Below are 57,128 nucleotides of genomic sequence, written 5' to 3'. Positions count from 1 at the left end.
TCGAGGCCCCTGCCCCGCACGCCCCCCACACGCCGCACGCCCCGTACGCCGCGCAGGCCCCCGGGATGCCCGGAGCGCCGGGCGGGCGGGCCGCCACCCGGCGCGGCGCGGCCGACGACGGCGGCGGTGGCCGCGGTGGAGGGAGCCGCTCGCGCGTCCCGCTGATCGCGGCCGTCGGGATCGGCATCGTCGTGCTCGGTATCGGGGCCGGCGCCATGCTCAGCGGCGGAGGCGGCGACAGCGGCAAGGACGACAGCAGCAAGAACGTGTCGGCGACGGCCGGGGCCACGGACGGCTCGTCGTCGTCCGCGGCCGACCCGGCCAAGGCGCAGGCCGTCGCGCTGGACAAGCTCCTCGCGGACAGCAACAACAGCCGCGACTCGGTGATCAAGGCCGTGGAGAACGTGAAGGTGTGCAACAACCTGGACCAGGCGGCCAGTGATCTGCGCGACGCGGCCAAGCAGCGGTCCGAACTGGTGACCAGGCTCGGCGGTCTCTCGGTCGACAAGCTTCCGAACAACGCCCAGCTGACCGCCGCGCTGAACAGTGCCTGGCAGGCCTCCGCGTCGGCCGACAACCACTACGCGGCCTGGGCCGACCAGGTCAAGGACAAGAAGGGCTGCAAGAAGGGCCACGCCCGCAGCACCGGCCAGAGGGCGGCGGGCGACCAGGCCAGCGGCACCGCGAGCGCGCAGAAGGCGAAGGCCGCCAGGCTGTGGAACTCGATCGCCTCGACGTACGGACTGACGCGGCGCACGACGACCCAGCTGTGACCGCGCGGCGGTCGGCCGCCGCCCGGTCCGGGCCCGCGTCTCAGTTCGAGTCCGCGGTCTCCAGCGTCTTCGACACGTCGATGAACCCGTTGCGCTCGGAGGCCAGCTGGCCCTTGCGTACGACCTGGAAGGTGACGTGGGCGTTGACCAGGCGCGGGAAGTCGACGGCCGCGATCAGGTCCTCGTAACGCCAGCTGAGGGTCGGGGTGAGCCGGCCGGTGGTCACCTTGAGGCCGTTGTCGAGGGCGTGCCGGATCGCGAGCGAGGTGATCGGGCTGTCGCCCAGTGACTCGACGACCGACCTGAGCACGTTGTACGCGATCCAGGTGGTCTGCACGCCGGCGTCCGCGGGGTCGATCCGGTTGTCGCCGAAGGCCTGCTCCTTGATCACCTTGCGCATCGGGTCCCAGCGCTTGTCGCTCGCCACCGGGTACCAGCCGGTGACGTGCGCGCCCTCGTACGGGCTCGACGGGCCGCCGGTGGAATCGATCAGGGACTGGTCGAGGCTGCCCAGCACCGTGCCCGTGCCGACCTTCGGATAGTCCTGGCGGTCGCGCCGGAACGAGTCCATGAAGGTCTCCGTACGGTCCCCGAGCGCGGACACCACACAGCCCTGCTTCAGCGGGTCCGAGCTCGCGCGGCCGAGCGCGAGCTCGGTCTGCTTCGAGTACTCGGTCGCGTCCTCGGCGGCCCGCTGGTCGGTGCCGGCCGCGTGACCTTCCGCCTTCAGGCCGGCGTTGAGCAGCACCGGGAGCTGGTCGCCCGCGACGGTGTCGGGGCGGACGAGCGCCACCGGGCCGCACGCCTTGCCGAGCTGCTCCCCGAGGCCGGCCAGCAGGGCGGGCTCGCCGCCGTTGATCGGATAGGAGAGCGGGCTCGAGAACTCGTCGTCGGTGACGCCGTAGCCGCCGATGTACGGGATGCCGGCGGCCTCCAGCGGGGCCAGGAAGGAGCGGCCGTGCTGGCTGTAGGAGCCGACGACCGCGACCACGTTCTCGTCGGCCGCGCGCCGGGCGCACTTCGCCGCGTACACGGTGTCGTTGTGGTCGTTGCAGGTCAAGACCTTGAGCTTGTGGCCGTTGATGCCACCGTTCGCGTTGACCCAGCGCGCGTAGGCCTCGGCCATGGCGGGCATGCCGGGCTTGTTGGTCGCGGGAGTGTCCTGCGGCGCCCAGGTCATGACGGTGATGGGGTCGTCCCCGGAACCCCCCGTGATACCGGGGACGACCCCGCACCCGACAGCGATCGACGCACACGCCACCACCGCGCCCGCGAAGAGGGCTCTGGTCTTGACCTTCTTCGAGATTTTGGACCCGGTCCGCTGGGAGCGGACGGGTGGGGTGGTGCTGGTGCGTCGCCTACCGGTCATAGACACGCACGATTCCGTCACATCACTAACCTGCGTGTGACCAGCGGTCAACGTGAGGTGACGCAGAGGTGAATTGCGGGGGCCGATGATCGCATTTTTGCGGGGAACGTACGATCGACGACTGTGCAAGGTTCGGAGAACTCTTCCCGTCGCGGCCGTCGCTCCTCCACCATGGGCGGCATGCCACTGAACGACATGCCCTGGTGGCGCTGGCGCAGCAATGTGCGCTCCGCGCTGCACATGCTCTCCGACCCCACCTTCCAACGAGACGTCTGGCTCGCCGGGATCGACGGGTACGGGGACGTCACCGACGCCGTGTACCGCTTGGTCGAGGACACCTGGCTGGACAGCTGGTCCGCCGAGAAGTACGTCGGCACGATCTTCCGGGACTCCCAGGAGGCGGCCCTCGTCGACACCGCCGTGCTCCGCGTCCTGCGGATCATGCACCAGGTCGGGCCCGACGCCCCCGTCTCCGCCTACCTCGACCACCAGGGGTGGCCGGATGCACTGCGGGCGGCGCGCGACGCCCACGTACGTCTCGCGGTGAGCGACGGCGAGGACCCCGACGCTCCGCCGCGGACGCTGGAGGTCCTGCGGATCCTGACGCGGTCGGCGTAGCGTCCACGCGGCGGGACGCTCGCTGCCGCGTCCGCGTGGCGGGACGGTTCGTCCGGCGCGGTGTCTCGTATGGGACCCTGTCCCGCATGAACGATCAGTCCACCGGCGCCGCCGCGCCCGCCGAACAGTACGTCCTGACCCTCTCCTGCCCGGACAAGCAGGGAATCGTGCACGCCGTGTCGAGCTACCTCTTCATGACCGGCTGCAACATCGAGGACAGCCAGCAGTTCGGCGACCACGACACGGGACTGTTCTTCATGCGCGTCCACTTCTCGGCGGAGGCGCCGGTGACCGTGGACAAGCTGCGCGCGAGCTTCGCGGCGATCGGTGACTCCTTCCACATGGACTGGCAGCTCAACCGGGCCGAGGACAAGATGCGGGTCGTGCTGATGGTCAGCAAGTTCGGCCACTGCCTGAACGACCTGCTCTTCCGCGCGCGGACCGGCGCGCTGCGCGTCGACATCGCGGCCGTGGTCTCCAACCACACGGACTTCGCCGAGCTCGTGGCCTCGTACGACGTCCCCTTCCACCACATTCCGGTGACGAGGGACACGAAGGCGCAGGCCGAGGCGCAGCTGCTCGAACTGGTCCGCTCCGAAGGCGTCGAACTGGTCGTGCTGGCCCGCTACATGCAGGTGCTCTCGGACGACCTGTGCAAGCAGCTCAGCGGCCGGATCATCAACATCCACCACTCCTTCCTGCCGAGCTTCAAGGGCGCGAAGCCGTACCACCAGGCGCATGCGCGCGGTGTGAAGCTGATCGGCGCGACGGCGCACTACGTCACCGCCGACCTCGACGAGGGGCCGATCATCGAGCAGGAGGTCGAGCGCGTCGGCCACGACGTGACGCCCGACGGACTGGTCGCCATCGGGCGGGACGTGGAGTGCCAGGCGCTGGCGCGCGCGGTGAAGTGGCACGCCGAGCGCCGGATCCTTCTGAACGGCCGCCGCACGGTGGTATTCGCGTAGGGCACGCGGAGGCTTCGCCCCCGCCCCCGGAGATCGTTTCGGCCGCGGAGGGGGGCGGCCGGCCTACATCCGGCTCAGGGACGCGGCGGCGAAGAGTACGTCTCTGATGGCCTCGCGGTCGCCCACCTGACCCGCCGCCGCTTCCTCTGGCGACACATGCCCCGCCGCCAGCCGACAGAACTCCACCCCGTCCAGCGCGACATGCGCGACCTCGTGCTCGGCGGAGGCGACGCTCGCCGGGGAGTCGAGCGGGATCAGCCACTCGCCCCCACCGGAGCCCTCGATCTCCAGACGCAGACTGCGCCCGGGCGCCCCGGCGGCGACGAGCCGGCGGGGCGCCGGAGCCGACAGCCCCGTCCGCCGCCGCTCGGCGAGCGACACGGGCAGCATCCGCGCCGCCAGGTCGATCATCCGGTGCAGATGACGTGGCGCGGGCGGCTCGTACGGATAGTCCACGGCGTCCGCGATGTCCCCCGCGTGCACCCAGCACTCGAAGGCGCGATCCAGCATCGAGTCGCTGAGCGGCAGTGCGAAACCGCCGTACGACACGGCGAGCCGCCCGGAGCCTCCGCCCGCGAACGACACCGTACGCACGATGTGGTGGCTCTGCTCCCGCCAGGGCGCGCGCACCGCCCGGGTGGGCGGGAAGTGCGAGGCACGCCAGTACGCCTCGGTGCGCTGCGAAGGGGTCGGGGCGCCCGCAGCCGCACCCTCCGCCTCGGTCTTCTCGGCCGTCGCGCCGCCGAGCGGGTCCTCCAGGCCCAGCGCGACCCCCACCAGCCCGTCCACGGAGAGCAGATGCGCGATGACCCCGGCCACGGTCGTACGCCGGCTCACGGGCCCGTCGCCCTCGAACCAGCGCAGCCGCACCGGCGCGTGCCACTCCGCGTCTCCTATGTCCTGCAACAGCGCGTCGAGCCGCGCGGCCTCCGCGTCGTAGGGCGTCGCCCACTCGGGCACCGGGATACGTGCAGGACGCCGGTCCAGGCAGCCCTCCAGGACCCGGGTGCGCAGCGTCGGGTCGAGATCGAGGCTCTCCGGCGGGTGCAGCAGCCCGACCGCCCCGCGCAGCCGGAGCGCCTCGTCCGCGCACGAACCGCACTCCCCGAGGTGCTCCTCGACCGCCGCCGTCTCCTGCGCCGAGCAGGCGGCCAGCGCCCACGCGCCGAGCAGCGACTTCAGCACCCGGTGTTCCAGGACGAGCGGCGCGGGTTCCGGCAGCGGCAGTCCGGTGTCCTCGACGGAGGAACGCGGCAGGGGGATGCGCGGCGGCTGCCCCGACCCTGCGGGGCCGACGGGACCGGTGAACCCACCGCCGCCCCCATCACCCCCGCCTCCGGCAGGGGCGTCACCATGACTGCCGTCGACTTCGTGGGGCCCGCCGGAACTCCGGTCGGCCGCCTCCTGCGCGCGCCCGCCTCCGTCCTCGCCGTCCCCCTCACCGCCCTGCTCTTTCGCCTCGTGCTCCTCGTGCTGCTCGTGCTCCTTGTGCTTCTCGTGTTCGTCGAGAGGCCTGTCGAAAGGCTCGTCGACGGGCTCGTCGAAGGGCTCGAACCGGTCCACTCCTCCGCTCACCGCGCACCTCCGTATTCGGGCGGCGTGCCGGAGAGCCCGGCGTCGTGGGCGGTGGACAGCAGTTGCAGGCCGAGGCGGAGCCGGCGGCGGGCCTCGTCCTCGGTGACGCCGAGGTCGGCGGCGGCCTGGCGGTAGTCGCGGCGCTGGAAGTACGCCAGCTCCAGGGCGGCCCGCAGTGGGGTCGGCATGGACGTGACGATGTAGTCCGCGCGGGCTGCGACGGAGGCGCTGCGCACCTTGCGTTCCAACTCCTCGGTAGTGCCGCCGCCGTCCAGGGCGAGCGCGGCGGTCTCGGTGGCGCGCAGTCGCTGCACGGCGAGCCGGTGAGTCAGCGTGGCGATCCAGGAACGCAGGGGACCCTGCTTGGGGTCGTACGACTCGGGACTCTGCCAGACGTGGGCGAACACCTCGCGGGTGATGGTGTCGGCGGCCCGTTCGTCGCCGAGTACGCGGTGCGCGAGGCCGTGCACGAGCGAGGCGAACCGGTCGTAGAGCTCACCGAGCGCGGCCGCCTCCCCGCGTGCGAGCCGCTGCTGCATCTTGCGGTCCCAGCGGGGCGGTGCGTCCTTCGTCGCCATGCGGCCCCCTCACTCTGCTCCTGCCCGGCGCCTGTCCCTGCGTCCCTGTCCGTACTTGTCGGCGGCCGGCGTCCCCGTCCAGCCTGTGTGCATCGCTGTCTCGAATGTAGTCGGCACGTCCGACAGCGCACGCCCCTTTACGTCAATGTGCGCCCCTGGAGGGGGTGCGGATGGTAGAAGCCCATCGCTTCCCCCTTGGATCCGATCGAACTAGACCGTATGTGACCACTGAACGACCGAAACAGCTCGGTCGTCCAGCGTTTTCGACCGTAGACCGACGTTTCATCGATCGCGTACCGGTGTTTCATGGAACGACGGTGGGGCAGCCGCGCTGAAAGGAAGCGTAAGAAGTGCTTCCGTTTTTCGGCGGGCGAGGCGAGCGGGAGGCGTTGTGGTGACGCTCAAGGTGACCGACGACGAGTGGGGCGAGTGGGGTGAGTGGGCCGTGCTCCGGGTGTCGGGCGAGATGGATCTCGTGACGTCTCCGGTGCTGCGCCGACGGGTGCACGAGGCGGTGGCGGAGGGTCGCCACAGTCTGGTCCTGGACCTCTCCGAGGTCCTCTTCTGCGACTCCAGCGGCGTCGGCGTCCTCATCGCGACGCGCCGCCTGGTCCGCTCCTGCCAGGGGCGCCTGCGGCTGATCCTGCCGGCCCGGGGCGCGTCCGACGTCTCCCACGTCAACCGCGTTCTCGGGGCCCTCGGCGTGCGCCGCCTCTTCGACGTCTATCCGGACGTCGTCTCGGCCGTCGACGAGGAGTCGAGCCCGCTGTCGGCGTGAGCCCGCGCCACACAGTTGTCCGGGAATTCCCTCGGTCTTGGCACAACCGTCGTTTTCCCGCACCCCCGGTTGCCCGGGCGTCGTACGCTCCGTGCCAGATGAAACCGCAGTCCGGCTGAGAGTCCGGCTGAGTTGTTAGGCGGTCCGAGAAGACCATGGTCAGTACCGAGTACGAGCGCAGGATTGCCGCCCGCTTCGCCGGCTTCGACCAGGACGGCAACGGCTACATCGACCGGGAGGACTTCAACGCCGCGGCGAAGGCGGTTCTCGCCGAGTTCGATACGGCGGCACGGTCGGACAAGGGTCAGGCCCTGTACGTCGGCGCGGAGGCGTTCTGGCAGGGCATGGCGGGGATAGCGGATCGTGACGGCGATCAGCGCATCACCCGGGAAGAGTTCGTGAACGGCGCCGTGAAGCGGCTGCGCGACAATCCCGACCGCTTCGGGGAGATCGCCCGTCCCTTCCTGCACGCGGCCCTCGCCGTCGCGGACACGGACGGGGACGGCGCGGCCACGGTCGAGGAGGCCGCCCGCGTACTCAGGGCCCTGGGCGTGCCCGACGGCGTCGCAGCCGCGGCGGCCGCCACGCTCGACACGGACGCCGACGGCCGGATCGGCGAAACGGAGGTCGTCACCTCGTTCGCCCGCTACTTCACAGTTCCGGAGTAGACCTGCTCCACAGTTGTCTTCACGGTGCCGGGTCCGGCCCTACAGCCCCGGCACCTCCGGCACGCCCCGAAAACCGCTCCCGGAGCTTGTACTTGAGTACCTTCCGGAGTGTCTCGTTGCGGGGGAGGGCGTCCACCACCTCCAACTGCTCGGGGAGTTTGTGGACGGAGAGTCCCTCCTCGCGCAGGTAGGAGACCACGACGGCGAGCGTCAGTTCGTCGGCGCCCGGTGGCTGTTCGACCACGGCGCAGACCCGCTCGCCGCGGTCGGCGTCCGGGAGGCCGATCACCGCGACGTCGCCGACGGCCGGGTGCCGGTGCAGCAGGTCCTCGATCTCCTTCGCCGAGATGTTCTCGCCCTTGCGGATGATGACGTCCTTCAGGCGCCCGGTGAGGACGAGGTGCCCGCTCTCCGTCAGACGACCGACATCACCGGTGATCAGGAACCCGTCCTCGTCGAAGGCCTCGGCGGTCTGCGCCGGGTCCAGGTACCCCTGGCAGACGGCCTCCCCACGCAGCCGTACCTCGCCGTCCACGATCCGTATCTCCATGCCCGCCGGCGGCCTGCCCTCCGTCGTCGCGAGGTTCTCGGCCGTGTCGTCCGGCGCCCCCATCGTGATCATCGGGACCTCGGTCATCCCGTACCCGTGGGTGAGCTGCACGCCCATCTCCCGGACGACGGAGTGGTACACCTCCGGCGGCTTCGGCGCGCCCCCGCCCGCCAGCAGCCGCAGCGTGGGGACGACCGGCTCGGAGGGCCGCTTGCGCTGCTCGGCGAGGAACATCGAGTAGAACGCCGTCGAACCGCCCGCCACCGTCACCCCGTGCCGCCGGTACTCCGCCAGCGCCTCCGGCAGCGCGAAGTGCTCGAACATCACCGCGGGGAAGCCGTACAGCAGCAGCATCACCGTGTAGTCGGGCCCGGCGATGTGTGCGTACGGGAAGGCCATCGAGCCCACGTCGGCGGCCGACAGCCGCAGCGCGTGGGCGAGACACGACCCGCCCGCGATCAGCGAACGGTCCGTGTGGAGGACCCCCTTGGGGTCGGACGTCGTGCCCGAGGTCCAGTAGATCCAGCGGACCGAGGTGCCCTCGGCGGGCGGCGCGGGCAGCACGGCGGGATCGCCGTCCGGCAGCACGTCGTACGCCTCGAACACACCCTTCGCGCCGAGCCGCCGCGCCATCGCCGTGTGGTCGAACCCGCGCCACTCGCCCGGTACGGCGAAGTACTCGGCCTTGGACTCCCTGAGCGCGAAGCCGACCTCGCGGTCGCGGTAGAAGGGGATCACCGGGGACTGCACGGCGCCGAGGCGGGCCAGGGCGAAGGACAGCAGGGCGGTCTCGATACGGGTGGGCAGCTGCCAGGCGACCACCGTGCCGGGGCGTACGCCCAGGTCGTACAGGCCCGCCGCCACCCGTTCGGCGCGGTCGCGCAACTCGCCGAAGCTCAGGGTGCGGTCGCCCTGGAGGAGGACCGGGCGGTCGGGGGTGAGGTCGGCCCGGCGGGCGACCAGTTCCCAGAGGGTGCGGGATGCGCTCAGTGCGTGGGCGGTGTCGTTCACGGCGGCGGCCCCCTGTGACCGTGATGGAGCTGACGGACAGTCAGATCGTGGCAGAGCGTAGGGCTCGGCGCCTTGTCGGTCCAGGGGTGCGGGACTAGCCTGCTGAGGAAGTGAGAATCTGACGGCCCATCAGATATGTACGCCAGGCGGAGGGGAATCATGACCGAACTGCCCCGCATCATCAGCGTCGACGACCATGTGATCGAGCCCGCGCACCTCTTCGAGACCTGGCTGCCGAAGAAGTACCAGGACCGGGGACCCAAGCCCCTCACGGCCGGCATCGGTGAACTCGCCTACGTCGGCGGCAAGTACCAGATCACCATGGACCCGGACGGCCCGCCCGCCGACTGGTGGATTTACGAGGACCTCAAGTTCCCGTACAAGCGCAACATCGCCGCCGTCGGCTTCGACCGCGACGAGATGACCCTGGAGGGCATCACGCGCGCGGAGATGCGGCGCGGCTGCTGGGACCCCGTCGAGCGGCTCAAGGACATGGACCTCAACCACGTCGAGGGAAGCCTCTGCTTCCCCACCTTCCCCCGCTTCTGCGGGCAGACGTTCGCCGAGGCGCACGACAAGGAAGTGGCCCTGGCCTGCGTGCGCGCGTACAACGACTGGATGGTCGAGGAGTGGTGCGGCGACAGCGGCGGCCGGCTGATCCCGCTGTGCCTCATCCCGCTGTGGGACATCGAACTGGCGGTCGCGGAGATCCGGCGCAACGCCGCGCGCGGAGTGAAGGCGGTGACCTTCTCCGAGATCCCCACCCACCTCGGCCTGCCCTCCATCCATTCCGGCTACTGGGACCCGTTCTTCGCGGTCTGCCAGGAGACGGGGACGGTCGTGAACATGCACATCGGTTCCTCGTCGCAGATGCCCGCCGCGTCCCCGGACGCGCCGCCCGCCGTACAGGCCTCGCTGTCCTTCAACAACGCGATGGCCTCGATGATGGACTTCCTCTTCAGCGGGGTGCTGGTGAAGTTCCCACGCCTCAAACTCGCCTACTCGGAAGGGCAGATGGGCTGGATCCCGTACGCCCTGGAGCGCGCCGACGACGTCTGGCAGGAGCACCGCGCCTGGGGCGGCGTCCGGGACCTCATCCCGGAGCCGCCCTCGACGTACTACTACCGGCAGATCTTCTGCTGCTTCTTCCGCGACAAGCACGGCGTCGCCTCGCTGGACGTCGTGGGACGGGACAACGCGACCTTCGAGACCGACTACCCGCACGTCGACTCGACCTTCCCGCACACCAAGGAGGTCGCCCTCGACCATGTGAAGGGCCTCGACGACGAGACCATCCACAAGCTGATGCGCGGGAACGCCATCCGCATGCTCGACCTGGATCTCGACAAGTAGCGGGCCCATGGACCTCACGTACACCCCCGAGGAGGAGGAGTTCCGCGCGCGGCTGCGGGAGTGGCTCGCCGAGGTGCTCCCGTCGCTGCCCCCGAAACCGTCCCCGGACGATTGGCCCGGCCGACGGGCGTACGACCTCGGGTGGCAGCGGATGCTGTACGACGCCGGGTACGCGGGGCTGCACTGGCCCGTCGACGCCGGGGGCCGGGGCGCCACGCCGACCCAGCACCTCATCTACCTGGAGGAGACGGAAAAGGCGGGCGCCCCCTACGTAGGGGCCAATTTCGTCGGACTGCTGCACGCCGGGCCGACCATCGCCTCCGAAGGGACCCCCGCACAGCGGGCGCGCTGGCTGCCGCCCGTGCTGCGCGGCGAGGAGGTCTGGTGCCAGGGGTTCAGCGAACCGGACGCCGGCTCGGACCTCGCGGCACTGCGCACCCGCGCGTGGCGGGACGGCGACGACTACGTAGTGAGCGGGTCCAAGATCTGGACCTCCCACGCCGAGGTCGCCGACTGGTGCGAGCTGCTGGTCAGGACCGACCCGGCGGCCCCGAAACACCGAGGGATCTCGTGGCTCGCGATGCCGATGGACGCGCCCGGGATCACCGTCCGGCCATTGCGCACCCTCGCGGGCTCGACCGAGTTCGCGGAGGTCTTCCTCGACGAGGTGCGGGTGCCCGTCTCCCACCGGCTCGGCGCCGAGAACGACGGCTGGCGCGTGACCATGGTGACCCTGTCGTACGAGCGCGGCACCGCCTTCGTGGGCGAGGTCGTGGCCTGCCGACGGGTGCTGGGGGAGGTCGCGCGCGAGGCCCGGAAGAACGGCCGCTGGGACGATCCGGCACTCCGGCGGCGGCTGGGCGGGCTCAACGCCGAGTTCCGCGCGCTGTGGCGCCTCACGCAGTGGAACGTGAGCGAGGCACAGCGGAACGGGGGAGTGCCGGGGGTCGGCGGTTCGGTTTTCAAACTGAGGTACTCACACGCGCGGCAGGAGCTGTACGACGCCGCCGCCGAGGTTCTCGGGCCCGAGGCGCTGGACCTGGGCAGACAGTGGACCCTCGACCGGCTCAGCTCCCTGTCGTACACCATCGCGGCCGGCACCTCGCAGATCCAGCACAACATCGTGGCCGAGCGGATCCTGGGCCTGCCGAAGGGACGGTGAGTACTTCCCCGTGGACTTCCAACTCACGGACGACCAGCGAGCCTTGAAGGCGGGCGTGCGCGAACTGCTCGCGGGGCGGTTCGGCCGGGAACGGCTGCGCGCCGCCGTGGACGAGGGGCCGCGCCTCGACCGGGCCCTGTGGCGCGAGCTCGGCGAGGCCGGGTTCTTCGCGCTGCGCCTGCCCGAGGCGGACGGCGGCGTCGGACTCGGCCTCCCGGAGGCGGTGCTCGCCTTCGAGGAGGCGGGGCGGGTCCTGCTGCCCGGCCCGCTGATCGCCACACACCTCGCGGCGGGCGTGGTGGACGGGGCCGCCACCGGAGAGACCGTGGTGACGGCCGTCGACGGCGGCGGCCTGGTGGAGTGGCTGGCCGAGGCCGACGTCGTACGCGGGGACGCGACCGGCGCCGAGCCGCTGCGGCCGGTGGACCCCCTGACGCCGCTGCACCGGGTACCCGTATCCGGCGGAGCCGGTCTCACCGACGTGCGCCCCGTGGGTTCCACCGGCGCACTCCCCACGGCTCCCCTCACTTCGCTCTTCACGGCGGCCGAACAGCTCGGCACCGCCGCCCGCGCCTGCGAGACGGCCGTGCAACACGCCCGGACCCGCGAGCAGTTCGGGCAGCCGATCGGGGCCTTCCAGGCGGTCAAGCACCTGTGCGCGCAGATGCTGGTGCGGGTGGAACTGGCGCGCGCCGCGGTCTACGCCGCCGCCGTCACGGCCGACCCCGTGGACATCGCGGCGGCCCGGCTGCTCGCCGACGAGGCCGCCGTGCGCGGCGCCCGCGACTGCCTCCAGGTGCACGGCGGCATGGGCTTCACCTGGGAGTCCGACGTCCACCTGTGTCTGAAGCGGGCCTGGACTCGGACTCAACGTGCGGGAACAGCTACGGAGAGTGAGGAGTTGTTGGCGGCCGACCTGGTGTCCGGAGTGGGCCGATAGGGCTCTGTGCAGGCACGGTCCGGAAAGGGGCGCGATGAATGTCGCGGATCGTGGCATACCGGAATTACGGAGCGTTGATATCGGGTTGTGTCCTACGCGTGACTTGTCACGGCCTGGAGTCGGCGGCGCGCTCGGGTACCTTGTGTGAGATGCGAGTGGTTCCGAGATCGAGCGATCCCGGTGTTGCCTCTGAGGCCGCGCCGGATCCGGCGATGCTCGCCGCTCGCAAGGCGGTGCGGACCCCCGTGACTGCCTGTTCGACTCCCCGTGGCGAGCGTCGCACAGTATGCCGCACGCGTACTCCTTCGCGCTGGAATATGCCCGAAGCGCTTGTTGGGGTGACTGTACGTCAACCATGCTGTCTCTCAAGGGAATCACGTTCCGTGATCCTGGTTCTGGTCATGCAGGTCATGGCCACGATCGTGGCCCTCGTGAGGCGCGAGGCGATGTGTCCGCCGGTTCGGATGGTGTGAGCGGTGCAGGTGCTTCAAGTGCAGCTGGAGATCCGGCCCGACCCCGCGGAGGTGGGGCGAGCTCGGAGGTGGGCCCGTTCGAGGCTCGCCGGGTCCGGGATAGGGGTCGATGAACCGCTCGCCGAGACGCTGATCCTGCTCGTCTCCGAACTCGTCACCAACGCCGTGGTGCACACCGGCTGTCCGGCCGTGCTGCGGCTGTCCCTGCCGGGCGTCCTCGGTGAGCCCATCGGCACCGTCCGCCTGGAGGTGGCCGACTCCAGCGCCCGCCCCCCGGTACCCCGGCACGCCGAGGGTGACGAGACCAACGGCCGCGGCCTGGAGTTGGTCGACGGCCTGGCGGACCGCTGGGGCTGGAACCCCGAGGGCGCAGGCAAGAGCATCTGGTGCGAGATCGACCGCTGTACGCAGGGCGCCCGGGCGGGGGGTGCGTACGCGGCCTCCCCCTACGAGGACTTCGCGTACGAGGCGTACGAGGCGGTCTAGTCCGCGGCCGAGTCCGCGGCCGAGTCCGCGTCCGAGTCCGCGTCCGCACCCGCTCCCGTACCTCTGGTGCCTCATGGTGCGGGAGCACGGTTCGTGCATCTGTGCACGCGTTCCGTTTCCGCGGCCCGGGTCAGGGCCGAGTGCGCCGGGATGTGCTTCCGTGCGCGCCTTCGCAAAGGGTGCGTAAGTGATAATTCCCCGAACGGGTGTTGACGTGACGTGTCCGTTTGATCACGCTTGTGTTCAGCGATTCGCCGCGAGGGGACGACGAGGGCTTCGGTGACGGGAGCCCTCGGCGAGTGCGGGTCGTGATTCGGCGTCGGCTCCTACAGGGCCAGAGGGAGCGGGGCGGGTACGCCGGAACCGGATGGCGGCGCGCGATGCCGTGCTCGGGGCGCGCAGTGGCGCGCCGCCAGCCGACCCATTTCCCCGGGGGCTCCAGGGGGTGATCCAGGACCTCAGAGGATGGCCACCGGTGCCACGGGGGTCCCCGTGCCGCCCACGAAGGGTTCCGGCATCGCTGTCAGGAGGAAGGCGTAGCGATTCTCTTGTCCACAGGCTGTGGACAACTCTTCGAGATTCCAGTTCTGGCCCTGCAGCATCCCCATCTCGACCAGGTCGAGCGCGTGCACGGGCAGCCACAGGTCCTCGATTTCGGGAGGAAAGATCTCAAAAGTGAGAGTGTCGTTCGCGACGGCCGCGACATCGCGCGCGTGGAACCACTCGGGCGTACGGATCGACAGCCCGGGCGACGGATACCCGTACGCGTGCTTGTCGCCGGCCAGGTAGACCTGGATCTGCCCGGTTCGTACGAGCACGATGTCCCCGGACCGCACCCGTGCGCCCGCCAACTCCTCCGCCGCGTCGAGGTCTTCGGGCGTCACGGCGTGCCCGCCGTCGAGGCGATCGACGCCCCGCGCGCGCGGGATGTCGAGCAGGACGCCCCGCGAGACGATGTGCCGGGGCTTGTCGATGCCGCTGAACTCGGCGCCGCCGTGCGGGGTGATCGTGCCGGCCGGACGGCCGTTGTAGAGCTTCCCGGAGTGTGAGACATGGGTGAGCGCGTCCCAGTGGGTCGCCGCCTGGAGCCCCAGGGTCACGGTGTCGTCGCTGCACGCGACCGTTCCCGGACCGAAGATCTCCTGGTTGATCTGCACCATGACATGCAGCGGATTGACCCGCCCGGGGATCATCCCGGTCTGCACCCCGTCCTGCTGGAGCGGGAGCGCGAGCGGAACACGCCGCCCCGTGCGGACGCAGGCGACGCCCTCCCGCACCACCTCGTCGGTGATCAGGTTCAGGGTCCCGATCTCGTCGTCGGCGCCCCAACGCCCCCAGTTGTTCACGCGCTTGGCGATGTCGTGGAACTCGACCGGAAGTGACATGAGTCCTCCGCGGGGCTTGTCTCCGGGTATCTGACGGGTCGTAGAATCCGAGGAGACCGAATCTAACGGACCGTCAGAAACTGCGGGAAGGGGCCGGACATGGGGAACTTCTTGGCAGGAAAGGTCGTCGCCGTGACGGGGGCGGGCCGCGGGATCGGCCGCGCCGTCGCGCTCGCCGCGGCCGCCGAGGGCGCACGGGTCGTCGTCAACGACTACGGGGTGTCCATCGAGGGCGCCGAGCCGACGAGTTCGATCGCCGACGCCGTGGTCAAGGAGATCGAGGCGGCGGGCGGGGAAGCGGTCGCGGTGGCCGACGACATCTCCACGATGGCCGGCGGCGGGCGGGTCGTCGACGCGGCGCTGACCTCGTACGGACGTATCGACGGAGTGGTGTGCGTGGCCGGCATCCTGCGTGAACGGATGCTCTTCAACATGTCCGAGGAGGAGTGGGACCCCGTCGTCGCCACCCATCTGAAGGGCACGTTCACGGTCTTCCGTGCGGCCTCGGCGGTCATGCGCAAACAGGGCGCGGGCACGCTGATCGGCTTCACCAGCGGCAACCACCAGGGCTCGGTCGCGCAGGCCAACTACAGCGCGGCGAAGGGCGGGATCATCTCGCTGGTGCGCAGCGCGGCACTGGGCCTGCACAAGTACGGGGTGACGGCGAACGCGGTGGCACCGGTCGCCCGTACCCGCATGTCGGCCAATGTCCCCATGGAGCTGAAGGAGATCGGCGAACCGGAGGACGTGGCCGCGCTGGTGGTCTACCTCCTCTCCGACCGTGCCCGCGAGGAACGCATCACCGGGCAGGTCTACACGATCGCCGGCCCGAAGATCGCGGTGTGGGCACAGCCGCGGGAGCTGCGCGCCGGGTACGCGGAGGGCGGCCCCTGGACTCCCGAGCGGATCGCGGACTTCCTGCCGGGGACCGTGGGCGTGGACCCCATGCCCCTGCTGGAACAGGTGGAGGCGATGGCGCGGGCGGCGGCGCGCAAGGCGCGGCCGAACGCGTGAAGTGCCGTTGTTCTGTTGGGGCCGTGGGCGAGGGGGACACATGGAGTTCGGATTCGACGCCGAGGACGAGGCCTTCCGGCGCACGGCACGGGACTGGCTGACCGCGCACCCGGTCGGTGAGCCGGTCGTCCGCCAGGACTGGGAACGGGAACTGGGTCGGGGCGGCTGGATCGGCCTCGGCTGGGCGGAGGACGGCTACGGCAACCGGCGGGCGAGCCTGACCCAACAGGTCGTCTGGGCCGAGGAGTACGCCCGTTCCAATGCCCCGGCCCGCTCGGGCCACATCGGCGAGAAGCTCCTCGCCCCCACCCTCATCGCCCACGGGACCCCGGAGCAGAAGGCCCGCTTCCTGCCCCTGGTCGCCCGCGGCGAGGAACTCTGGTGTCAGGGATACAGCGAGCCCGGCGCGGGCTCGGACCTGGCGGGGATCCGTACGGCGGCGGTACGGGACGGTGACACCTACCGCGTCAGCGGCCAGAAGATCTGGACCTCGCTCGCCCACGAGGCGGACTGGTGCTTCGTCCTCGCCCGTACGCAGCCGGGGTCGACCCGCCACCACGGCCTGTCCTTCCTTCTCGTCCCGATGGACCAGCCCGGTCGCGTCGAGGTCCGCCCGATCCGCCAGCTCACCGGCACGAGCGAGTTCAACGAGGTCTTCTTCGACGGGGCGGTGGCCCGCGCCGAGCACGTGGTTGGCGGTGCGGGCAACGGCTGGCAGGTCGCCATGAGCCTCCTCGGTTTCGAACGAGGGGTCTCGACCCTGGCCCAGCAGATCGGGTTCGCGCAGGAGCTGGGCCGGGTGATCGAGACGGCCGTCGCCACGGGCGCTGCGGCCGACCCGGTCGTCCGCGACCACCTCGTACGCCAGTGGGCGGAGCTGCGCACGATGCGCTGGAACGCCCTGCGGACACTGGGCGGTTCGGGCGACGCGGGCGCGCCCAGCGTCGCCAAGCTGCTGTGGGGCCGCTGGCACCAGCGGCTCGGTGAACTGGCGGTACGGGTACGGGGTGCGGAAGCCGCGACCGGCCCCGCCGACTGGTCGGCCGTGGCCCCGTACGAACTCGACTCCTTTCAACACCTGTTCCTGTTCAGCCGGGCCGACACCATCTACGGCGGCTCGGACGAGATCCAGCGCACGATCATCGCCGAGCGCGTGCTCGGTCTGCCGAGGGAACCCAAGGGCTGAGGGAGGCGCGATGCGAGGCGTGATCTTCGACGGCAAGCGGACCCAGGTCGTGGACGACCTGGAGATACGGGATGCGGGGCCCGGCGAGGTGCAGGTCGCGATCTCCGCGGCCGGGCTGTGCCACAGCGACCTGTCGGTCGTGGACGGGACGATCCCCTTTCCCGTCCCCGTGGTCCTGGGACACGAGGGCGCGGGGGTCGTCGAGGCGGTGGGCGCGGGCGTCGACCATGTCCGCCCCGGCGACCATGTCGCGCTCTCCACGCTCGCCAACTGCGGGGCGTGCGCGGAGTGCGACCGGGGGCGGCCGACGATGTGCCGCAAGGCGATCGGGATGCCGCGGCAGCCGTTCGCGCGGGGCGGGCGGCCGCTGTACCAGTTCGCGTCCAACTCCGCGTTCGCGGAACGGACGGTGGTGAAGGCCGTCCAGGTCGTCCGCATCCCCAAGGACATCCCCCTCCCGTCCGCCGCGTTGATCGGATGCGGCGTCCTGACGGGAGTGGGCGCGGTCCTGAACCGCGCGAGGGTGGACCGGGGGGACACCGTCCTCGTCATCGGCACCGGCGGAATCGGGCTCAACGTTCTCCAGGGCGCGCGGATCGCGGGCGCCCTGAAGATCGTCGCGGTCGACGCCAACCCGGCGAAGGAGGCCGTGGCCCGGCGCTTCGGCGCGACGCACTTCCTGACGTCGACGGAGGCCGTGAAGGACATCCTTCCCACGGGGGCGGACCACGCCTTCGAGTGCGTCGGCCGTGTCGAACTCATCCGCCAGGCCATCGACCTGCTGGACCGCCACGGCCAGGCGGTCCTGCTCGGCGTACCCCCGGCCACGGCCGAGGCGTCCTTCCTCGTCTCCTCCATGTACCTCGACAAGTCCATCCTGGGTTGCCGATACGGCTCCTCCCGTCCCCAGCGTGACATCGCCCTGTACGCCGACCTCTATCGAGAAGGCCGCCTCCTCCTGGACGAACTGGTCACCCAGACCTACCCGGTGGAGGACTTCGACAAGGCGGCGCAGGATGCGGAGGGGGGGAGGGTGGCGCGGGCGGTGCTGACGTTCTAGGGGGTCGGTTCATTCGTCCGCGGGTGGGTGGGGGCTGGTCGCGCCCCGCGGCGGAGCCGCTGATGTACACAGCCCCGCGCCCCTTAAGAGCGCTGGCGCGCACCGAGGTCCTCGACTCTGGAGGCCCCGGAGGTCTGGAAAGTGCGCCGATACGCGGTGGGGGTGACCCCGAGCACCGCCTGTAGGTGCTGCCGCATCGACTGGGCCGTGCCGAAGCCGGCGTCCCGCGCGACCTGGTCGATGGACAGGTCGCTGGTCTCCAGCAGGTGCCGGGCCCGTTCGATGCGCTGCTGGGTCAGCCAATGCCCGGGGCTGACCCCGACCTCCTCGCGGAAGCGGCGCGTGAACGTGCGTACGGACATGGCTTCCTGTTCGGCCATGTCGCGCAGCTGGATCGGCTCGTGGAGGCGGGCCAGCGCCCAGGCGCGGGCGGCGGTCGTGGTCGCCGCCTGCGGCTCCGGCACCGGCCGCTGGATGTACTGCGCCTGCCCGCCGTCGCGGTGCGGGGGTACGACGGTGCGGCGGGCCACGTCGTTGGCGACGGCGGTGCCGTGGTCACGGCGTACGAGGTGGAGGCACAGGTCGATTCCCGCGGCGACGCCGGCGGAGGTGAGGACGTCGCCGTCGTCGACGAAGAGCACTTCGGCGTCGACCTTGATCTTCGGGAAGAGCCGCTGGAAGTGCTCGGCGTGCATCCAGTGGGTGGTGGCCGGGCGGTCGTCGAGGTAGCCCGCGGCGGCGAGGACGTAGCTGCCGGTGCAGATGGAGACGAGACGGGTGCCGGGACGGATGTGGGTGAGGGCGGCGGTCAGTTCGGGGGTGAGGATGCCTTCCTCGTGGACGGGGCCGAGTTCGTAGGAGGCGGGGATGACGACGGTGTCGGCGGTGGCGAGGGCCTCGGGGCCGTTCGCGACGAGGACGGCGAAGTCGGCGTCCGTCTCGACGGGGCCCGGCGGCCGGACCGAGCAGGTGACGATCTCGTACAGCGGCCGCCCGTCGGCGTCGCGTGCCTTGCCGAAGATGCGCTGCGGGATGCCGAGCTCGAAGGGCAGCAGCCCGTCGAGGGCGAGGACCACGACGCGGTGGCGAGGCGTACCGTGAGAGGCCATGGCTCGATCCTAGCGAATGCTGTCCTTCGGGCCACTCGTTGGCGAGAGTGGCAGGCCCGAAGCTCTATGTCGTGACCCAGACAACCGATGCCGCCTCCCCGGGGGGCGCCGCAGCCGCGGAGGACCCCCGCCCCACCGAGCCGACCGACTCCACCGACTCGATCGAGCCGACCGACTCCACCGAGCCGACCGACTCCACCGTGCCGACCCGCGCGTCCACCACCCGCGTCCGCATCCACCGCGCCTGGTTCGTCGCCGCCGTCACCTTCGTGACGATCATCGGTGCGGCGGCCTTCCGTTCGCTGCCGGGTCTGCTGATCGACCCACTGCACCAGGAATTCCACTGGTCGCGCGGCACGATCGGCGCGGCGGTGTCCATCAACCTCGCGCTGTACGGGCTGACGGCGCCGTTCGCGGCGGCACTGATGGACCGCTTCGGCATCCGGCGGGTGGTGGCGGTCGCCCTGATGGTGATCGCGCTCGGTTCCGGTCTGACCGTGTGGATGACGGCGGCCTGGCAGCTGCTGCTCTGCTGGGGCCTCTTGGTCGGTCTGGGGTCCGGTTCCATGGCGCTGGCCTTCGCGGCGACGGTCACCAACCGCTGGTTCACGGCGCGCAAGGGCCTGGTCACGGGCATCCTGACGGCGGCCTCGGCGTCCGGCCAGCTGATCTTCCTGCCGCTCCTGTCCTGGATCGTCACGAAGCACGACTGGCGCCCGGCCGCGGTGACGGTGGCCCTCGCGGCGCTCGCGGTCGTCCCCTTCGTATGGCTGCTGCTGCGGGACCACCCGGCGGACGTGGGCGTGAAGCCGTACGGGTCGGCGGAGTTCGTACCGAAGCCCGCGCCCGTGCGGGGCGCCGCCCGGCGCGCGGTGACGGTCCTGCTCTCCGCCGTCCGCACCGGCCCGTTCTGGCTGCTGGCCGGCACCTTCGCGATCTGCGGTGCCTCGACGAACGGCCTGGTCCAGACGCACTTCGTGCCCGCGGCCCACGACCACGGGATGCCCATCACGGCGGCGGCCTCGCTGCTCGCGGTCATCGGGGTCTTCGACGTGGTCGGAACGGTCGCCTCCGGCTGGTTCACCGACCGCTTCGAACCGCGCCGGCTGCTCGCCGTCTACTACGCGCTGCGCGGCATCTCTCTCCTCTTCCTCCCCATGCTCCTCGCCCCCTCCGTCCATCCCCCGATGATCTTCTTCATCGTCTTCTACGGCCTCGACTGGGTCGCCACCGTCCCGCCCACCCTGGCCCTGTGCCGCGAGCAGTACGGCGAGGACAGCGCCATCGTCTTCGGCTGGGTCCTCGCCTCCCACCAGGTCGGCGCCGCCCTCGTCGCCTTCCTCGGCGGCGTGGCGCGGGACGCGTTCGGCTCGTACGACGTGGTCTGGTACGCCTCGGGCGCGCTGTGCGCGGCGGCGGCCCTGATGGCACTGGTGATCCGACGACGCCCCGCGACGGGCACCCCCGCGGTACCGGCGATCGCCTGACGACTCCAGCACTCCGACCGGGCGGCCTGCCACCGAACTCCGAACTAGAGGAACCGGCCCTTGTGGAACAGCAGCGGCGCGACGGCGTCACCGTCGCTCGCGCCGAGCGCGTCCACCCGTCCCACCACGATCAGGTGGTCCCCGCCGGTGTGCACCGCGTGGATCGTGCAGTCGACCCAGGCCGCGGCCCCCGCGAGACGCGGCGAACCGGAAATGGGCGCCGCGTCATACACGACCCCGGCGAACTTGTCCGCCCCGCTCACCGCGAACCCGCGGCACAACGCGCCCTGGTGCGCCCCCAGCACGTTCACGCAGAACACGCCCGCGCGGGCGATCCGCGGCCAGGTCGCCGACGTACGCCCCACCATGAAGCAGACCAGGGGCGGATCGAGCGAGAGCGACGCGAACGACTGACAGGCGAACCCGGCCGGTCCCCCGCCACCCGTCTCGTCCTCGACGCCCGGCGCGGTGATGACGGTGACACCCGTCGCGAAGTTCCCCAACACCCGCCGAAACGCCGCCTGATCGACCGGTGCCCGCTCATCGTCCCCCACCGCGCGCAGCTCAGGCCGCGGCAGCGCCTCAACACGCCCCGCGACGGTGGAAGCCCCGGCCGACCTGAGATAACGGACGGCGGCGGCCGCCATTCCTGCGTGTCCCATCACACCACCCATTGAAGCTGACGGAGTGTCAGATAGGAAGGGATGGGACTGACTCAGCGGCCTCGGTAGTGGGGGGTTCGGCGTTCCGTGAAGGCGGCTACGCCCTCCGTCGCGTCCGTCGTGGTCATGTTGATCTCCTGCGCGGCGGCTTCGGCGGCGAAGGCGGTGGTGCGGTCGGTGTCGAGGGAGGCGTTGACCAGCTGTTTGGTGAGGGCGAGGGCGCGGGTCGGGCCGGTGGCCAGGCGCTCGGCCCAGTCGCGGGCGGTCTTCTCCAGATCGTCCGGTGGTACGACCCTGTTGACGAGCCCCAGCCGCGCCGCGTCCGCCGCCGTCAGCGCGTCGCCGAAGAACATCAGTTCCTTGGCGCGCTGGGGGCCGATGAGCCGGGGCAGCAGATACGCGCCGCCGCCGTCGGGGACCAGGCCGCGGCGTACGAACACCTCGATGAACTTGGCGGAATCGGCGGCGAGTACGAGGTCGCAGGCGAGGGCGAGGTGGGCGCCGAGGCCGGCCGCGGTGCCGTTGACCGCCGCGATCACGGGCTTCTCGCAGTCGAGGACCGCACCGATCAGACGCTGGGCGCCGAGCCGGATCGTGCGGGCCACGTCACCGGCCACCCGCTCCCCGGCCGGCGGCCTCCCCGTCGACGATCCCCCGCGCAGGTCCGCGCCCGCGCAGAAACCACGGCCGGTCGCCGTGATCACGACGGCCCGTACGTCCGGGTCGGAGGAGGCGTGGGAGAGGTGCTGGATGAGGCGTTCGCGCTGGTCAGGGGTGATGGCGTTGAGCGCTTCGGGGCGGTTGAGGGTGATCCACGAGACGTGATTGTCAGTGGCGTGCAGTACCAATGAGTCGACGGGATCAGCAGATTCGGCAGATATCTCGGCAGATTTCTCGGGGGAGGATGTCATGGGGGTGCTCCGGTTCTTACGGGGGGTGGTGCGGCGGGGGCTGCCGCGGGGGCTGGGGCGTGGAGGCTCAGCGGCAGACGACCAGCGCGTCCAGCGCCACCGCTCCCTGGCCCCTGGGCAGCACCATCAGCGGGTTGATGTCGAGCTCGGCGATGTCGTCCCCGAGTTCCAGCGCCATCCGCTGTACGCGCATGACGACCTCGATCAGCGCGTCCACATCCACCGGCGGCCCCCCGCGCACGCCCTCCAGAAGAGCCCGCCCGCGCAGCTCGCCGAGCATGCCCCGCGCCTGGTCCTCGCCGAACGGCGGCACGCGGACGGCCGCGTCCCGCAGCACCTCGACGAGCACGCCACCAAGACCGACGGTCACGGTGGGCCCGAAGAGCTGGTCGTGCGTGACGCCCACGACCATTTCCACACCCCGCTCGACCATCTGGCACACCAGCACCCCGTCGAGCGAGATCCCCTCGTAGCGCGCGATGTCGGTGAGCTCGCGGTAGGCGTCCCTGACCTGGCTGGCGGAGGTCAGTCCGATCTTCACCAGACCCAGTTCGGTCTTGTGGGCGATCTGGGCGCCGGACGCCTTCATGACCACCGGGTAGCCGACGAGACTCGCCGCGCGCACGGCCGCCGCCGCGCTGGTCACCAACTGTTCGCGCGGCACCCGGATCCCATAGGCGCGCAGCAGCTGCTTCGCCGCGTGCTCGCTCAGCTGCTGCCCCGGCCGCATCAGCGCCTGCGTCTTGCGGAAGGACGGCGAGGGGGTGCGGGGAGCCTCGTCGAAGGGGGAGCGGTAGGAGGCGACGAACCGGTGGTGGTCCAGGTAGGCGCGCACGGCCGTGATGCAGTTGGCGAAGGTCCGGAAGGTGGCGACCTTCGACGAGCCGAGCAGCGTCTCGCGGTAGGCGGCCTCGGTGCCGACCGGCGAGCCCCACACCACGCACACCAGCTTGTCCGTCTGTTCCGCCGCGTCCACCAGGTCCTGCGCGAGCTTGTCGCTCATGGGAGGAAAGGGCCCGGTGATCGGACAGATCAGTACGCCGACCTCCGGGTCGGCGAGGATCGCGTCGATGATCTTCCGCCCGCGCCAGTCGCCGACCGGGTGCCCGCCGTTGTCGACGGGATTGGTCACGCTCAGGTACTCGGGTATCCACTGGTGCAGCTCGGCCTGCTTGGGAGCGGAGAGATGCGGCAGGGGCAGCCCCGCCGCCGTCGCCAGGTCGGCGAAGTGCGCCCCCGTGCCGCCCGAGATCGAATAGACGACGACACCCTCGGCCCGCGGGGCGCGGGCGCGGGCCAGCAGAGCGGCGGTGTCCTGGAGTTCGTCGAGCCCGTCGACACGGATCACGCCGTACTGCCGCATCGCCGCGTCCACCACCGTGTCGGCGCCGGTCAGCTTGCCGGTGTGTGAGGCGGCGGTGCGGGCGCCGGTCTCGGTGCGGCCGACCTTGACGGCGACGACGGGCACTCCGCGGCGGGCGGCGCGGTCGGCGGCGAGCAGAAAGGAGCGTCCGTCCTTCAGCCCCTCGACGTAGCAGGCGATCGCGCCGATCTCCGGCTGCTCGGAGAAGTAGGAGATGAAGTCGGCGGTCTCGAGGTCGGCCTCGTTGCCGGTGGGCGCCCAGTGGGAGAGCCGTACGCCCAGCTCCTGCATAGCGAACACCGGTCGGCCCTGGTGTCCGGACTGGGTGATGAGGGCGATCGCGGGACCGTCGAGATCGTCGCGGAACTTCTCGAAGGCGTTGAGGTTGGTGTTGGGCCCGAGGAGCCGGAGGCCGGCGCGGCGGACGGCGGCGGCGAGGTGGGCCTGCGCGGCGGCGCCCTCGGCCCCGGTCTCGGCGAACCCGGAGGCGAAGGCGACGGCGAATTTCACCTTGGCCTCGGCCAGTTCCCCGATCACGGGGAGCGGGTCGCCGACGAGGAGCACGGCCAGATCGACCTGCTCGGGCAGGTCGGCGAGGGAAGGGGAGCAGGGGATGCCGAAGACGAACTGACGGGTGGGGTGCACGGGGTGCAGCCGGGCGCCGACCCGCTCGGCCCAGGCGATCAGCTGCCGGGTGATGCCGGTGTTCGGCCGGCCCTCGGCGTCCGAGGCGCCGACGACGGCCACGGACCCGGGACGGAAGAAGCGGTCCAGATCGGGTACGTCGGCGTACAGCGGACGGCCGCTGACGTCCAGGTCGTCGACGTCGGCCGGGCGGCCGTGCACGACGGGTGAGGGCTGCTCGCCGCAGGCGATGACGCGGGCCCGGCGGGAGTCGGTGGTGAGGGTGCCGTGGGTTGATCCAAGCATCGGTCCGCCCGCTCCTGTGTGACAGCCAATTAACTGACGCTCTGTCAGATTACTTAACTGACGCCGCGTCAGGAACCGTCGTGCAAGCAAAAGGCTGGGCGACGGACGGTTCTCGGGCCCGGTTGCCGCGCGGCCGGTCGTGCGGAACGTCGTGCGGGACGTTGCGTGCAACGTTGTGCGGGGCGTCGTGGGGACGTTGTGCGGCGGGGACCTGGTTCGTACCCGCCGCGCGAGGGGTCGGAACCCGTCGGGGTGTCGCGCAACCATCAACTCCCGCTGATTGTCCATGACTTGGTTCTGTCGGCTCGCGCCGGTCAAGCCACCGCTTCTGTCCTTTTCCTCACTTTTCTTCGCACTCTTGGGGATGTCATGAGACCTGTCTCCCTCGGCCGCGCGCTGCGGCTCGGAGCCTGTACGACGCTCGCGGCCGGACTCGTCACCGTGGGGCTCACCGCCGCCCCCGCGCTGGCCGAGACCGAGTCCGACCAGTTGTGGATCGACGCACCCTCCGAGCAGACCCTGCCGCTCGGCACGGACGGCGGCGCGCCGCAGAGCCGGACGCTCGACGTGGGGATCTACCACGACAACGGCCACTTCACGGTGACCGACGGCAAGGTGACCGTCGACGCCTCCGGGCTGGCCGGGGTCGGCGAGGTGACCTGGCCGGACAACTGCGCGCCGAGCGGTACGACCGCGGTGTGCAGCGTGCCGGACGTGTCCGTGATCGGGTCCCACTACAGCCGGCAGATCCACCTCGGGATCCGCGCGGCCGACGGTGCGCAGGCCGGGGCGCAGGGCAGGATCACCTACGGGGCGACGGCCACCGGCGGCCCCGACGGCACGCTCACCGCGCCCGAGGACAGTTTCGAGACCGACTTCACGGTCGCCTCGGGCCCCGACCTCTCCCTCGCCCCCGTGGCCGACGTCGAGCACGCGCAGCCGGGTGGCACCGAGACGATCCCCTTCGCGCTGACCAACAAGGGCAACGAGAGCGCGCACGGCGTCACGGTGAAGATGGCGGCGTCGTACGGGCTGGAATTCCTGAACAAGTACGACGCCTGCACCTACACGCGGTCGGGCGGTGACGAGTACGCGCCGATGGCGGCCGCGACCTGCACGTTCGACCAGGTGCTGGCCCCCGGCGACTCCTTCGAGCTGCCCGCGCCGCTGCGGCTGGCGATCGCGCGGCACGCCCTGAACGACCGGCTGGACATCAGTGTCGACCCGGCCGACGGTGCGACCGACCTCGCGAGCCGCGACAACTACGCGGCTCTGCAAGTCGGCACGGACAACACCGCCGACTTCTCGGTGACCGGCGCCGCGGTCACCGGTACGGCGGGCCAGACGGTGACCGCCCCGCTCACCTTCAAGAACAACGGCCCGGCCTGGTTCGCGAACCTCGGCTCCGGCGACCCGGCCGCCAAGGTCAGGCTGATCGTCCCGACCGGGACGACGGTCACCGGCGTCCCCGCGGACTGCGTCCCGCACACCCTCACGGGCGGGTACTACGAGAAGCGGACGGGCGCCCCGCGCTACGACTGCGCTCTGCCGTACTGGGTGTCCGAGAACACCGAGCGCACGTACGCCTTCCAGCTGCGGATCGACGCGGCGGTGCCCGGCACGACCGGTGAGGTCGGCATCCACCCAGAGTTCGGCGACTTCGCCTTCGACCCGGACACCACGAACAACGCGGCTGCTCTCGCCGTCAACTGACGAGGACTCAGTGCGCGGCGCGGGTGTCTCCCGTGTCGCGCGCCCCCGTCTGCGCCCCCGCTTTCGGCGCCGCCTTTTCCTTCGCCTTGGCAGCTGCCCTCTCCGCCTTCTGCGCGGTCCTCGCGACCGCCTTCGCGATCTTCTCCGCGTCGAGGGCGAGTTCGCGGAACATGCCGCTGATGGGGTTGGTGAAGCCGGTGAAGTAGAGGCCGGGTGCATTCTTCGGGGTGCGGGCGCCGTGCACGACCGGACGGCCACGCCCGTCGAGGACGTCGAGGTGGCCGACGATGCCCTCCAGGGCGCGTACGTACCCCGTCGCGGCGATCACGACGTCCGGGTCGATCCGCTTCCCGTCGGCGAGGACGACCTTGTCCTCCTCGAAGCCCTCCACCGCGGCCACGACCTCGACCCGTCCCTTGCGGACGGCGTTGATGAGGCCGACGTCCTGGACGGGGATGGAGCCCTCGTTGACGCGGGAGTAGAGGCCGGTGTCGGGGCGGGGCAGCCCCTGCGCCGCCAGGTCCGGCACGCTGGCCTTGGCCATCGGCCCGGCGAGTGCGTCGACGAGGCGCACCGGCAGCCGTCGTACGAGGATCCCGGTGAACTGGGCGGCCCAGCCGGCCGTGGAGCGGCGCACGATGTGCGGCGCGGTGCGCACGGCGAGCCGTACCCGGGAGGCGCCGCCCTCGACCAGGTCCACGGCGATCTCGGCGCCCGTGTTGCCGACGCCGACGACGAGGACGTCACGGCCGGCGTAGGGGGCGGGGTTGCGGTAGTCGCCGGCGTGCAGGAGTTCGCCGGTGTACGTGTCGCGGCCGGGCCAGTCGGGCAGGCGCGGGGTGTGGTTGTGGCCGGTGGCGACGACCACGGCGCTGCCGGTCAGTTCGCGGCCGCCGGTGGCGTGCAACAGCCAGCCGTCGCCGCCCGGGGCGGGCTCGACGCGTGAGACCTCGACGCCCGTGACGATCTCCAGCTGGTGGTGCTCGGCGTACTTCTCCAGGTAGCGCACCACGTTGTCGCGCGAGACCCACCGCCCGAAGGAGCGCGGCATCGGGAGGCCGGGCAGGCCGGACAGCCGCCGGGTCGTGTGCAGGTGCAGTCGGTCGTAGTGGCGCCGCCAGGACGCTCCGACCTGGTCGGACTTCTCCAGTACGACGGCCCGTGCGCCCTGGGCGCGCAGCGCGTACGCCGTCGCGAGTCCCCCGGGGCCGCCGCCGATGACGTACACGGGGCGGTCTTCGTGGGACGGCACCGGGCGGGGGGTCGAGGAAGCAGTCGAGTCGGCCATGTGCGCGAGCGTAATCACGTCGTCACTTGATAGGTCTCGGTCAAGCCCGGAATCGGTTGCGAACTGATCACGACTGTAGGAGGAGTGGGTGGGGCTGGTGGCGTAGGTCACTCGGTTGTGTTCGAAGAGGGGGGACGAGTGAAGGGGAGGGTGGCGTACGCCTCTTGCGCGGGCGTCCTCCGTGCGCTGAACTGACGTACCGTCAGAAACCGAAGGGGGCGTGGACTGCCATGGACACGATCTGGCTCGGCGGAGCGGAGTGGCTGGCCGTGCTGCGGATCGGGCTCGGGCTGTGGTGGCTGGAGAGTTGGCGGCACAAGGACAAGAAGGGCTGGTTCGAGCGGGGGACCGGGATCGCGTGGGCGGCGGACGTCGCGGGCAAGCACCGGTGGAACGCGGTGCGCTCCGGCTTCGACACCGTGGTCGCGCCCCGGCCGCGGACGATGGCGTACGTCGTCGTGTACGCGGAGTTGGCCCTAGGGCTGGGACTGGTGGCCGGGTTCCTGACGCCGATCGCGCTGGTCGGCGGACTGCTCCTCAACGTCCTGTACTTCACCCTCATGATCCACGACTGGGCCGAGCAGGGGCAGAACGCGATGATGGCGCTGATCTCGGTCGTCGCCTTCTTCGGGATGGGATGGCAGACGTGGTCACTGGACAGCGCGATCGGGCTGTTCTCGTGAGGCGCGGGTCGATCAGGGTCGGGGTGTGCTCGTGAGCGGGGAGCGTCCGTCAGGCGAAGTGCGTGCGGCGGACAGGGCGCGTGCGTCGGGCGGGGCGCGATTCGATCTGCCCGAAGTCGATGCCTTCACCCGGCCGTACTGGGACGCGGCGGCGGAGGGCCGGCTGCTGATCCGCCACTGCGCGGGCTGCGACCGGGCCCACCACTACCCCCGGGAGTTCTGCCCGCACTGCTGGAGCGAGGACGTGCGCTGGCTGCCCGCGAGCGGACACGCCACGCTCTACACCTGGTCCGTCGTGCACCGCAACGACCTCCCGCCGTTCGGCGAGCGGGTGCCGTACGTCGCCGCGGTCGTCGACCTCGCGGAGGGGCCGCGGATGATGACCGAGGTGGTGGAGTGCGAGGGCGACGCGCTGCGGATCGGGATGGGGCTGGAGGTCACGTTCAGGGCGGGGGTGCCCGTGTTCCGGCCGCGGTCCGGCGCTGTCCCGCCTCCTTCCTCCGCCGTCCCATCCCCCTCCTCCGTGTCGAAAACCACTTCCTGAACCCCTCCGGGCCCCGTGAATAATGGCCGGATGCCCGACGTTCACGAGAAGTCCCTCGCCCACCCCTTCCCCGTGCTCGACGGCCACGGTCTGCGGCTGCGCCCCTGGGACCCGGAGTCCGAGGCCGATGTCGCGACCTGGCTGCGCGGGCTGTCCGACCCGGAGTTCCAGCGCTGGAACACCCCGGTCAAGATCGTCCGGGACCTGGACAGCGCCCGTGACTCGCTCCGCTCGCGCGCCGAGGCCGTCGCCGACGGCACCGCTGTCGCCTTCTGCATCACGGACGCGGCCACCGGTACGACCCTCGGTCACATAGGCGTCAACGACATCAACCACGTCATACGCGTCGGCATCGTCGGCTACTGGGTCCTTCCGGAGGCCCGCGGCCGGCAGGTCGCCACCCGTGCCCTCGCCCTGGCCGCCCGCTACGCCTTCGGCGCCGTCCGTCTGCACCGCGTCGAACTGGGCCACGCCCTCGGCCACGACGTGTCCTGCCGGATCGCCGAGCGGTGCGGGTTCCCGTACGAGGGGACCCTGCGGGAGGCGATGTTCGAGGCGGGTCGGCACGACGCGTTCCGGGACGTCCACCTGCACGCACGGATAGCGACGGACCCGGAGCCGACGCTGCCGGACAGGCCCTAGCGCCGGGCGCCCGGAAAATCGGAGTGCCGGGCAGGGGATGAGCGGGATCATGGCCGCCATGACTCGTGACGCGCGTGACTGGGTGTTCACCCACGATCTGGACGAATTCCTCACGAGCGCGGGGGACTTCATGCGCTCGCGGCCCGCGGCGCACACCGTGGCGCTGTCCGTGACCGACGCGCTGCGCAGACGAGGGCCGGACGTGTTCGGGGAGGAGGCACCGTTCTTCGGCCGACTCGCAGACGCGGATGGTCATGTCGACGGGGTCGGTGGGGTGTCGGCCGTGCTGTTCCACACACCGCCGTACCAGCTCAACCTCACCGGCCTCCCGGCGGAAGACGTCGACGCGCTGGCCGCGCGGCTCGCGGACGAGGGGTACTCGTTCCCGGGCGTCGGCGGTCCGGTGGGCACGGCCGCCGAGTTCGCCGCGGCCTGGGAGCGCCACGCCGGCGACCGGGCCCAACTCAGAAGAAGCGAACGGCTGTACCGGCTCGGTACGCTCACGCCGCCGACGCCCGTTCCGCCGGGCCGCGCCCGGGTGGCCGGCGAGGGCGACCACGCGCTCGTCGCGCGCTGGTACTCCGAGTTCGCCGAGATCTTCGAGCGGAACGAGCGGCAGGACCCGGACCGCTGGGCCGAGAGCCGACTCGCGTACGGCGGTGTCACGCTCTGGGAGACGCCGGACGGTACGCCGGTGGCCATGGCCGGAGCGACCCCCCTGATCGCCGGGCAGATCCGGGTCGCCCCCGTCTACACCCCGGCACCCCTGCGCGGACGCGGCTACGCGGGGGCCGCCACCGCCGAGGTCAGCAGGGCCGCGCTGGCCACCGGAGCGGACGAGGTACTCCTCTTCACCGACCTCGCCAATCCGACCAGCAACGGCCTCTACCAGCGCATCGGTTACCGCCCCGTCGCCGACTTCGCCGTCTACGACTTCGTGAAGTAGTGACCCTTTTCGAGGTCCTCGACGAGGCCGGGCCGCTCGGGGTGCCATCCCAGCCGCTTCCGCGTGAGGGCGCTCGACGCCGGGACGTCCATCGCGAAGAAGTGTCCGAGCCAGCCGAAGTGGTCGGCCGCCTCCTCGCGAGGGACGGCGGCCACCGGCAGCTTCAGGTACCGGCCGACGGCCTCGGCGATGTCGCGGACCGGTACGCCCTCGTCGCCGACCGCGTGCAGCCGCGTGCCGCCGGGCGCCTCCTCCAGGGCCAGCCGGTACAGGTGCGCGGCGTCGAGCCGGTGCCCGGCGGCCCAGCGGTTGGAGCCGTCGCCGGGGTAGGCGGAGACGCCCTTCGCGCGGGCGACGGAGATGATGTGCGGGACGAAACCGTGGTCCCCCTCGCCGTGCACCGACGGCGGCAGCCGCACCACCGAGGCCCGCACCCCGCGCTCGGCGAACGACAGCGCCGCCGCCTCCCCGGGGATCCGGGCCGCCGCGGGCGAGGAGAGATCCTGCTCGTCGTCCTCGGTCGCGACACGGCCCGGCACGAGCGTGAGACCGGCGGTCCCGGAGGTCACGACGAAGGGCCTGTCGGAGCCCACGAGCGTCTCACCGAGCGTCCGGATGGCACGGATCTCCGCCCGGGCGGCGGCAGCGAAGTCCGAGGATCCGTGCTGGAACGCCGTGTGGATCACGCCGTCCGCCGCGTCCGCGCCCGCCCGCAGACCGTCGAGGTCGTCGAGGGCACCGCGGTGCACCTCTGCCCCCGCGGCCGTCAGCGACGCGGCGGCCCGGTCCGAGCGGGCGAGGCCGAGAACCCGGTGTCCCGCATCCAGCAGTTCGCGTACGACGGCGCTGCCGACGAATCCGGTGGCTCCGGTGACGAACACACGCATGGTGCACTCCAAAAGGGGTGATGAGGTCCGGCCCGGCGGTTCTCCGCCTGTCGGTTCTCCTCCGGTGGTTCCGGATCCACCGTGCGGCCACGTGGGGTTTCGCGTCCAAGGCCTGTTTCGCAACAACACATGCGTTTCAGGCATCACAGCAGGTCAAGGGCTAAGGCTTGCGGTCAGCCGGTGGTCGCGGGGAATACCATGAAGGCATGACGTCCGACTCGTCGCCGCAGCAGCAGCCTTCGCCTCCGGTCGACCTCGATCTGCGCCTCGTGCGGTACTTCACGGTCGTCGCCGAGCACCGGCACTTCGGCCGGGCCGCCACCGCCCTGTGCATCGCCCAGCCGTCCCTGAGCCGGCAGATCCGCCGCCTCGAACAGCAGCTCGGCGCCCGGCTGCTGGACCGTACCCCGCAGGGCAGCCGGCTCACCGACGCCGGCGAGGTCTTCCTGCCCCAGGCCAAGGCGCTGCTGCGCTCGGCCACTCAGGCCGCGGCGCGCACCCGGGCCGCCGCCCGGCCCGGCCGTGTCACCATCGGCTACACCTCCGGCATCATCGTCACCCCGGCGGTGCGCGAGATGCGCCGGCTGCACCCGGACGCCGAGGTGGTCGCCCAGCACCTCGTCTGGAACGACGCCCACGCGGCCCTGGTCGAGCACCGGGTGGACGTGGCGGTGACCCGCCTCCCGATGCGGACCGACCAGCTGCACGTCACGATCCTCTACGACGAGCCCCGCGTGCTCCTCGTCCCCGTCGACCACCGCCTGGCCGGCAAGGAGTCCGTCACCCTCGACGACATCGCCGACGAACCCCTGCCCCGGGTGTCCGATTCGTCTTGGAACGCGTTCTGGCGCGTCGACCCGCGCCCCGACGGCAGCCGGGCGCCCGACGGTCCGCTCATCGAGGCCCTGGAGGACAAGTTCGAATTCATCGCCTCCGGGCAGGCCGTGGCCATCGTCCCGGCCGACCCGCGCGTCGACAGAATCCGCCCCGACCTCACCACGGTCCCCCTGCACGGCGTCGAACCGAGCCACGTCGTGCTCGCGACCCGTACCGACGACCGCAGCCGACTCGTGACGGCCTTCCGCAAGTGCGCCCAGGCCCACCTGAGCGGTCCCGCGTCTCAGGGCCAGAGCAGCTCCTTGCGCCAGCCTCCGCCCTCCGACGAAGGTTCCGTACGACGGTAGACGAGGCGTACGTGCCGACGCCTCGCGTCACCCTGGAAGAACTCCACCTCTTCCGGCCGGAGGCGGTAGAGGGTCCACGTCGGGGCCGGGGCGTCGGGCTCGCGCTGAGCGCGGTCCCAGGCGTCGTCCGAGGCCCGCCCCAACTCCTCCACGGAACCGAGCACTTCACTCTGCCCGCCCACGAGCGCGGCGGCCAGCGCCCCCGTGGAGCGGGCGTGCAGATCCGCCTGCCCCTCCTCGGCCGGGGCGACCTCGACCGGCCCCCGCAGCCGGATCTGACGGCCCTGGGCGGGCCAGTAGAACCCAAGAGCCGCGTACGGGCGGGCGGCCAGCTGGCGGCCCTTGCGGCTGGTGACATGGCTCGCGAAGGCCCAGCCGTCCGCGTCCGCGCCGTGCAGCATCACGACCCGGACGTCGGGCAGCCCGTCCTCGTCCGCCGTCGCCAGCGACATCGTGTGCGGTTCGCTCTGCCCGGCCGCGACCGCCTCCGCGAACCACTCCGTGAACAGGGGGAGTGGTTCGGCGGGTGCGGATGCCGGGTCGAAGGAGGGCAGCTCTACGTCCCACACCCGCAGTGACCTGAGCAGCTCGTGAAGATCCGTTCCCATGCCCCGAGTATCACTCGGGGGTCCGGCAAAGCCGCGCCATGAGCACCCCGTGGAATCCCCCTCTTGCAAGAGGGGGAGGGTGTGAACTGGACGGCCTTCCTCCGTACCGTCCGTTGAGGCGGTCGGCTCACCCCCGTCCCAGCACCACCGTCCCCGACGAGCAGAACCACCCGCCCGTCCCGGAGGCCACCGCCAGCTCCGGGAGCCGTCCGCCCGCCTTCCTCACCTGCCGCTCCCCGGCCTCCCCGCGCAGCTGCCGTACGGCCTCCACCAGGAGGAACAGGCCCCGCATTCCTGGATGCTGGGCCGAAAGCCCGCCCCCGTCCGTGTTCACCGGCAGCTCCCCGCCCACCGTCAGGCGCCCCTTCTCCACGAACTGACCGCCCTCGCCCTTCGCGCAGAAGCCCAGGTCCTCCAGGGTCACGAGGGTCATGTAGGTGAAGGCGTCGTAGAGCTCGGCCACGTCGATCTCGTCGGGCCGCACCCCCGCCCGTTCGAAGGCGAGACGTCCGCTCACCGCCGCGGGGGAGACGGTGAAGTCCGGCCACTCGGACATCGTCGTGTGCGAGACGTGCTCGCCGGTGCCGAGGATCCACACCGGGGCCGTACGGCAGTCCCGTACGTACTCCTCGGCCGCCAGCAGCACCGCCGCGCCGCCGTCGGAGCGCAGACAGCAGTGCAGCTTGGTGAAGGGGTCGGCGATCATCGGGCCGGACAGGACGTCGTCGGTGGTGATCGGGGTGCGGAACATCGCCTCCGGGTTCAGCGCGGCGTTCGCCCGCGCCTGGACGGCCACCGAGGCGAGCTGTTCGAGTGTGGTGCCGTACGCGTGCATGTGGCGGCGCGCGGCCATCGCGTACTTGGCGATGAGCGTGTGGCCGTAGGGGACCTCGAACTGGAGGGGGCCCCGGGCGCCGAAGGAGAGATTGCCGGTGCGGCGGCCCGCCTTGATGTCGGCGCGGGCGGTCGAGCCGTAGACGAGGAGGACGGCCTCGGCGTGGCCCGCCGCGATCGCGTCCGCCGCGTGCGCCGCCATGACCTCCCAGGTGGAGCCGCCGACGGCGGTGGAGTCGACCCAGGTGGGGCGCAGGCCCAGGTACTCGGCCACCTCGACCGGCGGCAGGGTGCCGAGGCCCGCCGACGCGAACCCGTCGACCAGCGAGCGGTCCATCCCCGCGTCCGCCAGCGCGCGCCTGGCGGCCTGGGCGTGCAGGGCGTAGGGCGTCGCGTCGTCCACGCGACCGCAGTCCGAGAGGGAGACACCCACGACGGCGGCCTTGCGCTTCCCCGGAGTCATGAATCTGACGGTACATCAGATGTGGCGGCATGCGGGAGGCCGTCGTGGCTCTGGGCATCCGTAGCGCACGGCGCTAATGTGACGGACCGTCAGATCGGGAGAAGGGGCCTGGCCATGGACGCCCGTTTCACCGCCGAACAGGACGAGATCCGCCGCACCCTGCGGGAGCTCCTGCTCAAGCGCTGCGGTCCGGAGGAGGTGCGGTCGGCCGTGCGCACCGGGGTCGGATACGACGCCGGGCTCTGGGAGACCCTCGCGCAGCAGCTCGGGCTGCCGGGGCTCGCCCTGCCCACGGCGTACGGCGGGGTCGGCTGCTCGTTCGCCGACCTCGCCCTCGCCTGCGAGGAGTCGGGGCGGGTCCTCGCGCCCTCGCCGCTGCTCGCCACGGCCGCCCTCGCGGCTCCGCTGATCCTCGCCCTCGGCACCGACGCCCAGCGCGCCGGGCTGCTGCCCAGGATCGCGGTCGGCGAGCTGACCGCCGCCCTAGCGATACCGGGCACCGGGCTCCCCACCGCGCTCGGCCTGGTCGGCGACAACGGCGGGGACTGGGCGGGCGGCGGCCGGGCCGGGGGCGTACAGGCCCGGCCGGACGAGGAGGGCGGCTGGCGCCTCTACGGAGAGGTGGAACGCGTCCTCGACGGGCACAGCGCCGGGCTCCTGCTGGTCGCCGCGCACACCGGGGGGTTCGCCCGGGCCCGGACGCGGATCTTCCTCGTGACGGAGGGCGCCCAGGGGCTCGTACGGATGCGGCAGACGTCCTTGGACGAGACGCGGGCGCAGGGGCGGGTGCAACTGCGCCAGGTGCGGGCCGAGTTGCTCGGTGAGGAGGACGCCGACGTGCTCGGCGCGCTCGCCTCCGTCGGGGACACCGCCGCCGCCGTGCTCGCCGTCGAAGCCGTGGGGGCCGCGGACCGGGCACTGGAGCGGACCGTCGCCTACGTGCGGCAGCGGGAGCAGTTCGGTCGGGCGATCGGGTCCTTCCAGGCGGTGAAGCACCGGCTCGCGGACGTGTACGTGCGGGTGCAGGCGGCCAGGTCCGCCGCGTACTACGCCGCCTGGGCCGCGGGGGCCGGGGGCGAGCGGGTCGGGGGGCTCGCGCTCGCCCAGGGCCTGGAAGCGCTGCGCACGGCCGCCGCCGAGGCGATCCAGCTGCACGGCGGCATCGGCTTCACCTGGGAGCACGAGGCCCAGCTGTACTTCAAGCGCGCGGCCGGCGACGAACTGCTCTTCGGGCCCGTGCACCGGCTGCGGGCGTACGCCGCCGACGCGGCGCGGCTCTTCGACGGGGCGGAGGTGGCGGTCTGATGGCGCCGGGGATCCGGTCGCGAGCCGTCGTACGGGGTGTGCAGAAGGTGTCCTCGACGCGGGCCTTCGCCCGGGTCGCCCCGCACCTCGTCCCTGCCCTCGACCGCGCGGTGCACCGGCTGACGCGCGGCAAGGTGCTGCTCAGCGCGCAGCTGCTGCCGGGGATCGTGCTGACCGTGCGGGGCGCCCGCAGCGGGCTGGAGCGGCGTACGCCACTGGCCTGTATGCCGGAGGGAGAGGGCGGCTGGATTCTCGTCGGGTCCAACTTCGGGCGCACCGATCATCCGGCCTGGACCGCCAACCTTCTCGCCCATCCGGACGCCGTCATCAGCTGGCAGGGCGAGGACATCCCCGTGAGGGCCCGTCTGCTGGAGGGGGAGGAGCGGGACGCGGCGTGGAAGGCGGTGCTGGCGTTCTGGCCGCCGTACGCCACGTACCAGGCGCGGATCGACCGGGAGATCCGGCTGTTTCGCATCGTGCGCCGCGGCGCATAGCGCAGCAGGCGGCAGTCCACGAGGTGGACTGCCGCCTGGATGACAGGATTTGGGCCGAAGGGGGCCCCAAGAGATACGGTCGCGCTACTTGGTCGGCTTCTTCCCGGTCACCCCGAGGTGCACCAACAGCGCCAGGTTCGGCTTCAGTTCGGCCTGCTTGACGCCCCAGGTCTGGAAGCCCTTCTGGTGCGAGGCCACCGCGGCGAGCATCGCGACGAGGGAACCTGCGATCGCCGCGGGGTTCACGTCCTTGTCGACCTTGCCCTTGGACTGGAGCTCGGAGACGGAGTCCGCGAGGGAGTTGTTCACCGAGTTCAGGATCTTCATGCGGATCTTGTAGAAGCGTTTGTCGCCCTCGGCGGCGCCCAGGTCGACGACGCGCAGAATCGCCTCGTTCTTCCGCCAGAACTCCAGGAAACCGTCCACGAGTTCCTGCGCGGTCGCCCAGCCGGCCTTGCCGACCCAGGAGCGCCCTTCGAGGAGCTGGGTCAACCCGGCGCCCTCCGCGGCCATTTGCTCGGCGATCTCCAGGACGGCGCCTTCGACGTCCGGAAAGTACTGGTAGAAAGTCGCCGGCGACGTGCCCGCCTTCCGGGCGACATCGATGACTTTGACGTCCCGGTACGGCGACGAGCTGAGCATTTCACTGAGGCAGTCGAGCAGTTTCTGCCTGGTCGCCTGCCCTCGCCGTCCGGCCACGCGGCCGTCGACGGTACGCACTTGTCCTGTCATGCCGTCAGCTTACCGAGGGGTGATCGGAGCGCGATTCGGCCGACTGCAAATGGGGTGCGTGGGGGAGTGCGGGCGGCGAGTGGGGGCCCTGGGAGGTGTCTGGGGGTGTCCGGTCCGTCGCGCGGAGTGGATGAAAGGCCGTTAACTTGGCCGCATGGCCGTATCCCGGGCGTCCGACGCAACGCACGCCTACCCGGAGGGCGTCCCCTGTTGGGTCGACGCGCAGCTTCCCGATGTGGAGGCGGGCAGGCGTTTCTACGGTGAGTTGTTCGGCTGGACCTTCGGGGAGGGGTTCGAGCCGCACCAGGAGGGCGTGTGGGCGCGCCATCACGGGGAGCCCGTCGCCGCCCTCACACCCAAGCGGGACGGCCGGATGCCGACCGTCTGGACGGTGTCCTTCGCGACCCCGGACGCCGCCGCGCTCGCGGCCCGGATCCAGGCGGCGGGCGGGCGGGTGATCACAGCGCCCACCCAGCTGGGCCCCTACGGTACGACCGCCCTCGCGACCGACCCCGAGGGCGGGGTCTTCGGCCTGTGGCAGGCGGGCACCCACCCCGGTTTCGGCAAGCGGCACGAGCCGGGTTCCTTCTGCTGGGCCGAGCTGTACGCGCGGGACCCGGAAACCGTCGACCGTTTCTACGGCACTTTGTTCCACGAAGCCCTGTTCGGCCCCGACGCCTCGCCCGACTTCGGTCGCGCCCCGGTCTCCGGTGTCTTCCCCGCCGAGATGCCGCCGCACTTCCTCGTCCACTTCGGAGTGGAGGACGTCGACGCGGTTCTCGGTACGGTGAACCGGCTCGGCGGACGTGTTCAGGCGTCCCCTTTCGACACCTCGTACGGAAGGGCGGCCGTCGTCACGGACAATCAAGGGGCGTCGTTCGCCGTACTCGAGGTACGGGGCCGGTGATTATGTCCCGAGACACCCCGTTCCGCCCCCGGGTTCGCAACCTGTGGCTCGGACAGGAAGAATCGGGGTGCGTGCCGCCATGGCGGTGCGGTGGTGAGACGCTGCACGGGGCTGCGTTCATACGTGGATGACGTGGCTCGTACGGGGAGGTGGCAGGCAAGTGGTGGATCAGCTGACACAGCACGATCCGCGGCGGATCGGGCCGTTCGAGGTGCTGGGACGGCTGGGTGCCGGCGGCATGGGGCTGGTCTATCTCGCGCGCTCGGCTTCGGGCCGACGCGTGGCGATCAAGACGGTCAGGACCGAGCTCGCCGAGGACCAGCTGTTCCGGGTCCGCTTCACTCGTGAGGTGGAGGCCGCGCGAGCGGTCTCCGGCTTCTACACGGCGGCCGTGGTCGACGCCGACCCGCGCGCGGCCGTGCCGTGGCTGGCCACCGCGTACGTTCCGGCGCCCTCCCTCGAAGAAATAGTGAACGAGTGCGGGCCGATGCCGGCCCAGGCGGTGCGCTGGCTGGCGGCGGGCGTCGCGGAGGCGCTGCAGTCGATCCACGGCGCCGGGCTCGTCCACCGTGACCTGAAGCCCTCGAACGTGCTGGTGGTGGAGGACGGGCCGCGGGTCATCGACTTCGGTATCGCCTCCGGTGTCTCGAACACCCGTTTGACGATGACGAACGTCGCCGTCGGCACCCCGGCCTACATGTCCCCCGAACAGGCGAAGGACTCGCGCAGCGTGACGGGCGCGAGCGATGTCTTCTCGCTCGGCTCGATGCTGGTGTTCGCCGCCACCGGGCACGCGCCCTTCCACGGCGCCAACCCCGTCGAGACGGTCTTCATGCTGCTGCGGGAGGGCCCCGACCTGGAGGGCCTCCCGGACGAGCTGCGCCCTCTCATCGAGTCCTGTATGCAGATGGAGGCGACCGGCCGCCCCAACCCCGCCGACCTCCAAGCCCAGTTGGCACCCCACCTCTTCGGCTCCGGCTCCGACGACAGCGGTACGGCGTCGGCGTGGCTGCCCGAGCGGGCGGTGGGACTGATCGAGTCACGCCGTGGGGGCCGTCCGGCGGTGAAGCCCCCGTCCTCCGGCGGTCGCAGCGGTGGCGGACGCCCCGCCCTGCCCCCGCCGCCCTCGCACGCTCCCGTGCCCGTCGGAGCGCCCGACACAGGCCCCGTGCGGCTCGCGGGCGGCCAGGTGCCCATCGGCCCCGGGCCGCGCGTCGCCGACGCCCGTGCCGCCGCCGTGAAGGCACCTCCTCCGGAGGCGGGACTCGCCGCCTCCTGGTCCCGCCCGCGCGTCGGCGTCAACGGCGCCGACCCCGCGCCGGCGGTCGCTCCGCCGCCCGCCCCGGACTCCCCGTCCGGCTGGCGGCCCTGGCGCTTCCGCATGTCGAACGACGTCTGGGGTACGCCCTCCGTCGCGGGCGACCTCGTCTACGTCACCTCCTTCGAAGTCCACGCCCTGGACGTCGCGACCGGCCGCCGCCGCTTCAAGACGCGGGACGTGGCCTGGTCCATGGCGGTCGCGGACGGCCGCATCCACGCCTCCGACGGCCCCACCCTCTTCGCCCTGAACGCGCGGGAGGGCGCGGACCTGTGGCGTCTGTCCACGGACGCCTGGGTGTACTCCCTGAAGGCCGACCGCGGGACCGTCATCACCGGTACGCGCGGGGGCGGCGTCCAGGCCTGGGAGGCCTCCAACGGCCAGAAACTCTGGGAGATCACCGGCGCCCAGACCGACTTCGAGTCCCCGGAGGCCGGGCCCGCCGTCCACGACGGCACGGTGTACGTCTGGAAGGACGCCCGGCTGCGTGCCCTGGAGGCCCGTACGGGTGAGGAGCGGTGGTCGTACCCGATCGGCGACGCGGCGTCGTGCGGGGGCGTACCCGTACGGATCACGTCCGCTCCCGACGGCTACGTCTACATCTCCGCGGGCACCCGCGTCCTCGCCGTCGACGTCGCCGGCGGGCACGTGCGCTGGCACTTCGAGGCCCCCGCGGTCTTCCTGTCCCCGCCGACCTTCGTGCCGGGCCCCGCGGTCACGGGAGGCGGCGTCTACCTCGCCGACTACCTCGGCACGGTGTACGCCCTTGACGCGACGGACGGGCGCGACCGCTGGCGCATCGCGACCGAGGCCCGCTCCTCGATCGATCCCGTCCTGGTCGCGGCCGGCCACGTCCACGTCGGCAGCGGCAAGGGGTTGTACACCCTCGACGCGGTCACCGGCACTCCGAAGTGGCGCTTCCAGGCCGGGGGCGACCTCGTGGGCGCGCCCGCGGTCGCCGAGGGCCGCATCCACTTCGGCTCCACGGACCATCTCCTCTACACCCTGAAGGCCGACGACGGGCGGCTCCGGTGGAAGCTGGCGACGGGCGGGGAGATCACCGGTGCGCCGGTGGTCAAGGACGGGGTGGTGTACGCGTGCAGCAAGGACCGATGCGTGTACGCGTTGGACGCGGAGAAGGGGACGGGGACGGCCCGCACGACGTAGGGGTGACAGGGCCCCCCGGGGTGCGGTGATTCGGCTGCGGGCCGGTGGGGGCTTGGCGCGCAGTTCCCCGCGCCCCTGGGGCACGGGGCTGCGCCCCGGCGCCCCATCGGCCTCCCAGCCCCCACCCGCCCCGCAGACGAATCACCGCACCCGGAACCCGTTCGGTTGTCGCGCGGAGAACAACTCCGTCTGTCGGGCCGGGGGCAGGTTGCCCAGGGAGATGAGGTGCGGCGCCTGGGTGAAGGCGTGGGCGCGGGCGGCCTCGTGGGCCGTCCACAGGGCGCGTACGGTGCCCTGCACCCCCTCGGAGGGGTAGGAGGCGATCACCGTGGCGCAGCGGACGGCGGCCTCCAACGCACCCCCGGGTGGGGTGAGTTCGGACACCCATCCGATGTCGTACGCCCGCTGCGCGGACATCCGTTCGGCGTTCCCCATGAGTGCCATCCGCGCCGCCTCCCCGTACGGCATCCGGTGCGCCGCGTACACCGACTCGTACGCGCTGACCATGCCGTACGTCGTGTGCGGGTCGAAGAAGGTGGCGGTCTCGTCGGCGACGACGAACTCCGCCTCCCCGAGGAGGTAGAAGGCCCCTCCGCACGCCATCCCCCGCACGGCCGCCACGACCGGTTTCCACAGGTCGTTGGCCTTGGGGCCGATACGCAGGAGCGGGTCGTCCACCATGTAGGGGGAGGTGGGCTGGGGGGTTTCGGTGGTGCGGTCGAGGCCGGTGGAGAAGGCCCGTTCGCCCGCGCCCGTGAGGACGACGGCCCGTACCGAGTCGTCGAAGCGGAACGCCCGCCAGGTGGCGGAGAGTTCGGACGCAAGGGCCTCGTCGATGGCGTTCAGTTTCTCCGGGCGGTCCAGGGTCAGGACCGCGACGCCCGTGTCCTTGTCGGCCGCGATCCGCAGCGCGCCGCCGTTCACGACCGGCCGTCCAGAACCCACTGCGGCAGCCCCTCCCCGCCGAACACCACCCGTACCCGCGCTCCGATCCGGATCCGGTCCGGGGGGAAGGAGTCGAGCCGGGCGCCCGGCGCCGTGACCAGGTTGCCGACCAGGCGGATGTGCGGGGCCTCGGCGATTTCGACGACGATCGCGTTGTACGGGGCCACGGCCGCGTACGCCGGGAGCAGCGGCGGGTGCGGGACGACGTACGACCAGACGCGGCCCAGTCCGCTCATCCGCCGCCACTCGCTGCCGAAGGACCGGCAGTGGGGACAGCAGGGACGGGGCGGGAAGCGCAGCTCGCCGCAGTCGGCGCACGCCTGGATCCGTAGCTCGCCCTGGGCGGCGTACCCCCAGAAGGGCGCGCCGTCGTCGTCGAGGACGGGGGTGAGAAGGGGCTCGGTCATCTCGGCTCCTCAGTTCCTCAGCAGGATCGCGGAGGTGGGGACGCCCTCCCCCGCCGTGACCAGGCAGGTGGCGGCGCCGGGGACCTGGGCGGTGCTCGTGCCCCGCAACTGCTTCACGCCCTCGTTGATGAGGTTGAAGCCGTGGACGTACGCCTCGCTGAGTCCGCCCCCGCCGGTGTTGAGGGGCAGCCGGCCCCCGATCTCCAGGGCGCCGCCCTCCGTGTAGGCCGCGCCCTCGCCGCGTCCGCAGAAGCCGTAGCCCTCCAGGGAGAGCGGGACGAGGGGGGTGAAGGCGTCGTAGACCTGGGCCACGTCGACGTCGTCCGGGGTGAAGTCGGCGTGTTTCCACAGGTGTCGGGCGGCGGTCCAGGCGGGCCCTGTGAGCGGGTCGTCGTTCCAGTAGTTGACCATGCCGTGGTGCTGGGCGGGCAGACCCTGGGCGGCGGAGTGGACGTACACGGGGCGCTGCCGGCAGTCCCGGGCGCGCTCGGCGGACACGATCACACAGGCCAACGCGCCGTCCGTCTCCAGGCAGTTGTCGAAGAGGCACAGGGGTTCGCTGATCCAGCGGGAGGTCATGTACATCTCGCGGGTCAGCGGGCGCTCGTACATCATCGCGGCGGGGTTCTGGTTGGCGCGGTTGCGGCAGGCGAGGGCGACGTTGAAGAGGTGGTCACGGGTGGCGCCATACTCGTGCATGTAGCGGCGGGCCAGCATGCCTATCTCGTCGGCCGGTCTGAGCAGCCCGAAGGGGCGGGTCCACTGGGCGGGGGTGGGGAGTTGGACGGTGGTGTTCTTCCACGGCCGGGGCCCGCTGCCCCGCTTGCGCGACCGCCACGCCACGCCCACCGTCGCCTGGCCGGTGGCGACGGCGGCGGCGAGATGCGCGACGGTGGCGCAGGAGCCGCCGCCGCCGTAGCCCACCTTGCTGAAGAAGGTGAGATCGCCCAGGCCGACGGCCTTCGCGACCTCCACCTCGTCGGTCTCCTCCATGGTGTACGAGGCGAGCCCGTCGACTTCGGAGGGCGCGATTCCGGCGTCGTCGAGGGCGGCGAGGATCGCGCGGCAGGCCAAGGTCTTCTCGGACTCGGGGAGTTGCTTGGCGAAGGGGGTCTGACCGATGCCGACGACGGCGGTGGCGTCCTTGATCCCCGGCATGGGTGCACCTCCACGGAAGGGCCCGACTGCTGACAGGCCGTCAGGCTACAGCTAATCTGACGGGTAGTCAGCTAGTGGGTTCGTGGCTACGGGAGGCGTGAGATGCGCGGGGACCTGGAATGGGGCAGCATCCCGGGGCTGATGCGGTCGGCGGCGACGCGCTTCGCGGACCGCGAGGCCGTCGTCGAGGGCCGTACGCGGATCTCCTACGCCGAACTGGGCGCCCGCGTCGAACGCGCGGCGGCCGCCTGCCTCGCGAACGGGGTCCGGCTCGGCGACCGGGTCGCCATCTGGGCGCCGAACACCCTGGACTGGATCGTCTCCGCCCTCGGCGCGGTGTCGGCGGGCGCGGTGCTCGTCCCGCTCAACACCCGCTTCAAGGGCACCGAGGCGGCGTACGTGCTGTCCCGGAGCCGCGCGCGGCTGCTGTTCGTGACGGGGACGTTCCTGGGGACGTCGTACGTGGCGTCGCTGCGACGGGCGGCGGGGGAGAGGGCGGAGGCGGGGGAGGGCGCCGGAGACGGCCCCCTCCCCGGACTCCCGCACCTCGAACAGGTGGTGGTACTGGCGGACGACGCCCCCGCCGACTTCCGCACCTGGAAGGACTTCCTGGCGGACGGGGAGGGTGTCGGGGCGGCGGAGGTGCGGGAACGGGCGGCGGCCGTGCCGGGATCGGCGCCGTCGGACATCGTCTTCACCTCGGGCACGACGGGCCGGCCCAAGGGCGCCGTGATCACGCACGAGCAGAGCCTGCGGGCGTACGAGGTGTGGTGCGAGCTGGCCGGTCTGCGCCGGGAGGACCGCTACCTGATCGTGAACCCCTTCTTCCACACCTTCGGCTACAAGGCCGGGGTGCTCGCCTGTCTGATGCGGGGCGCGACGATGATCCCGCAGCCGGTGTTCGACGTGGACACGGTGCTGGCGAACATCGCGTCCGAGCGGGTCACGGTCCTGCCGGGCCCGCCGACCCTCCACCAGTCCCTCCTGGACCACCCGGCGCGGGCGTCGTACGACCTGTCGACGCTGCGGCTGGTGGTCACAGGAGCGGCCGTGGTCCCCCTCCGCCTGGTGGAACGCCTGCGCACCGAACTGGGCGTGGAGACGGTCCTGACCGCGTACGGCCTCTCGGAGGCCAGCGGATTCGTGACGATGTGCCGCCGGGGCGACCCGTCGTCGGTGATCGCGTCGACCTCGGGCCGGGCCATCCCTGGCGTGGAGGTACGAGTCGAAGCGCCCACGGGCACCCCGGGTGAGGTGCTGGTCCGCGGCTTCAACGTGATGCGGGGCTACTTCGAGGACGCCGAGGAGACCGCCCGCGTCCTGACCTCCGACGGCTGGCTGCGCACCGGCGACGTGGGCGTCCTGGACCCGGCGGGCAACCTCCGCATCACCGACCGCATCAAGGACATGTTCATCGTCGGCGGCTTCAACGCCTACCCCGCCGAGATAGAACAACTCCTCGGCCTCCACCCGGACATCGCGGACGTGGCGGTCATCGGCGTACCCGACGACCGCCTGGGCGAGGTCGGCAAGGCCTACGTGGTCCGCCGCCCGGGATCCGCCCTCACCTCCGACGACCTCATCGCCTGGTCCCGCCGCGAGATGGCGAACTACAAGGTCCCGCGGACGGTGGAATTCGTACGGGAGCTGCCGCGGAACGCGAGCGGGAAGGTGGTGAAGGGGGAGCTGCGGTCTGGGACCTGCTGAAACTACGGCGCGGGGAACGGCCAGCCCCTCGGCTCGGAACAGGAAGTCCAGAGAGCGACGGCGGCCGTCAGGCGTACGGAGTTCGGCCTGGCTCTCGGGGTGAAGGCCCGCGTCGTGCAGGCGCAGGCGCGCGACGGTCTCCGCGGGGGAGCCGGAGCCCGGATCGGCGAGCTTCAGTCGGCGGCGGCCGCTTTCCGCTCCGCGCATGGGCGCTTCGAGCGCGAGGGAGACCAGGGCGGCGGTCGCGACCGGCGAGCGGCATGCGGTGTACGCGCACGCCCTTCCCGCCGCTGCGGAGAGTGAGGTCGGGGTCGATGAACTCCATGTTCCCCTCAGCCATCGGGGTGAGCGTCTCGATCCGCCAGAGAGCGGCCGCCGAACGGTGACTCACGACGAGCCGCGGCTTGAGGAGCTGCACGGCCCGCAGCCGAGTGGCGAAGTTCTGCCAAAGGCCCAGGAGCGAGGCGAGCAGACGCACATCGGCCGCGGCGGCTCCCCCTCCGCGCCGCCGCGGCCGATCCCCGTCGTGATTGGTCAGTTGGACGGTTCGGTTGTTGCGTGCTGGTCCAGCGGCTTGATTTCGCCACCCGTGGCGTGCTGGTCCAGGGCGATGAGCTCTTCGTCGGTGGCGTGCTGGTCCAGCGCGACGAACTCCTCACCCGTTGCGTGCTGGTCCAGCGGCTTGACGATGGGCTCGCTCTTCTTTTCGCTCATAGCGGTCAACTCCCCATTTCGTTCCAGGCAAGAGGCTTGGGGGCCCGCCCGGCAGCTCCCCCGATGGACGCCGGACGGGCACCAATTGGCCGCTCAGATTAACCTCACGGCCTCACTGCCGATCCGCCTGCCCCCCGACGCGACGGAACGACAGGAGTGAGCATGTCGGGCGGCGATAAACGTTCGATGAACGCCCCGACGGTCGGCTAGGCGGCGGCGGCCGGGTTCAGCAGGCCGCGCACTTCGGCCGCTTCGGGAGATCCCAACTCCTCGTAGATCCCGAGGGCTTCACGCCAGCAGACTTGGGCGCGACCGGTCTGTCCGATGCCGTTGAGGGCGCGACCGAGCACAGTGAGCACGAGCCCACGTCGCCACTCCCCACCGATGCCCCGCAGCACGGTCAGAGCCATCTCCGCGTTGGACGCGGCCTGCGCCGGCCGTCGGGCGGCGAGGTCCACCTCGGCGAGCCGGAAGAGAGTCATCCCCTCCCAGAGCCGCTGGCGACTGTCGCGGAAGGTCTCCAGGGCCTCCACGAGGCTCTCGGTCGCAGAGCCGAGGTTCCCGTTGCGGGTGAGCGCCAAGCCCAGGGCGTAGCGCCCGTTCGCGCCCCTGAGGGCGTTCCCCGTGGAGTCGTAGATGTCGATGCCTTGCTGAGCGAGAGTGACGGCGCTGTCGACACGTCCCGTGGCCAGGTGAATACGGGACAGGTTGCACAGCGCGCTGGCCTCGCCCGGCCGGTTCTTGTTGCTGCGGAAATTCTCGATGGCCGAGGTCAGGTACTGCTCGCCCTCGGCGTGCCGACTCTGGTAGATGGCGATGATGCCGCGGGTGTTGGGGGCCCAGCAGCTGGCAACGGGGTCGTCCGCCTCCTGTGCCATGCGCATGGCTTCGACGGCGGCCGCGTCAGCCTGGTCGAAGCGTCCCGCGACCAGGTGGACGTCGGTGAGCGTAGTCAGCGCACGCCCGGCGGTATGCGCGTCGCCAATGGCACGAGCACGCTCGAGCGCCGCGTTCGCGGCGACCTCGTATTCGCGCGAATTGGCCCCCGACTCGGCAAGGTCCTTGGCGGCCCAGAGCAGGTCGACAGCCCTGCGAAGTCGGCTGTCCGCCACGGACTGGCGTACGCACGAAAGGAGGGCGTTCGCCTCGGCGTACAACCAGTCCTGCGCCGGATGCCGATCGTCGAACACCAGCCCCGGGTGCTCCGTCGGCTCCAGATGGTCCACCAACCGGTCCCCGGGTCGTTCGATCGCGTACACCCCGGCGGCTGTGGCCAAGTAGAAGTCCAGGAGGCGTGACATCGCCGCGTCGCGTTCGCTCGGGGGCTGTTCGTCGCGTTCCGCGCAGGCGCGGGCGTAGAGGCGTACGAGGTCGTGGTAGCGGTAGCGGCCGGGGGCGGCGGATTCCAGGAGGGAGGTGTCGACGAGGGATTCGAGGAGGTCCTCGGTGTCGTCGATCGGGAGGTCGAGGACGGCGGCCGCGGCGGCCAGGGAGATGTCGGGGCCGTCGGCCAGGCCCAGCAGGCGGAAGGCGCGGGCCTGGGCCGGCTCGAGCTGGCCGTAGCCGAGTTCGAAGGTGGCCTTGACCGCCAGGTCGCCGGCCTGGAGCTCGTCGAGGCGGCGGCGCTCGTCGCCGAGCTTCGCCGCCAGGACCGAGACGGTCCAGGTGCGGCGGGCGGCCAGCCGGGAGGCCGCGATGCGGATGGCGAGGGGGAGGAAGCCGCAGGCCGCGACGACGTCGAGGGCCGCCTCGCGCTCCGACGCCACCCGCTCCTCGCCGACGATCTTCGTGAAGAGCTGGAGGGCCTCCTCCGGGGACATCACGTCGAGGTCGACCAGGTGGGCGCCCGCCAGGTCCACCATCCGCACCCGGGACGTGACGAGGGCCGCGCAGCCCTCCGTGCCGGGCAGGAGCGGGCGGACCTGGGCCGCGTCGCGGGCGTTGTCCAGGAGGACCAGGACCCGGCGGCCGTCCAGGACCGAGCGGTAGAGCGCCGAGCGCTCCTCCAGGGAGTCGGGGATGGAGGAGTCCGCCGTGCCCAGGGCACGCAGGAACGCGCCGAGGACCGTCTCCGGCTCCGCCGCCCGCTGGCCCGCGCCCTGCAGGTCGACGTACAGCTGCCCGTCGGGGAACGCCGCGCGCGCCTGGTGGGCCACGTGCACGGCGAGGGTCGTCTTGCCGACGCCGCCGATGCCCGCGAGCGCCGAGACGGCCATGACCTGGCCCTCGCCCTCGGCGGAGGACGCGGAGGCCAGGACGTCACTCAGTTCCTGGACGAAGGACGCGCGCCCCGTGAAGTCCGTGACTGTCGCAGGGAGTTGGGCCGGGCGGACCGGCGCCGCGGCGGGCTCGGCCGCCGGGGCCGAGGGTTCCGCGAGGCCCGGGTCGGCCTGGAGGATCCGCTGCTGGAGCTCCTTCAGGCCCGGGCGCGGGTCCACGCCGAGCTCGTCGGCGAGGAGGCGGCGCGTGTCGGCGTACACGGCGAGCGCCTCGGCCTGCCGCCCGCTGCGGTACAGGGCGAGCATCAGCAGTTCGCGCAGCCGCTCGCGCAGGGGGTGCGCCGCGGTCAGGGCGGTGAGTTCGGAGACCGCCTCCGCGTGGCAGCCCTGCTCCAGGTCCATGTCGAGGCGGGATTCGAGGAGTTGGAGACGCCACTCGTCGAGGCGGGCCCGCTGGGTCTCCGCGTAGGGCCCGGGCACGCTCGCCAGCGGCTCCCCGTCCCACAGGCCCAGCGCGCGGTTCAGCAGGTCGCGGGCGGAGCACAGGTCGCCGGAGTGCTTGGCCTTCTCGGCGTCGGCGGCGAGTTCCTGGGCCTCGGCGAGGTCGAGGGAGCTGTCGCTCGCGGCCAGCCGGATCGCGTAGCCGCCGGACTCGCTGATCAGGACGCCGGGGTCCAGGGCCTTGCGCAGCCGGGAGGCGTACGTCCGCACGGCGGCCAGCGCCTGGGGCGGGGACTCCTCGCCCCACAGGGCGTCGATCAACTCGCCGGACGTGGCCGTCCGGCCCTCCCGCAGCAACAGCGCGGCCAGCAGGGCGCGTTGCTGCGGGGACCCCGTGGGCAAGGAATCCTCGCCGCGCCAGGCGCGCACCGGGCCGAGCACGCTGAAGCGCAACGCCGCCGATTCCCCGGCACGTCGCTGCTCCGGCACTCGCGGTACACCGTCCATCGCCGTCCCCCTGCCGAACCGTCAGTACTACGAGGCCAGTTTGCCTTGTTCATGGCGGATGCGTCAGCCGTGCGAGACGGCGATCACAGGCGCGCACACCGTACAGGCACGGGGAATCACAGGGCTCTCACAACCCCTGCGCACATCTCCGCACAGAGCCGCCCATTCCAGAGGCGTGCGGGGGCGTACGGCGGCGGAGCGGGCGGCCGCGAGTTGGCGGCGGGAGGCGATGAGTTGGCGGCGGGCAGCCGATGGGTGGCTTACGGATAGCTGACGGGTCGTCAGATCGGCGCTACCGTGAGCCGTATGGAGACCACGAGGACCACTGAGGCCGCCCAGGCGTCCACGACCCCGTTCCCGAAGATCATCTCCGTGGACGACCACACCGTGGAGCCACCCGGCGTCTGGCGCGACCGCCTCCCCGCGAAGTACCAGGACACCGGACCCCGCATCGTCCGCGCGCCGCTGAAGGAGATGACCTTCCTCGGCGGCAGGTTCGCCCCGGTGATGGGCGGCCCCGGCGACGACGGACCCATCGGCGACTGGTGGGTCTACGAGGACCTGCACCGGCCCCTCACCCGCCTCGACACCGCCGTCGGCTACGACAGGGACGAGATACGGCTGGAGATCATCACGTACGAGCAGATGCGCCCCGGCTCGTACGACGTCCCCCAGCGTCTCGCCGACATGGACGTCAACCACGTCCAGTCCGCGCTCTGTTTCCCCACCTTCCCGCGCTTTTGCGGCCAGACCTTCACCGAGGCCAAGGACCGTGAGCTGGGCCTGCTCGGCGTGAAGGCCTACAACGACTGGATGGTGGAGGAGTGGTGCGGCCCGGCGGCCCACGGCCGGCTCATTCCGCTCACCCTCGTACCCCTCTGGGACCCGGAACTCGCCGCCGCGGAAGTGCGCCGCAACGCCGCCCGTGGCGTCCGCGCGGTCGCCTTCTCCGAGATCCCGCCCCACCTCGGACTCCCCTCCGTCCACACCGACGACTGGGACCCCTTCCTCGCCGCCTGCGACGAGACCGGCACGGTCGTCGCCATGCACATCGGCTCCAGCAGCAGGATGCCCTCGACCTCGGCCGACGCGCCGCCTGCCGTCGGCTCCACCATCACCTTCGCCAACTGCTGCTTCTCGATGGTCGACTGGCTGATGAGCGGCAAGTTCGAACGCTTCCCGAACCTCAAGGTCATGTACGCGGAGGGCCAGATCGGCTGGATCCCCTACATCCTGGAGCGCGCCGACGTGGTCTGGGAGGAGAACCGCGGCTGGGGCGGCGTCGCCGACAAGGTCCACCGCCCGCCGTCCGAACTCTTCGCCGACCACGTCTACGGCTGCTTCTTCGACGACGCGTTCGGCCTGCGGAACCTCGATGCCATCGGGGTCCCGAACGTCCTCTACGAGACCGACTACCCCCACTCCGACTCCACCTGGCCCAAGTCCCGCGAGGTCGGCGAGGCCCAGATGGGGCACCTGGACGCGGACGTGGTGGAACGGATCGTCCGGGGCAACGCCATCGAGCTGCTGGGGTTGACGGAGGACGGGCTGTGGCCCGGACCGGGAGGCCCCCGTTGAACCAGTCCCCGTTGAACCAGTCCCCGTTGAACCAGTCTTCATCGAACCAGTCCCCGTCGAACCCGGCGCCGTCGGACCCCGCACCCCTGCTCTACGGGATGCAGCTCCCGATCCAGTCCCAGAGCACCCTCTACGCCGAACCCTGGGAGGCGGACGCCGGTCCCGGCGAGCTCGTCGCGGTCGCCCGCGCCGCCGACCGCGCCGGCTTCGCCTACGTGGCGAGCTGCGACCACGTGGCCGTCCCGCGCCGTCTCGCGGACGCCATGAGCACGATCTGGTACGACCCCGTCGCCACCCTCGCCTATCTCGCGGGCGTGACCGAGCGCGTACGGCTGCTCAGTCATGTCGCGGTCGTCGGGCTGCGGCATCCGCTGGTCACGGCCAAGCAGTACGCGACCCTCGACCACCTCTCCGGCGGGCGGCTGATCCTCGGGGTCGGCGCCGGGCACGTGGCGGAGGAGTTCGAGGCGGTGGGCGCCGACTTCGCGCGGCGGGGGGCGGTGCTCGACGAGTCCATCGACGCGCTGCGCGCCGCCCTGGGGGCCGACGAGTTCCCCGTGCACCACGGGAAGCTGTTCGACTTCGAAGGACTCGGGCAGCGGCCCCGGCCCGCGCAGGAGCGCGTGCCCGTGTGGGTCGGCGGCTCCTCGCCCGCCGCCGTGCGCCGGGCCGCGCTGCGGGGTGACGGCTGGCTGCCGCAGGGGGATCCGCGCGAGCGGCTGCCGGAGCAGATCGCCCGTCTGTACCGGATCAGGGAGGAGGCGGGGATCTCCGCGCCTCTCGTCGTCGGGGCCATCACCGAGCCCCTGTACGTCGGCACGCCGGACTGGCACGTCGGGCGGCGCACCGTGAGCGGGGCCCCGGAGGCGGTCGCCGAGTCGTTGCGGGCGTACCGGGCGATGGGGGTGCACCAGATCCAGGTGCGGTTCCGGGCGCGGGGGCTGAGTGAGCTCGTCGACCAGATCACGGCGTTCGGCGCCGACGTCGCGCCCCACCTCGACTAGACCGCACCTCATCTCAACCAGACCGCATCCCATCTCAACCAGGGAGTCAGGGCATGGGCAAGCTGGACGGACGCGTCGTCATCGTCACCGGGGCGGCGCGCGGGCAGGGCGAGCAGGAGGCGCGGCTGTTCGCCGCGGAGGGTGCCAAGGTCGTCGTCGCGGACGTGCTCGACGACCGGGGCGAGGACGTGGCCAAGGAACTGGACGCGCTCTACGTCCACCTCGACGTGGGCCGGGAGGACGACTGGGCGGCCGCCGTCGCCGCCGTGAAGGGCGCGTACGGGCGGATCGACGGGCTGGTCAACAACGCGGGCATCCTGCGCTTCAACGCCCTCGTCGACACCCCGTTGGACGAGTTCCTCCAGGTCGTGCAGGTCAACCAGGTCGGCTGCTTCCTCGGCATCAAGACCGTCGCGGGGGAGATCGCGGCGGCCGGCGGGGGCACGATCGTCAACACCGCCTCGTACACCGCGATGACCGGGATGGCGGCCGTGGGCACGTACACGGCGACCAAGCACGCCATCCTCGGCCTCACCCGGGTCGCCGCTCTGGAGCTGGCGCACCAGCGGATACGGGTCAACGCCATCTGCCCGGGCGCCGTCGACACCCCCATGTCGAACCCGGCCCAGCTCGACCCGACGGCCGATCCGGAGGAGATGACCAGGGCCCTGGACGAGCTGTACAGCAAGCTCGTGCCGCTCGGGCGGGTGGGCAGGCCCGAGGAGGTCGCCCGGCTCGCCCTGTTCCTGACCTCCGAGGACTCCTCGTACATCACCGGGCAGCCGTTCGTGATCGACGGGGGGTGGCTGGCGGGGGTCAGCGTGATCTGACGGGCAGTCAGGTATTGACGGTGCAGGCCCGTGGTGCAACAGTCGGCGGCAAGCCAATCTGACGGATAGTCAGAAACATACTGGGGACGGTGAACCTCCTTGGAATTCGGGCTCTTTGTACAGGGATACGTGGGCAAGCGCGCCGAGACCGACCCGCTCGCGGAGCACAAGGCGCTGATGGAGGAGACCGAGTACGTCATCCAGGCGGACAAGTCCGGCTTCAAGTACGCCTGGGCGTCCGAGCACCACTTCCTGGAGGAGTACTCGCACCTCTCGGCGAACGACGTCTACCTCGGCTATCTCGCCCACGCCACGGACCGCATCCACCTCGGTTCGGGCATCTTCAACCCGCTCGCCCAGGTCAATCACCCGGTGAAGGTCGCCGAGAAGGTCGCCATGCTCGACCACCTCAGCGAGAACCGCTTCGAGTTCGGCAGCGGGCGCGGCGCGGGCAGCCACGAGATCCTCGGCTTCCTCCCCGGCATCACCGACATGAACTACACCAAGGAGATCTGGGAAGAGACCATCGCCGAGTTCCCGAAGATGTGGCTCCAGGAGGAGTACGTCGGGTTCCAGGGCAAGCACTGGCAGCTCCCGCCCCGCAAGGTGCTCCCCAAGCCGTACGGGAAGGCGCACCCCGCCATGTGGTACGCCGCCGGGTCGCCGCCCTCGTACGCCATGGCCGCTCGCAAGGGCCTGGGCGTGCTCGGCTTCAGCGTGCAGAAGGTCTCCGACATGGAGTGGGTGCTCCAGCAGTACAAGACCGCCATCGTGGACGCCGAGCCCGTCGGGGCCTTCGTCAACGACAACGTGATGGTGACGACCACCGCCATCTGCGCGCCGACGCACGACGAGGCGATACGGATCGCGGTCGGCGGCGGACTGCACTACCTCCCCTCCCTCGTCTTCCGCTACCACGACACCTTCCCGCGCCCCGAGGGCTTCCCCGTCTGGCCGGAGACGCTCCCCGAGTACAACGCCGAGTTCGTCGAACTCCTCATCGAGGAGGAGCTGTTGATCTGCGGCGACCCGGACGAGGTGCTCACCCAGTGCAAGCGCTGGGAGCAGGCGGGCGCCGACCAGCTCTCCTTCGGGCTGCCGGTCGGGGTCCCGAAGGAGGAGACCCTGCAGACGATCCGGCTGATCGGGGAGCACGTGATCCCGAAGATCGACACGGATCCGGTGCACCGGACGACCCGTTTCCGCCAAGCGGTCTGAGGAGGGTGCGGCCATGCTCGACCACGTCATCAAGGGCGCGACCGTCGTGGACGGCACGGGCGCGCCCGGCTACACCGCGGACGTCGGCATCCGCGACGGCCGTATCGCCGCGATCGGCACGGTCACGGAGGCGTCCCGCACGAGCGAGGACGCCTACGGTCTCGTCCTCGCGCCCGGATTCGTCGACCCGCACACGCACTACGACGCCCAGCTCTTCTGGGACCCCTACGCCACCCCGTCCCTGAACCACGGGGTGACGACGGTCGCGGGCGGCAACTGCGGCTTCACCCTCGCCCCGCTGAACCCGGCACGGCCCGAGGACGCCGACTACACCCGCCGCATGATGTCCAAGGTCGAGGGGATGTCGCTGGTCGCCCTGGAGGAGGGGGCGCCCTGGAACTGGCACAGCTTCGGCGACTACCTCGACGCCCTGGAGGGGCGGATCGCCGTCAACGCGGGCTTCATGGTGGGGCACTGCGCGCTGCGGCGGTACGTGATGGGCGCGGACGCGGTGGGCGGCCAGCCGACCGGGGAGCAGCTGGAGCGGATGCTCACCCTCTTCCACGAGGCGATGGACGCCGGCGGCTGGGGCCTGTCCACCACCCAGTCCTCCACCCACTCCGACGGCGACGGGAGACCGGTCGCCTCCCGGCACGCGAAGCCCGCGGAGCTGCTGGCTTTGAGCAGGGCCGTCGGCGAGCACGAGGGCACCCAGATCGAGGCGATCGTCGCCGGCTGCCTCGATCAGTTCAGCGACGACGAGATCGACCTCTTCGTCGAGATGAGCGCGGCGGCGGGCCGTCCGCTCAACTGGAACGTGCTGACCATCGACGCCGCCGTCCCCGAGCGCGTACCGAGGCAGCTGGTCGCGAGCGAACGGGCGCGGAAGGCGGGCGGCCGGGTGGTGGCCCTCACCATGCCGATCCTCACCCCCATGAACATGTCCCTGGGCACGTTCTGCGCGCTGAACCTGATCCCCGGGTGGGGCCCGATCCTCGCCCTGCCCGTCCCGGAACGCATCGCACGGCTCAGGGACCCCTCCGTGCGCGCCGAGATGCTGGCCCGGGCGAACAGCAAGGAGGCGGGCGTCTTCCGCCGCCTCGCCAACTTCGGCCGGTACGTCATCGGGGACACCTACAGCCCGGCGAACGACGGCCTCACCGGGCAGGTCGTGAAGGACATCGCGGCCCGGCGCCACCAGGAGCCCTTCGAGTGCCTGGTCGAGATCTGCGCGCACGACGACCTGCGGACGGTGCTGTGGCCCATGCCCACCGACAACGACACCGACTCCTGGACGCTGCGCGCCGAGACCTGGCAGCACCCGGACGTCATGCTCGGCGGCTCGGACGCGGGCGCCCATCTCGACCGCATGTGCGGGGCCCCGTACACGACCCGGTTCCTCGGGGACTGTCTGCGCGGGCGGAAGCTGACCACGCTGGAGGCGGCCGTGAAGATGCTCACGGACGACCCGGCGCGCCTCTTCGGACTGAGGGAACGCGGGCGGATCGCGGAGGGCTTCCATGCGGACCTCGTGCTGTTCGACCCGGAGCGCATCGACGCCGGCAAGGCCACCCTGGTGCACGACCTGCCGGGAGAAAGCCCCCGGCTCGACTCCAGGGCGATCGGCATCACGGCGGTCTGGGTCAACGGGGTCGAGTCGATCCGGGGAGACGTGGTGACGGGCGCCGTACCGGGGAAGGTGCTGCGCTCCGGCCGGGACACGGAGACGGTGAGTACGAGGTGACCGACGTGCGGGGGCCGGGCGACGAGCAGCGGCTGTTCATCGGCGGCTCGTGGGTGGAGCCCGACGACGGGCACTACGAGGTGATCGACCCGGCGACGGAGGGTGTCGTCGGGATGGCGCCGGAGGCCTCGCGGAAGCAGGTGCACGCGGCCGCCGCCGCGGCCCGCGAGGCCTTCGGACCGTGGTCGCGGACGCCCCCCGAGGAGCGCGCGGCGCTCCTCGGCCGGGCGGCGGACGTCATCCGGCGCAACTTCCTCTCCTACGCCGATCTCGCCCAGGCCGAGAGCGGTGCCACGACCGGGACCGCGCGCGGGATGCAGGTGGGGGTGGGCGCGGCCCGTTTCCGGCGCTACGCGCGCGTGGAGCCCGTCGAGCAGCCGCTGCCGCCGCAGATCAACGAGGCCGGGCCGTTCGGGAAGGCGGCGGTCATGGGCGCCCTCGCCGTCCGCCAGCCGGTCGGCGTCGTCACCTGCGTCACTTCCTACAACAATCCCTGGGCCAATCCGGCAGGCAAGATCGCCCCCGCCCTGGCCATGGGCAACACGGTGGTCGTGAAGCCCGCCCCGCAGGACCCGCTCTCCGTGTACCGGATGGCTCAGGCACTGGAGGCGGCGGGCGTACCGCCGGGTGTCGTGAACGTGGTGAGCGGTTCGCGCGCGGAGGTCGGCGAGGCGGCCGTGGACTGCGAGGACGTGGACATGGTCAGCTTCACCGGCTCGACGGCGGTGGGGCAGCGCATCGCCGAGGTGTGCGGGCGCGGGATGAAACGCCAGTTGATGGAGCTGGGCGGGAAGGGCGCGGCGGTCGTCTTCGACGACGCGGACGTCGAGTCGGCGGCGCTCGGCATCGGCACGACGTTCTCCTTCTACAGCGGGCAGATCTGCACGGCGCCGACGAGGGTGATCGCGCAGAAGGGGATCTACGGCCGCCTGGTCGAGCAACTGGCCGCGTACGCGGGACGGTTGACGGTCGGGGACCCGCGGGAGCCCGGGACGGTCGTCGGGCCGGTCATCTCGGCGGCCCACCGGGACCGGGTCGAGGCCTACGTCGAACTCGGCCGCAAGGAGGGCGCGCGGATCGTCACGGGCGGCACGCGTCCCCCGTACGACCGCGGCTTCTACGTCGCCCCGACCCTCCTCGCGGACTGCACCCCCGACATGCGGGTGGTCCGCGAGGAGATCTTCGGGCCCGTCGTCGTGGTCGTCCCCTTCGACGACGAGGAGGAAGGCATCGCCCTCGCCAACGACAGCGACTACGGGTTGATCGACTACGTCTGGTCGGGCGACGTCGCCCGCGCCTTCCGCGTCGCCCGCGCGCTGCGTGCGGGCGGGGTGGGCGTCAACACCGTCGGCCGCAACATGGAGGCACCGTTCGGCGGCTTCAAGAAGAGCGGGGTGGGGCGGGACGTGGGGTCGTACGCACTGCACGCGTACAGCGAGGTGCAGGCGATCGTCTGGCCGTCGGGGAACTAGGGACAGGCCCTGGGGCGGCATGATCGGCCGGACGGGCCCTGGGCCTGTCCGGACCGGCAGGGTGGGGCATCCGAGCGGGGGTGTCGTGACCGTCCGGCATGGCGCCGGGGCCCGCGGCGCCACGCGGCGGATGCTGATGGCTTCCACCCCGCAGGAGAGGCCCGTGAACGACCCCAGCCCGCAGGGAACCCGAAAGCCGGCATCCACCGGGGCCGGATACGACTCGGCCGGCCAGGCCGGGGTCATCGGCATCGGACTCGCCGCCGTGCTGACGTTCGCACTCGCGCAGGGGTCCTGGCAGTGGTTCTCCACGTACATCGGGGTGACGCTTCTTGCCGTGATCTTCGCCTTCCAGCGACGGCCGGCGTGGACGCCCGGCATCCGATCGGCGTACATGCGTGGCCTGGTCGCGTATGCGCTGGTCGTCGGCCTGTGTGTGGCGATCGCGCTGGCCCCCATGATGCAGCGCTGGGCCTGGCTCTTTCCGATGTCGGGCACGCGGAGCGGGTGCGAGGGGACGGGCAGGTACGAGGCCCTCCGGTCGAGGGCCGCGCTGGCGAACCTGGCCGACAGCGACGGCGCCGCCCTGGCGTACGCACAAGTGACCCAGAGCGGCAAGGCCGTTGCCGACTGCCTGGCAGCCACGACGACCCTGTGGCTGCCCGTGTACGGAGCTGCGGCCGCCGTGCTGGTGGGCGCGGGCGCGTGGGCCCGCGACCGGGCTCGGGCGACGAAGGGGACTTAGCCGGAGACCTCCTCGCCGGGGCCGGTAAGCGCCGGAACGCGGCAGGATTGACGGGCCCGGCCGGCCGGGGTCTACAGGTCGAACACGACTCGGAGTCCGATCTCGACGGCCTCCATGACCCGTTCGTCGACAGGTCCCAGCTCTTTGGTGAAGCGAGGGGCCGACAGGGTGCGGGACTCGCCGAGCACGACGGTGCCCGAGGAAGGGGTGTCGACGGGGATGTCGACATCACCAGGGCGTGCGCGGGACTTCCGGCGAACGACAGCTCGTAGACGTGGCCGCGCTTCACCTGCCCGCGAGCCGCGCCCAGCGCTC

General features: G+C 71.5%; 51 protein-coding genes (2 of these 51 only partly in view). 31 read left to right on the top strand and 20 right to left on the bottom strand.

The genetic code is table 11. The annotated features are described in order from the left end of the window. Positions 1–773, top strand: partial view of a hypothetical protein gene (locus tag OG798_RS25180; protein ID WP_328757717.1) — the 3' portion only. 967 nt of this gene lie to the left of the window's left edge; only the last 773 of its 1,740 coding nucleotides appear in the window; its start codon lies beyond the left edge, outside the window; its stop codon occupies positions 771–773. Positions 774–813: 40 nt separating this feature from the next. Here the strand turns inward: OG798_RS25180 and OG798_RS25175 are convergent, their stop codons facing one another. After that, positions 814–2,142, bottom strand: coding sequence for an ABC transporter substrate-binding protein (locus tag OG798_RS25175; RefSeq protein WP_121415781.1), 1,329 nt, complete (start codon positions 2,140–2,142; stop codon positions 814–816). A 171-nt stretch (positions 2,143–2,313) separates the two neighbouring features. Here OG798_RS25175 and OG798_RS25170 point away from each other — a divergent pair, with 171 nt between their 5' ends. Together OG798_RS25170 and purU are read left to right on the top strand one after the other, a co-directional pair. Continuing rightward, positions 2,314–2,760: an SCO4402 family protein gene (locus tag OG798_RS25170; RefSeq protein WP_095854031.1), complete on the top strand. Its 447-nt coding sequence runs from the start codon at positions 2,314–2,316 to the stop codon at positions 2,758–2,760. Between the two features lie 86 nt (positions 2,761–2,846). Then, positions 2,847–3,728 carry a formyltetrahydrofolate deformylase gene (gene purU, locus OG798_RS25165; protein WP_095857981.1) on the top strand — a complete coding sequence of 294 codons (882 nt, stop codon included), beginning with the start codon at positions 2,847–2,849 and terminating at the stop codon, positions 3,726–3,728. A 63-nt stretch (positions 3,729–3,791) separates the two neighbouring features. On the opposite strand, the gene OG798_RS25160 is transcribed toward purU, so the two are convergent. Together OG798_RS25160 and OG798_RS25155 are read right to left on the bottom strand one after the other, a co-directional pair. Next, positions 3,792–5,303 carry a zf-HC2 domain-containing protein gene (locus tag OG798_RS25160; RefSeq protein ID WP_413253552.1) on the bottom strand — a complete coding sequence of 504 codons (1,512 nt, stop codon included), beginning with the start codon at positions 5,301–5,303 and terminating at the stop codon, positions 3,792–3,794. Then, positions 5,300–5,881, bottom strand: a complete 582-nt coding sequence (locus OG798_RS25155) for a sigma-70 family RNA polymerase sigma factor (RefSeq protein WP_097225549.1) — start codon at positions 5,879–5,881, stop codon at positions 5,300–5,302. The genes OG798_RS25160 and OG798_RS25155 overlap by 4 nt, the downstream gene beginning before the upstream one ends. 394 nt (positions 5,882–6,275) lie before the next feature. Between OG798_RS25155 and OG798_RS25150 the strand changes: the two genes are divergently transcribed. Next, a complete protein-coding gene (locus tag OG798_RS25150; RefSeq protein ID WP_179436535.1) occupies positions 6,276–6,659 on the top strand; it encodes an STAS domain-containing protein in 384 nt (127 codons plus the stop codon). 155 nt (positions 6,660–6,814) lie between these two features. Next, positions 6,815–7,327 (top strand): EF-hand domain-containing protein, encoded by a 513-nt coding sequence (locus OG798_RS25145; protein ID WP_097225551.1) that lies wholly within the window; start codon positions 6,815–6,817, stop codon positions 7,325–7,327. Between the two features lie 19 nt (positions 7,328–7,346). Here OG798_RS25145 and OG798_RS25140 read toward each other — a convergent pair whose 3' ends face one another. Next, on the bottom strand, positions 7,347–8,888 hold the full coding sequence (locus OG798_RS25140; RefSeq protein ID WP_328757716.1) for a class I adenylate-forming enzyme family protein: 1,542 nt from the start codon (positions 8,886–8,888) through the stop codon (positions 7,347–7,349). 159 nt (positions 8,889–9,047) lie between these two features. Here OG798_RS25140 and OG798_RS25135 point away from each other — a divergent pair, with 159 nt between their 5' ends. The 4 genes from OG798_RS25135 (at position 9,048) to OG798_RS25120 (ending at position 13,302) form a co-directional block, all read left to right on the top strand. Continuing rightward, positions 9,048–10,241 (top strand): amidohydrolase family protein, encoded by a 1,194-nt coding sequence (locus tag OG798_RS25135; RefSeq protein WP_179436536.1) that lies wholly within the window; start codon positions 9,048–9,050, stop codon positions 10,239–10,241. A 7-nt stretch (positions 10,242–10,248) separates the two neighbouring features. Then, entirely contained in the window at positions 10,249–11,403 is a 1,155-nt protein-coding gene (locus OG798_RS25130) for an acyl-CoA dehydrogenase (protein ID WP_121415783.1), read from the top strand. Positions 11,404–11,413: 10 nt separating this feature from the next. After that, positions 11,414–12,343 carry an acyl-CoA dehydrogenase family protein gene (locus OG798_RS25125; RefSeq protein WP_121415784.1) on the top strand — a complete coding sequence of 310 codons (930 nt, stop codon included), beginning with the start codon at positions 11,414–11,416 and terminating at the stop codon, positions 12,341–12,343. 476 nt (positions 12,344–12,819) lie between these two features. Then, entirely contained in the window at positions 12,820–13,302 is a 483-nt protein-coding gene (locus tag OG798_RS25120; RefSeq protein WP_095854039.1) for an ATP-binding protein, read from the top strand. A 458-nt stretch (positions 13,303–13,760) separates the two neighbouring features. On the opposite strand, the gene OG798_RS25115 is transcribed toward OG798_RS25120, so the two are convergent. Then, positions 13,761–14,687 (bottom strand): cyclase family protein, encoded by a 927-nt coding sequence (locus OG798_RS25115; protein ID WP_095854040.1) that lies wholly within the window; start codon positions 14,685–14,687, stop codon positions 13,761–13,763. Between the two features lie 99 nt (positions 14,688–14,786). Between OG798_RS25115 and OG798_RS25110 the strand changes: the two genes are divergently transcribed. From OG798_RS25110 to OG798_RS25100, 3 genes are read left to right on the top strand one after another with little or no spacing between them, the layout of a single operon-like run. After that, entirely contained in the window at positions 14,787–15,701 is a 915-nt protein-coding gene (locus OG798_RS25110) for an SDR family oxidoreductase (protein WP_095854041.1), read from the top strand. Positions 15,702–15,741: 40 nt separating this feature from the next. Continuing rightward, complete coding sequence (locus OG798_RS25105; RefSeq protein WP_328757715.1) at positions 15,742–16,887, top strand: acyl-CoA dehydrogenase family protein; 1,146 nt, start codon at positions 15,742–15,744, stop codon at positions 16,885–16,887. A gap of 10 nt (positions 16,888–16,897) precedes the next feature. Next, entirely contained in the window at positions 16,898–17,947 is a 1,050-nt protein-coding gene (locus tag OG798_RS25100; protein WP_267062168.1) for a Zn-dependent alcohol dehydrogenase, read from the top strand. Positions 17,948–18,030: 83 nt separating this feature from the next. Here the strand turns inward: OG798_RS25100 and OG798_RS25095 are convergent, their stop codons facing one another. Continuing rightward, positions 18,031–19,056: a GlxA family transcriptional regulator gene (locus tag OG798_RS25095; RefSeq protein WP_267062167.1), complete on the bottom strand. Its 1,026-nt coding sequence runs from the start codon at positions 19,054–19,056 to the stop codon at positions 18,031–18,033. A 200-nt stretch (positions 19,057–19,256) separates the two neighbouring features. On the opposite strand from OG798_RS25095, the gene OG798_RS25090 reads away from it, so the two are divergent. After that, the gene (locus OG798_RS25090) at positions 19,257–20,543 is read left to right on the top strand and encodes an MFS transporter (protein ID WP_267063854.1); all 1,287 of its coding nucleotides are present in this window, start codon (positions 19,257–19,259) and stop codon (positions 20,541–20,543) included. Between the two features lie 44 nt (positions 20,544–20,587). Here the strand turns inward: OG798_RS25090 and OG798_RS25085 are convergent, their stop codons facing one another. The 3 genes from OG798_RS25085 to OG798_RS25075 all read right to left on the bottom strand — a co-directional run bounded on the left by OG798_RS25085 (position 20,588) and on the right by OG798_RS25075 (position 24,409). Continuing rightward, entirely contained in the window at positions 20,588–21,205 is a 618-nt protein-coding gene (locus tag OG798_RS25085) for a flavin reductase family protein (RefSeq protein WP_328757714.1), read from the bottom strand. Positions 21,206–21,258: 53 nt separating this feature from the next. After that, complete coding sequence (locus OG798_RS25080) at positions 21,259–22,116, bottom strand: enoyl-CoA hydratase/isomerase family protein (RefSeq protein ID WP_328757713.1); 858 nt, start codon at positions 22,114–22,116, stop codon at positions 21,259–21,261. Between the two features lie 67 nt (positions 22,117–22,183). Next, positions 22,184–24,409, bottom strand: a complete 2,226-nt coding sequence (locus OG798_RS25075; protein ID WP_267062164.1) for an acetate--CoA ligase family protein — start codon at positions 24,407–24,409, stop codon at positions 22,184–22,186. Positions 24,410–24,778: 369 nt separating this feature from the next. On the opposite strand from OG798_RS25075, the gene OG798_RS25070 reads away from it, so the two are divergent. Next, on the top strand, positions 24,779–26,122 hold the full coding sequence (locus OG798_RS25070) for a hypothetical protein (protein WP_267062163.1): 1,344 nt from the start codon (positions 24,779–24,781) through the stop codon (positions 26,120–26,122). A gap of 7 nt (positions 26,123–26,129) precedes the next feature. Here OG798_RS25070 and OG798_RS25065 read toward each other — a convergent pair whose 3' ends face one another. Further along, positions 26,130–27,410: a flavin-containing monooxygenase gene (locus tag OG798_RS25065; protein ID WP_267062162.1), complete on the bottom strand. Its 1,281-nt coding sequence runs from the start codon at positions 27,408–27,410 to the stop codon at positions 26,130–26,132. Between the two features lie 230 nt (positions 27,411–27,640). On the opposite strand from OG798_RS25065, the gene OG798_RS25060 reads away from it, so the two are divergent. From OG798_RS25060 to OG798_RS25045, 4 genes are read left to right on the top strand one after another with little or no spacing between them, the layout of a single operon-like run. Then, a complete protein-coding gene (locus OG798_RS25060; protein ID WP_095854049.1) occupies positions 27,641–28,093 on the top strand; it encodes a DoxX family protein in 453 nt (150 codons plus the stop codon). Positions 28,094–28,151: 58 nt separating this feature from the next. Then, positions 28,152–28,637: a Zn-ribbon domain-containing OB-fold protein gene (locus OG798_RS25055; protein WP_121415793.1), complete on the top strand. Its 486-nt coding sequence runs from the start codon at positions 28,152–28,154 to the stop codon at positions 28,635–28,637. A gap of 30 nt (positions 28,638–28,667) precedes the next feature. Next, a complete protein-coding gene (locus OG798_RS25050) occupies positions 28,668–29,279 on the top strand; it encodes a GNAT family N-acetyltransferase (RefSeq protein WP_267062161.1) in 612 nt (203 codons plus the stop codon). A 58-nt stretch (positions 29,280–29,337) separates the two neighbouring features. Next, positions 29,338–30,225: a GNAT family N-acetyltransferase gene (locus tag OG798_RS25045; RefSeq protein WP_328757712.1), complete on the top strand. Its 888-nt coding sequence runs from the start codon at positions 29,338–29,340 to the stop codon at positions 30,223–30,225. Here OG798_RS25045 and OG798_RS25040 read toward each other — a convergent pair. Further along, positions 30,207–31,112: an SDR family oxidoreductase gene (locus OG798_RS25040; RefSeq protein WP_121415795.1), complete on the bottom strand. Its 906-nt coding sequence runs from the start codon at positions 31,110–31,112 to the stop codon at positions 30,207–30,209. The two genes, OG798_RS25045 and OG798_RS25040, sit on opposite strands and share 19 nt — an antisense overlap. Positions 31,113–31,318: 206 nt before the next feature. On the opposite strand from OG798_RS25040, the gene OG798_RS25035 reads away from it, so the two are divergent. Further along, positions 31,319–32,296, top strand: a complete 978-nt coding sequence (locus OG798_RS25035) for a LysR family transcriptional regulator (RefSeq protein WP_328757711.1) — start codon at positions 31,319–31,321, stop codon at positions 32,294–32,296. Here the strand turns inward: OG798_RS25035 and OG798_RS25030 are convergent. Both OG798_RS25030 and OG798_RS25025 read right to left on the bottom strand, forming a co-directional pair. Beyond that, positions 32,233–32,904, bottom strand: a complete 672-nt coding sequence (locus OG798_RS25030) for a pyridoxine/pyridoxamine 5'-phosphate oxidase (RefSeq protein WP_328757710.1) — start codon at positions 32,902–32,904, stop codon at positions 32,233–32,235. The two genes, OG798_RS25035 and OG798_RS25030, sit on opposite strands and share 64 nt — an antisense overlap. 127 nt (positions 32,905–33,031) lie before the next feature. Continuing rightward, a complete protein-coding gene (locus OG798_RS25025; protein WP_328757709.1) occupies positions 33,032–34,201 on the bottom strand; it encodes a thiolase C-terminal domain-containing protein in 1,170 nt (389 codons plus the stop codon). A 114-nt stretch (positions 34,202–34,315) separates the two neighbouring features. Here OG798_RS25025 and OG798_RS25020 point away from each other — a divergent pair, with 114 nt between their 5' ends. Further along, entirely contained in the window at positions 34,316–35,506 is a 1,191-nt protein-coding gene (locus OG798_RS25020) for an acyl-CoA dehydrogenase family protein (protein WP_121415799.1), read from the top strand. Further along, positions 35,506–36,000 (top strand): nitroreductase family deazaflavin-dependent oxidoreductase, encoded by a 495-nt coding sequence (locus tag OG798_RS25015; RefSeq protein WP_097225565.1) that lies wholly within the window; start codon positions 35,506–35,508, stop codon positions 35,998–36,000. The genes OG798_RS25020 and OG798_RS25015 overlap by 1 nt, the downstream gene beginning before the upstream one ends. Positions 36,001–36,084: 84 nt before the next feature. Here OG798_RS25015 and OG798_RS25010 read toward each other — a convergent pair whose 3' ends face one another. Then, the gene (locus tag OG798_RS25010; protein ID WP_054234406.1) at positions 36,085–36,720 is read right to left on the bottom strand and encodes a TetR family transcriptional regulator; all 636 of its coding nucleotides are present in this window, start codon (positions 36,718–36,720) and stop codon (positions 36,085–36,087) included. A 166-nt stretch (positions 36,721–36,886) separates the two neighbouring features. Between OG798_RS25010 and OG798_RS25005 the strand changes: the two genes are divergently transcribed. Next, on the top strand, positions 36,887–37,639 hold the full coding sequence (locus OG798_RS25005; RefSeq protein ID WP_097225566.1) for a VOC family protein: 753 nt from the start codon (positions 36,887–36,889) through the stop codon (positions 37,637–37,639). A 160-nt stretch (positions 37,640–37,799) separates the two neighbouring features. Further along, positions 37,800–40,124, top strand: coding sequence for a serine/threonine-protein kinase (locus OG798_RS25000; protein ID WP_095854059.1), 2,325 nt, complete (start codon positions 37,800–37,802; stop codon positions 40,122–40,124). 141 nt (positions 40,125–40,265) lie between these two features. On the opposite strand, the gene OG798_RS24995 is transcribed toward OG798_RS25000, so the two are convergent. Genes OG798_RS24995 through OG798_RS24985 form a run of 3 tightly spaced genes read right to left on the bottom strand, consistent with a single transcriptional unit; the run spans position 40,266 to position 42,634 of the window. Then, the gene (locus OG798_RS24995) at positions 40,266–41,069 is read right to left on the bottom strand and encodes an enoyl-CoA hydratase/isomerase family protein (protein WP_328757708.1); all 804 of its coding nucleotides are present in this window, start codon (positions 41,067–41,069) and stop codon (positions 40,266–40,268) included. Then, entirely contained in the window at positions 41,045–41,476 is a 432-nt protein-coding gene (locus OG798_RS24990; RefSeq protein ID WP_328757707.1) for a Zn-ribbon domain-containing OB-fold protein, read from the bottom strand. Before OG798_RS24990 ends, OG798_RS24995 begins: the two co-directional genes overlap by 25 nt. Positions 41,477–41,485: 9 nt before the next feature. Next, positions 41,486–42,634 carry a lipid-transfer protein gene (locus OG798_RS24985; protein ID WP_121415803.1) on the bottom strand — a complete coding sequence of 383 codons (1,149 nt, stop codon included), beginning with the start codon at positions 42,632–42,634 and terminating at the stop codon, positions 41,486–41,488. 102 nt (positions 42,635–42,736) lie between these two features. On the opposite strand from OG798_RS24985, the gene OG798_RS24980 reads away from it, so the two are divergent. Continuing rightward, positions 42,737–44,341 (top strand): FadD3 family acyl-CoA ligase, encoded by a 1,605-nt coding sequence (locus OG798_RS24980; RefSeq protein ID WP_328757706.1) that lies wholly within the window; start codon positions 42,737–42,739, stop codon positions 44,339–44,341. Positions 44,342–44,875: 534 nt separating this feature from the next. On the opposite strand, the gene OG798_RS24975 is transcribed toward OG798_RS24980, so the two are convergent. Further along, complete coding sequence (locus OG798_RS24975) at positions 44,876–45,055, bottom strand: hypothetical protein (RefSeq protein ID WP_121415804.1); 180 nt, start codon at positions 45,053–45,055, stop codon at positions 44,876–44,878. Positions 45,056–45,261: 206 nt separating this feature from the next. Beyond that, positions 45,262–48,222, bottom strand: coding sequence for an AfsR/SARP family transcriptional regulator (locus tag OG798_RS24970; protein ID WP_095854065.1), 2,961 nt, complete (start codon positions 48,220–48,222; stop codon positions 45,262–45,264). A 306-nt stretch (positions 48,223–48,528) separates the two neighbouring features. On the opposite strand from OG798_RS24970, the gene OG798_RS24965 reads away from it, so the two are divergent. The 7 genes from OG798_RS24965 to OG798_RS24935 all read left to right on the top strand — a co-directional run bounded on the left by OG798_RS24965 (position 48,529) and on the right by OG798_RS24935 (position 56,813). Beyond that, a complete protein-coding gene (locus OG798_RS24965) occupies positions 48,529–49,800 on the top strand; it encodes an amidohydrolase family protein (RefSeq protein ID WP_097225569.1) in 1,272 nt (423 codons plus the stop codon). Between the two features lie 98 nt (positions 49,801–49,898). Continuing rightward, positions 49,899–50,804 carry a TIGR03619 family F420-dependent LLM class oxidoreductase gene (locus OG798_RS24960; RefSeq protein WP_121418435.1) on the top strand — a complete coding sequence of 302 codons (906 nt, stop codon included), beginning with the start codon at positions 49,899–49,901 and terminating at the stop codon, positions 50,802–50,804. Between the two features lie 53 nt (positions 50,805–50,857). Further along, positions 50,858–51,634 carry an SDR family NAD(P)-dependent oxidoreductase gene (locus OG798_RS24955; RefSeq protein WP_121415806.1) on the top strand — a complete coding sequence of 259 codons (777 nt, stop codon included), beginning with the start codon at positions 50,858–50,860 and terminating at the stop codon, positions 51,632–51,634. Positions 51,635–51,733: 99 nt separating this feature from the next. Further along, entirely contained in the window at positions 51,734–52,852 is a 1,119-nt protein-coding gene (locus tag OG798_RS24950; protein ID WP_075027127.1) for an LLM class flavin-dependent oxidoreductase, read from the top strand. A 13-nt stretch (positions 52,853–52,865) separates the two neighbouring features. Next, on the top strand, positions 52,866–54,596 hold the full coding sequence (locus OG798_RS24945; RefSeq protein WP_328757705.1) for an N-acyl-D-amino-acid deacylase family protein: 1,731 nt from the start codon (positions 52,866–52,868) through the stop codon (positions 54,594–54,596). Then, the gene (locus OG798_RS24940) at positions 54,593–56,068 is read left to right on the top strand and encodes an aldehyde dehydrogenase family protein (protein ID WP_095854069.1); all 1,476 of its coding nucleotides are present in this window, start codon (positions 54,593–54,595) and stop codon (positions 56,066–56,068) included. The genes OG798_RS24945 and OG798_RS24940 overlap by 4 nt, the downstream gene beginning before the upstream one ends. 163 nt (positions 56,069–56,231) lie before the next feature. Further along, on the top strand, positions 56,232–56,813 hold the full coding sequence (locus tag OG798_RS24935) for a hypothetical protein (protein WP_095857986.1): 582 nt from the start codon (positions 56,232–56,234) through the stop codon (positions 56,811–56,813). Between the two features lie 285 nt (positions 56,814–57,098). On the opposite strand, the gene OG798_RS24930 is transcribed toward OG798_RS24935, so the two are convergent. Then, a protein-coding gene (locus OG798_RS24930; protein ID WP_328757704.1) for a hypothetical protein crosses the window boundary here: on the bottom strand, positions 57,099–57,128 show its end. The gene runs 183 nt beyond the window's last position; 30 of the gene's 213 nt are visible here — the last part of the coding sequence; its start codon lies off the right edge, out of view — the gene reads right to left on this strand; it ends in the stop codon at positions 57,099–57,101.

The organism is Streptomyces sp. NBC_00271 (assembly GCF_036178845.1).
GTDB lineage: Bacteria > Actinomycetota > Actinomycetes > Streptomycetales > Streptomycetaceae > Streptomyces.
The sequence above is the reverse complement of the archived record's forward strand: the minus strand, read 5'-3'. Positions and strand labels throughout refer to the sequence as shown.

Coding starts and splice junctions, on each gene's coding strand:
- OG798_RS25175 (WP_121415781.1), bottom strand. CDS start 2,142: ATGACCGGTAGGCGACGCACCAGCACCACCCCACCCGTCCGCTCCCAG.
- OG798_RS25170 (WP_095854031.1), top strand. CDS start 2,314: ATGGGCGGCATGCCACTGAACGACATGCCCTGGTGGCGCTGGCGCAGC.
- purU (WP_095857981.1), top strand. CDS start 2,847: ATGAACGATCAGTCCACCGGCGCCGCCGCGCCCGCCGAACAGTACGTC.
- OG798_RS25155 (WP_097225549.1), bottom strand. CDS start 5,881: ATGGCGACGAAGGACGCACCGCCCCGCTGGGACCGCAAGATGCAGCAG.
- OG798_RS25145 (WP_097225551.1), top strand. CDS start 6,815: ATGGTCAGTACCGAGTACGAGCGCAGGATTGCCGCCCGCTTCGCCGGC.
- OG798_RS25135 (WP_179436536.1), top strand. CDS start 9,048: ATGACCGAACTGCCCCGCATCATCAGCGTCGACGACCATGTGATCGAG.
- OG798_RS25130 (WP_121415783.1), top strand. CDS start 10,249: ATGGACCTCACGTACACCCCCGAGGAGGAGGAGTTCCGCGCGCGGCTG.
- OG798_RS25115 (WP_095854040.1), bottom strand. CDS start 14,687: ATGTCACTTCCGGTCGAGTTCCACGACATCGCCAAGCGCGTGAACAAC.
- OG798_RS25110 (WP_095854041.1), top strand. CDS start 14,787: ATGGGGAACTTCTTGGCAGGAAAGGTCGTCGCCGTGACGGGGGCGGGC.
- OG798_RS25105 (WP_328757715.1), top strand. CDS start 15,742: ATGGAGTTCGGATTCGACGCCGAGGACGAGGCCTTCCGGCGCACGGCA.
- OG798_RS25100 (WP_267062168.1), top strand. CDS start 16,898: ATGCGAGGCGTGATCTTCGACGGCAAGCGGACCCAGGTCGTGGACGAC.
- OG798_RS25095 (WP_267062167.1), bottom strand. CDS start 19,056: ATGGCCTCTCACGGTACGCCTCGCCACCGCGTCGTGGTCCTCGCCCTC.
- OG798_RS25085 (WP_328757714.1), bottom strand. CDS start 21,205: ATGGGACACGCAGGAATGGCGGCCGCCGCCGTCCGTTATCTCAGGTCG.
- OG798_RS25080 (WP_328757713.1), bottom strand. CDS start 22,116: ATGACATCCTCCCCCGAGAAATCTGCCGAGATATCTGCCGAATCTGCT.
- OG798_RS25075 (WP_267062164.1), bottom strand. CDS start 24,409: ATGCTTGGATCAACCCACGGCACCCTCACCACCGACTCCCGCCGGGCC.
- OG798_RS25070 (WP_267062163.1), top strand. CDS start 24,779: ATGAGACCTGTCTCCCTCGGCCGCGCGCTGCGGCTCGGAGCCTGTACG.
- OG798_RS25065 (WP_267062162.1), bottom strand. CDS start 27,410: ATGGCCGACTCGACTGCTTCCTCGACCCCCCGCCCGGTGCCGTCCCAC.
- OG798_RS25060 (WP_095854049.1), top strand. CDS start 27,641: ATGGACACGATCTGGCTCGGCGGAGCGGAGTGGCTGGCCGTGCTGCGG.
- OG798_RS25050 (WP_267062161.1), top strand. CDS start 28,668: ATGCCCGACGTTCACGAGAAGTCCCTCGCCCACCCCTTCCCCGTGCTC.
- OG798_RS25045 (WP_328757712.1), top strand. CDS start 29,338: ATGACTCGTGACGCGCGTGACTGGGTGTTCACCCACGATCTGGACGAA.
- OG798_RS25040 (WP_121415795.1), bottom strand. CDS start 31,112: ATGCGTGTGTTCGTCACCGGAGCCACCGGATTCGTCGGCAGCGCCGTC.
- OG798_RS25035 (WP_328757711.1), top strand. CDS start 31,319: ATGACGTCCGACTCGTCGCCGCAGCAGCAGCCTTCGCCTCCGGTCGAC.
- OG798_RS25030 (WP_328757710.1), bottom strand. CDS start 32,904: ATGGGAACGGATCTTCACGAGCTGCTCAGGTCACTGCGGGTGTGGGAC.
- OG798_RS25025 (WP_328757709.1), bottom strand. CDS start 34,201: ATGACTCCGGGGAAGCGCAAGGCCGCCGTCGTGGGTGTCTCCCTCTCG.
- OG798_RS25020 (WP_121415799.1), top strand. CDS start 34,316: ATGGACGCCCGTTTCACCGCCGAACAGGACGAGATCCGCCGCACCCTG.
- OG798_RS25015 (WP_097225565.1), top strand. CDS start 35,506: ATGGCGCCGGGGATCCGGTCGCGAGCCGTCGTACGGGGTGTGCAGAAG.
- OG798_RS25005 (WP_097225566.1), top strand. CDS start 36,887: ATGGCCGTATCCCGGGCGTCCGACGCAACGCACGCCTACCCGGAGGGC.
- OG798_RS24990 (WP_328757707.1), bottom strand. CDS start 41,476: ATGACCGAGCCCCTTCTCACCCCCGTCCTCGACGACGACGGCGCGCCC.
- OG798_RS24985 (WP_121415803.1), bottom strand. CDS start 42,634: ATGCCGGGGATCAAGGACGCCACCGCCGTCGTCGGCATCGGTCAGACC.
- OG798_RS24980 (WP_328757706.1), top strand. CDS start 42,737: ATGCGCGGGGACCTGGAATGGGGCAGCATCCCGGGGCTGATGCGGTCG.
- OG798_RS24975 (WP_121415804.1), bottom strand. CDS start 45,055: ATGAGCGAAAAGAAGAGCGAGCCCATCGTCAAGCCGCTGGACCAGCAC.
- OG798_RS24970 (WP_095854065.1), bottom strand. CDS start 48,222: ATGGACGGTGTACCGCGAGTGCCGGAGCAGCGACGTGCCGGGGAATCG.
- OG798_RS24965 (WP_097225569.1), top strand. CDS start 48,529: ATGGAGACCACGAGGACCACTGAGGCCGCCCAGGCGTCCACGACCCCG.
- OG798_RS24960 (WP_121418435.1), top strand. CDS start 49,899: ATGCAGCTCCCGATCCAGTCCCAGAGCACCCTCTACGCCGAACCCTGG.
- OG798_RS24955 (WP_121415806.1), top strand. CDS start 50,858: ATGGGCAAGCTGGACGGACGCGTCGTCATCGTCACCGGGGCGGCGCGC.
- OG798_RS24945 (WP_328757705.1), top strand. CDS start 52,866: ATGCTCGACCACGTCATCAAGGGCGCGACCGTCGTGGACGGCACGGGC.